At 58.6% G+C, this 55,743-nt stretch carries 57 protein-coding genes and 2 pseudogenes (1 of these 59 only partly in view); 37 read left to right on the top strand and 22 right to left on the bottom strand.

The features are described from left to right. A protein-coding gene (locus ACVWXF_RS05125; protein WP_457473822.1) for a GAF domain-containing protein crosses the window boundary here: on the top strand, positions 1–1,292 show its end. It extends 1,654 nt beyond the left edge of the window; the window shows 1,292 of its 2,946 coding nt (coding positions 1,655–2,946); the start codon falls outside the window, past its left edge; the stop codon is at positions 1,290–1,292. Positions 1,293–1,316: 24 nt separating this feature from the next. Here the strand turns inward: ACVWXF_RS05125 and ACVWXF_RS05120 are convergent, their stop codons facing one another. From ACVWXF_RS05120 to ACVWXF_RS05105, 4 genes are all read right to left on the bottom strand, one after another. Beyond that, positions 1,317–2,309 carry an energy-coupling factor transporter transmembrane component T family protein gene (locus ACVWXF_RS05120; protein ID WP_457473821.1) on the bottom strand — a complete coding sequence of 331 codons (993 nt, stop codon included), beginning with the start codon at positions 2,307–2,309 and terminating at the stop codon, positions 1,317–1,319. A 115-nt stretch (positions 2,310–2,424) separates the two neighbouring features. Next, positions 2,425–4,476 carry an SH3 domain-containing protein gene (locus ACVWXF_RS05115; RefSeq protein ID WP_457473820.1) on the bottom strand — a complete coding sequence of 684 codons (2,052 nt, stop codon included), beginning with the start codon at positions 4,474–4,476 and terminating at the stop codon, positions 2,425–2,427. A gap of 128 nt (positions 4,477–4,604) precedes the next feature. Further along, positions 4,605–5,099 carry a DUF427 domain-containing protein gene (locus ACVWXF_RS05110; RefSeq protein ID WP_011433071.1) on the bottom strand — a complete coding sequence of 165 codons (495 nt, stop codon included), beginning with the start codon at positions 5,097–5,099 and terminating at the stop codon, positions 4,605–4,607. Positions 5,100–5,118: 19 nt separating this feature from the next. Continuing rightward, complete coding sequence (locus ACVWXF_RS05105; protein WP_457473819.1) at positions 5,119–5,826, bottom strand: Crp/Fnr family transcriptional regulator; 708 nt, start codon at positions 5,824–5,826, stop codon at positions 5,119–5,121. A gap of 273 nt (positions 5,827–6,099) precedes the next feature. Here ACVWXF_RS05105 and ACVWXF_RS05100 point away from each other — a divergent pair, with 273 nt between their 5' ends. The 8 genes from ACVWXF_RS05100 (at position 6,100) to ACVWXF_RS05065 (ending at position 12,107) form a co-directional block, all read left to right on the top strand. Then, the gene (locus ACVWXF_RS05100) at positions 6,100–6,762 is read left to right on the top strand and encodes a sigma-70 family RNA polymerase sigma factor (RefSeq protein ID WP_457473818.1); all 663 of its coding nucleotides are present in this window, start codon (positions 6,100–6,102) and stop codon (positions 6,760–6,762) included. A 2-nt stretch (positions 6,763–6,764) separates the two neighbouring features. Next, entirely contained in the window at positions 6,765–7,373 is a 609-nt protein-coding gene (locus ACVWXF_RS05095) for an anti-sigma factor family protein (protein ID WP_457466012.1), read from the top strand. A gap of 35 nt (positions 7,374–7,408) precedes the next feature. Beyond that, entirely contained in the window at positions 7,409–8,038 is a 630-nt protein-coding gene (locus ACVWXF_RS05090) for a hypothetical protein (protein WP_457473817.1), read from the top strand. A gap of 63 nt (positions 8,039–8,101) precedes the next feature. Further along, on the top strand, positions 8,102–8,416 hold the full coding sequence (locus tag ACVWXF_RS05085) for a DUF3181 family protein (protein WP_011433076.1): 315 nt from the start codon (positions 8,102–8,104) through the stop codon (positions 8,414–8,416). A gap of 42 nt (positions 8,417–8,458) precedes the next feature. After that, positions 8,459–9,526 (top strand): S-layer homology domain-containing protein, encoded by a 1,068-nt coding sequence (locus ACVWXF_RS05080; protein ID WP_457473816.1) that lies wholly within the window; start codon positions 8,459–8,461, stop codon positions 9,524–9,526. A 311-nt stretch (positions 9,527–9,837) separates the two neighbouring features. Then, the gene (locus ACVWXF_RS05075) at positions 9,838–10,407 is read left to right on the top strand and encodes a photosystem I assembly protein Ycf4 (protein WP_414357899.1); all 570 of its coding nucleotides are present in this window, start codon (positions 9,838–9,840) and stop codon (positions 10,405–10,407) included. Between the two features lie 202 nt (positions 10,408–10,609). Continuing rightward, entirely contained in the window at positions 10,610–11,446 is an 837-nt protein-coding gene (locus tag ACVWXF_RS05070; protein WP_414521978.1) for a DNA-methyltransferase, read from the top strand. Positions 11,447–11,516: 70 nt separating this feature from the next. Continuing rightward, on the top strand, positions 11,517–12,107 hold the full coding sequence (locus tag ACVWXF_RS05065; protein ID WP_414521979.1) for an MvaI/BcnI family restriction endonuclease: 591 nt from the start codon (positions 11,517–11,519) through the stop codon (positions 12,105–12,107). Positions 12,108–12,399: 292 nt separating this feature from the next. Here the strand turns inward: ACVWXF_RS05065 and ACVWXF_RS05060 are convergent, their stop codons facing one another. The 5 genes from ACVWXF_RS05060 to ACVWXF_RS05040 all read right to left on the bottom strand — a co-directional run bounded on the left by ACVWXF_RS05060 (position 12,400) and on the right by ACVWXF_RS05040 (position 16,904). Then, on the bottom strand, positions 12,400–13,983 hold the full coding sequence (locus ACVWXF_RS05060) for an NAD(P)H-quinone oxidoreductase subunit N (protein ID WP_457473832.1): 1,584 nt from the start codon (positions 13,981–13,983) through the stop codon (positions 12,400–12,402). A 123-nt stretch (positions 13,984–14,106) separates the two neighbouring features. After that, positions 14,107–15,381 (bottom strand): gas vesicle protein GvpJ, encoded by a 1,275-nt coding sequence (gvpJ, locus tag ACVWXF_RS05055; protein ID WP_457473815.1) that lies wholly within the window; start codon positions 15,379–15,381, stop codon positions 14,107–14,109. A 110-nt stretch (positions 15,382–15,491) separates the two neighbouring features. Then, positions 15,492–15,971 (bottom strand): peptidylprolyl isomerase, encoded by a 480-nt coding sequence (locus ACVWXF_RS05050; protein WP_457473831.1) that lies wholly within the window; start codon positions 15,969–15,971, stop codon positions 15,492–15,494. Between the two features lie 221 nt (positions 15,972–16,192). Next, positions 16,193–16,669 (bottom strand): phosphate-starvation-inducible PsiE family protein, encoded by a 477-nt coding sequence (locus tag ACVWXF_RS05045; RefSeq protein WP_457473814.1) that lies wholly within the window; start codon positions 16,667–16,669, stop codon positions 16,193–16,195. Positions 16,670–16,718: 49 nt separating this feature from the next. Beyond that, positions 16,719–16,904, bottom strand: coding sequence for a DUF2256 domain-containing protein (locus ACVWXF_RS05040; RefSeq protein ID WP_041437321.1), 186 nt, complete (start codon positions 16,902–16,904; stop codon positions 16,719–16,721). Positions 16,905–17,189: 285 nt separating this feature from the next. Here ACVWXF_RS05040 and ACVWXF_RS05035 point away from each other — a divergent pair, with 285 nt between their 5' ends. After that, a complete protein-coding gene (locus ACVWXF_RS05035; protein WP_457473813.1) occupies positions 17,190–18,152 on the top strand; it encodes a sigma-70 family RNA polymerase sigma factor in 963 nt (320 codons plus the stop codon). A gap of 121 nt (positions 18,153–18,273) precedes the next feature. Here ACVWXF_RS05035 and ACVWXF_RS05030 read toward each other — a convergent pair whose 3' ends face one another. Further along, positions 18,274–19,908 carry a CTP synthase gene (locus tag ACVWXF_RS05030; protein ID WP_414399348.1) on the bottom strand — a complete coding sequence of 545 codons (1,635 nt, stop codon included), beginning with the start codon at positions 19,906–19,908 and terminating at the stop codon, positions 18,274–18,276. A gap of 46 nt (positions 19,909–19,954) precedes the next feature. After that, positions 19,955–20,482, bottom strand: coding sequence for a hypothetical protein (locus tag ACVWXF_RS05025; protein WP_414329187.1), 528 nt, complete (start codon positions 20,480–20,482; stop codon positions 19,955–19,957). A gap of 230 nt (positions 20,483–20,712) precedes the next feature. Between ACVWXF_RS05025 and ACVWXF_RS05020 the strand changes: the two genes are divergently transcribed. The 12 genes from ACVWXF_RS05020 to malQ all read left to right on the top strand — a co-directional run bounded on the left by ACVWXF_RS05020 (position 20,713) and on the right by malQ (position 32,343). Continuing rightward, complete coding sequence (locus ACVWXF_RS05020) at positions 20,713–21,078, top strand: aldo/keto reductase (RefSeq protein ID WP_457473812.1); 366 nt, start codon at positions 20,713–20,715, stop codon at positions 21,076–21,078. After that, positions 21,063–21,326, top strand: coding sequence for an aldo/keto reductase (locus ACVWXF_RS05015; protein WP_457473811.1), 264 nt, complete (start codon positions 21,063–21,065; stop codon positions 21,324–21,326). Before ACVWXF_RS05020 ends, ACVWXF_RS05015 begins: the two co-directional genes overlap by 16 nt. A gap of 252 nt (positions 21,327–21,578) precedes the next feature. After that, a complete protein-coding gene (locus tag ACVWXF_RS05010; RefSeq protein WP_457384342.1) occupies positions 21,579–21,998 on the top strand; it encodes an aldo/keto reductase in 420 nt (139 codons plus the stop codon). Between the two features lie 168 nt (positions 21,999–22,166). Continuing rightward, positions 22,167–24,761: a heavy metal translocating P-type ATPase gene (locus ACVWXF_RS05005; protein ID WP_457473810.1), complete on the top strand. Its 2,595-nt coding sequence runs from the start codon at positions 22,167–22,169 to the stop codon at positions 24,759–24,761. Positions 24,762–25,103: 342 nt separating this feature from the next. Further along, positions 25,104–25,931, top strand: coding sequence for a DUF4388 domain-containing protein (locus ACVWXF_RS05000; RefSeq protein WP_457473809.1), 828 nt, complete (start codon positions 25,104–25,106; stop codon positions 25,929–25,931). A 397-nt stretch (positions 25,932–26,328) separates the two neighbouring features. After that, positions 26,329–27,213 carry a DUF4388 domain-containing protein gene (locus ACVWXF_RS04995; protein ID WP_457473808.1) on the top strand — a complete coding sequence of 295 codons (885 nt, stop codon included), beginning with the start codon at positions 26,329–26,331 and terminating at the stop codon, positions 27,211–27,213. A gap of 80 nt (positions 27,214–27,293) precedes the next feature. Beyond that, a complete protein-coding gene (locus tag ACVWXF_RS04990) occupies positions 27,294–27,662 on the top strand; it encodes a roadblock/LC7 domain-containing protein (RefSeq protein WP_011433098.1) in 369 nt (122 codons plus the stop codon). Positions 27,663–27,716: 54 nt separating this feature from the next. Next, positions 27,717–28,274, top strand: a complete 558-nt coding sequence (locus ACVWXF_RS04985; RefSeq protein ID WP_457473807.1) for a protoglobin domain-containing protein — start codon at positions 27,717–27,719, stop codon at positions 28,272–28,274. Between the two features lie 51 nt (positions 28,275–28,325). Next, a complete protein-coding gene (locus tag ACVWXF_RS04980; RefSeq protein ID WP_457473806.1) occupies positions 28,326–28,871 on the top strand; it encodes a GTP-binding protein in 546 nt (181 codons plus the stop codon). A gap of 199 nt (positions 28,872–29,070) precedes the next feature. Then, complete coding sequence (gene pyrE / locus ACVWXF_RS04975; RefSeq protein WP_457473805.1) at positions 29,071–29,694, top strand: orotate phosphoribosyltransferase; 624 nt, start codon at positions 29,071–29,073, stop codon at positions 29,692–29,694. A 28-nt stretch (positions 29,695–29,722) separates the two neighbouring features. Continuing rightward, on the top strand, positions 29,723–30,595 hold the full coding sequence (locus tag ACVWXF_RS04970) for a polysaccharide deacetylase family protein (protein WP_457473804.1): 873 nt from the start codon (positions 29,723–29,725) through the stop codon (positions 30,593–30,595). Positions 30,596–30,741: 146 nt separating this feature from the next. Continuing rightward, on the top strand, positions 30,742–32,343 hold the full coding sequence (malQ, locus tag ACVWXF_RS04965; protein WP_457473803.1) for a 4-alpha-glucanotransferase: 1,602 nt from the start codon (positions 30,742–30,744) through the stop codon (positions 32,341–32,343). Here the strand turns inward: malQ and ACVWXF_RS04960 are convergent. From ACVWXF_RS04960 to fmdA, 3 genes are all read right to left on the bottom strand, one after another. Beyond that, entirely contained in the window at positions 32,340–33,887 is a 1,548-nt protein-coding gene (locus ACVWXF_RS04960) for an ABC transporter ATP-binding protein (protein WP_457473802.1), read from the bottom strand. The two genes, malQ and ACVWXF_RS04960, sit on opposite strands and share 4 nt — an antisense overlap. A gap of 314 nt (positions 33,888–34,201) precedes the next feature. Further along, positions 34,202–34,477, bottom strand: a complete 276-nt coding sequence (locus ACVWXF_RS04955; RefSeq protein WP_041438561.1) for an FmdB family zinc ribbon protein — start codon at positions 34,475–34,477, stop codon at positions 34,202–34,204. 40 nt (positions 34,478–34,517) lie between these two features. After that, entirely contained in the window at positions 34,518–35,723 is a 1,206-nt protein-coding gene (fmdA, locus tag ACVWXF_RS04950) for a formamidase (protein WP_414341590.1), read from the bottom strand. Positions 35,724–35,854: 131 nt separating this feature from the next. Here fmdA and ACVWXF_RS04945 point away from each other — a divergent pair, with 131 nt between their 5' ends. Beyond that, the gene (locus tag ACVWXF_RS04945; RefSeq protein WP_457473801.1) at positions 35,855–36,034 is read left to right on the top strand and encodes a hypothetical protein; all 180 of its coding nucleotides are present in this window, start codon (positions 35,855–35,857) and stop codon (positions 36,032–36,034) included. Here ACVWXF_RS04945 and ACVWXF_RS04940 read toward each other — a convergent pair. Then, a pseudogene (locus tag ACVWXF_RS04940) lies at positions 36,002–36,331 on the bottom strand (heme ABC transporter ATP-binding protein); the annotation flags it as partial. The gene ACVWXF_RS04945 and the pseudogene ACVWXF_RS04940 sit on opposite strands and share 33 nt — an antisense overlap. Before the next feature lie 107 nt (positions 36,332–36,438). Next, positions 36,439–38,250: a threonine--tRNA ligase gene (thrS, locus tag ACVWXF_RS04935; RefSeq protein ID WP_457473800.1), complete on the bottom strand. Its 1,812-nt coding sequence runs from the start codon at positions 38,248–38,250 to the stop codon at positions 36,439–36,441. 192 nt (positions 38,251–38,442) lie between these two features. On the opposite strand from thrS, the gene ACVWXF_RS04930 reads away from it, so the two are divergent. Next, the gene (locus tag ACVWXF_RS04930; protein WP_457473799.1) at positions 38,443–40,170 is read left to right on the top strand and encodes a Ppx/GppA phosphatase family protein; all 1,728 of its coding nucleotides are present in this window, start codon (positions 38,443–38,445) and stop codon (positions 40,168–40,170) included. Positions 40,171–40,188: 18 nt separating this feature from the next. On the opposite strand, the gene ACVWXF_RS04925 is transcribed toward ACVWXF_RS04930, so the two are convergent. Beyond that, positions 40,189–41,874 (bottom strand): S-layer homology domain-containing protein, encoded by a 1,686-nt coding sequence (locus ACVWXF_RS04925; RefSeq protein ID WP_457473798.1) that lies wholly within the window; start codon positions 41,872–41,874, stop codon positions 40,189–40,191. A 309-nt stretch (positions 41,875–42,183) separates the two neighbouring features. Between ACVWXF_RS04925 and psbE the strand changes: the two genes are divergently transcribed. From psbE to ACVWXF_RS04885, 8 genes and pseudogenes are all read left to right on the top strand, one after another. Then, the gene (gene psbE / locus ACVWXF_RS04920) at positions 42,184–42,429 is read left to right on the top strand and encodes a cytochrome b559 subunit alpha (protein ID WP_011433109.1); all 246 of its coding nucleotides are present in this window, start codon (positions 42,184–42,186) and stop codon (positions 42,427–42,429) included. Positions 42,430–42,505: 76 nt separating this feature from the next. Continuing rightward, entirely contained in the window at positions 42,506–42,637 is a 132-nt protein-coding gene (gene psbF, locus ACVWXF_RS04915) for a cytochrome b559 subunit beta (RefSeq protein WP_011433110.1), read from the top strand. 5 nt (positions 42,638–42,642) lie between these two features. After that, positions 42,643–42,768 (top strand): photosystem II reaction center protein L, encoded by a 126-nt coding sequence (locus ACVWXF_RS04910; RefSeq protein ID WP_011433111.1) that lies wholly within the window; start codon positions 42,643–42,645, stop codon positions 42,766–42,768. Between the two features lie 141 nt (positions 42,769–42,909). After that, positions 42,910–43,029 (top strand): photosystem II reaction center protein J, encoded by a 120-nt coding sequence (locus ACVWXF_RS04905; RefSeq protein WP_011433112.1) that lies wholly within the window; start codon positions 42,910–42,912, stop codon positions 43,027–43,029. Positions 43,030–43,158: 129 nt separating this feature from the next. Next, positions 43,159–43,392: pseudogene (locus ACVWXF_RS04900) on the top strand (transposase); the annotation flags it as partial. Between the two features lie 143 nt (positions 43,393–43,535). Next, complete coding sequence (locus tag ACVWXF_RS04895) at positions 43,536–44,006, top strand: photosystem I reaction center protein subunit XI (protein WP_011433113.1); 471 nt, start codon at positions 43,536–43,538, stop codon at positions 44,004–44,006. 38 nt (positions 44,007–44,044) lie between these two features. Further along, positions 44,045–44,158: a photosystem I reaction center subunit VIII gene (locus ACVWXF_RS04890; protein WP_011433114.1), complete on the top strand. Its 114-nt coding sequence runs from the start codon at positions 44,045–44,047 to the stop codon at positions 44,156–44,158. A 302-nt stretch (positions 44,159–44,460) separates the two neighbouring features. After that, the gene (locus ACVWXF_RS04885) at positions 44,461–44,727 is read left to right on the top strand and encodes an ARPP-1 family domain-containing protein (RefSeq protein WP_457473797.1); all 267 of its coding nucleotides are present in this window, start codon (positions 44,461–44,463) and stop codon (positions 44,725–44,727) included. A 55-nt stretch (positions 44,728–44,782) separates the two neighbouring features. On the opposite strand, the gene ACVWXF_RS04880 is transcribed toward ACVWXF_RS04885, so the two are convergent. The 5 genes from ACVWXF_RS04880 to ACVWXF_RS04860 all read right to left on the bottom strand — a co-directional run bounded on the left by ACVWXF_RS04880 (position 44,783) and on the right by ACVWXF_RS04860 (position 49,974). Then, positions 44,783–46,261 carry a 1-acyl-sn-glycerol-3-phosphate acyltransferase gene (locus tag ACVWXF_RS04880; protein WP_457473796.1) on the bottom strand — a complete coding sequence of 493 codons (1,479 nt, stop codon included), beginning with the start codon at positions 46,259–46,261 and terminating at the stop codon, positions 44,783–44,785. A 347-nt stretch (positions 46,262–46,608) separates the two neighbouring features. Continuing rightward, on the bottom strand, positions 46,609–48,201 hold the full coding sequence (locus ACVWXF_RS04875; protein WP_414344370.1) for an Hsp70 family protein: 1,593 nt from the start codon (positions 48,199–48,201) through the stop codon (positions 46,609–46,611). Beyond that, on the bottom strand, positions 48,201–48,764 hold the full coding sequence (locus ACVWXF_RS04870; RefSeq protein WP_457473795.1) for a helix-turn-helix domain-containing protein: 564 nt from the start codon (positions 48,762–48,764) through the stop codon (positions 48,201–48,203). The genes ACVWXF_RS04875 and ACVWXF_RS04870 overlap by 1 nt, the downstream gene beginning before the upstream one ends. 48 nt (positions 48,765–48,812) lie before the next feature. After that, a complete protein-coding gene (locus ACVWXF_RS04865) occupies positions 48,813–49,355 on the bottom strand; it encodes a hypothetical protein (RefSeq protein WP_457384328.1) in 543 nt (180 codons plus the stop codon). A 259-nt stretch (positions 49,356–49,614) separates the two neighbouring features. Further along, a complete protein-coding gene (locus ACVWXF_RS04860) occupies positions 49,615–49,974 on the bottom strand; it encodes a hypothetical protein (RefSeq protein WP_414375464.1) in 360 nt (119 codons plus the stop codon). 180 nt (positions 49,975–50,154) lie between these two features. Here ACVWXF_RS04860 and trpB point away from each other — a divergent pair, with 180 nt between their 5' ends. From trpB to radA, 5 genes are read left to right on the top strand one after another with little or no spacing between them, the layout of a single operon-like run. Then, a complete protein-coding gene (gene trpB / locus ACVWXF_RS04855; RefSeq protein ID WP_011433122.1) occupies positions 50,155–51,432 on the top strand; it encodes a tryptophan synthase subunit beta in 1,278 nt (425 codons plus the stop codon). Positions 51,433–51,469: 37 nt separating this feature from the next. Beyond that, on the top strand, positions 51,470–52,228 hold the full coding sequence (locus tag ACVWXF_RS04850; protein WP_457473794.1) for an AMMECR1 domain-containing protein: 759 nt from the start codon (positions 51,470–51,472) through the stop codon (positions 52,226–52,228). Then, positions 52,218–52,982, top strand: coding sequence for a pantothenate kinase (locus tag ACVWXF_RS04845; protein WP_457473793.1), 765 nt, complete (start codon positions 52,218–52,220; stop codon positions 52,980–52,982). The genes ACVWXF_RS04850 and ACVWXF_RS04845 overlap by 11 nt, the downstream gene beginning before the upstream one ends. Before the next feature lie 53 nt (positions 52,983–53,035). Then, on the top strand, positions 53,036–54,172 hold the full coding sequence (aroC, locus tag ACVWXF_RS04840; RefSeq protein WP_457473792.1) for a chorismate synthase: 1,137 nt from the start codon (positions 53,036–53,038) through the stop codon (positions 54,170–54,172). A gap of 12 nt (positions 54,173–54,184) precedes the next feature. After that, positions 54,185–55,579: a DNA repair protein RadA gene (gene radA, locus ACVWXF_RS04835; protein WP_457473791.1), complete on the top strand. Its 1,395-nt coding sequence runs from the start codon at positions 54,185–54,187 to the stop codon at positions 55,577–55,579. Positions 55,580–55,743 lie beyond the last annotated feature (164 nt).

Raw genomic sequence — 55,743 nt, 5'->3', positions numbered from 1 at the left:
AACAACGCCGGCAACGACAAGAGCAATTGCTCAAGGGCCTGATCGCCACTTGTTCAACCTTGCCAAACTTGGCCACCTTGTCAGATCTGTACACCACCACCGTCCGACAGACGGCCCAATTGCTGGGGATCCCTCTGGCGCTGGTGGTCAGTTGGCAGCCGGGGGAAAGCCGGGCTCAGCTCCAGGGGCCTTTTACTACCGCTGCCGGGACGGAGACCGGCTCCACCGAGATCGACCTGCAAGATCCCCTACTGGCCTACGCGCTGCAGTCGGCAGAACCTCTGCCGCTCACCCAGGAGCAGATCCCCCCTGCCAGCCGCACTTGGCTCAGTCGCGTCAGCGGTGCGGAGCACTTTGCTGCCGGCCTGGGATCCTGGCTGCTGGTGGCGCTGGGGGAGACAAACTCCTCGCAGGCGGGAGCTTTGGGAGTTTTGATCTTGGGGGCAGAAGCGGGCAAGGTTTGGGATCCCGACGAGCGGGCGGCTGTGATGCTGATCGCCCAGACCTGCGGCTGGACGCTGCGGCGCTTGCTCTGGATGCAAACTTTGCAAGAGCGGCAGGAGGTGCTCAGGGAGTTGAACTGGTACAAGCACCGCCGCCTGCTGGATATGCAGAATGCCCTTCTGGACAGCCTGCACCGCCTGGGTCAGGTGCCGGAGATCCCCGGAGACGAAGCCACCCGCTGGCAAAAGGTGGTGGAGATCGGCAGAGGGCTGCGGGATCTGACCGTCTCCACAAGGCCGTTGTTGCAGTCGGAAACTTGGCAGGTGCAGCCGCAGTCGCGGTCGGTGCCCTTGGCAACCTTGGTGCGCAAAAGCCTACGCCGAGTGGAGGCCCTGACCCAAAAACGCAAGTTATGGCCGCGGGCCCATGGGGACATGAGCCTTACCATCCAGGGGGATCCCGAACGACTGGAGATGGTGCTCTGGGAGGTGTTGACAGCCGCTATTTTGCGCAGCCCGGAAGAGGGGCGGCTGGATCTGTGGAGCCAAGCCAGCGTTCGCGACAGCGGTGCGGAGCCCTTTGGCTATGCAGAGCTGCTGGTGGTGGATCAGGGCAGCTTCGACCCTCACCTGATGGCCGCCCTTCAGTTGGATCCGAACCAGGTGATCTACGCGGATCCTCTGCTCAAGTCGCCTCTATCGGTAAGTCCTGGTCTGGAACTCAGCCTGTGTCAACGGGTGGTGCAGCGGATGGGGGGCCAGCTCTCCTTTTACCTCTCTTCCGATGGGCGTTGTGTCTCTCGGCTGCTCCTGCCGATGGGCAGCGACGAGCCCCATCCCCCTGGGTAGGAAAAAGCTGTGTTGCCGGTCACCTTAGGGGGACAAGGTTCTGAGCAGCCAAAACAGGGGCAGTAGAGCCAGTAGGCCGCGATCCAGCCGCCGCAGTTGTAGGCGGTGCCAGCGCAGGGGATGGTCTGGGCCGGTCAGCCCACGGGCCTGCATCGCCATAGCCGTCTGTTCGGCACGCAGGAGCAAGTTTTCAAAAAAGCGCTCCACCAAGGCCAGCAGGGTTTGCATCCCGCCCCGGAAACTCAGGGATCCCCAGCGCACATCCCGAGTTCGCACCGCCCGCGTCAAGTTTTGCACCTCTTCCATCACCAGAGGCAGAAAGCGTAGCGCCAAGGTGAGGGTGAGAATTACTTCGGCAATCGGCCATCTCCAACGCTTGAGAGGCTGCAACCATTGGCCGATCCCCTCGGCAATTTCTTCGGGGGCCGTGGTCAACAGAAACAAATGGGTAGCGTAGAGCAACGTAAAAATGAGGGTGCCCAGCCGCAGCGCCACCGATAGAGAACGGCGGGAGACCTGAAAGGTTCGTCCCAATAGGGAAAACTGAACCAGGCGGTAGCGATAAGAAGTTTGCCAGGCACGGGTTTGCGCCCGCCAGGCACGGTCTGGGGATCCCTGTTCTACAGCCAAAAAGGAATCCCTCCCGCTGTCGCGAACAGAGCGCTCGGCACCGCTAACGGGAATCAGCCCATAGCCTACCACCTGCATATCCTGCCGTTGCGGCTGCGGGAAAACCCCCAACCCATCGGGGGCCAAGCTGGTGATTCCAAAGGTGAGCAGGCTCAGGGCCAGCACCAGGGAGAGTTGGCCTGACCAAACCCGGCGCGGCAGACGGGCCGCCACAGTTAGCAGCAGAAGAGCCACCACCACAGCCAAGCGCCAACCATTGCCGGCCAGAATGGGGCTGAGGAGAAAGCTAAGCAGCCAGGCCAGCTTGACTCGCGGATCCAGGCAATGTAGCCAGGTGCGAGGCTCTTCCAGATAAATCCCCAGCGGGGCATTGCGCAGAATATCCACAACAGTTGAGAAGGAAGCAGACTATACCCCTTAAAAGGGCGGGACCGAGAACTCCGTCCCCGTAGCGCGGTCGCAGCAGCGTTGCGGAGCAATAACAGCTGGCAGCAAGGGAGAGCTAGAGCCGTTCCACCAGACGGGTGGAGCCCGACTGGGCGGCGACCCATCCCCCCAGAGCCCCATCTCGCTCGATGCGCAGCCAGACGGGCACTTGTCCCTCACCGGCCTGCACCTCCACCACCCGCAGCAGGGCTTGGCGTGGGGCTGTCCCGACAATGGCTCCCGTCAGGCTGGGTTGCTGGCGAATGTTGATGCCATCGTTGGAGACCACCCGCACCTGTTGTACTCCTTGCCACTCCGCCAGAGGGCCGGTTAGCTCAGGCGGGGGAGTGAGTTCCGTCTGGCCGGGATTGTTGTTCGCGGAGGCGTCGCGTAGCGATATGTCAACCGGCGGCTGCTCAATTTGCACCTGGGGTTGCTCCAGCGGTGGTGCCGGCGGCGGCGTGAAGAGGCCCCGCAACATTTGCCAGATGACCAGCAGGGAGAGAATGCCCACACCAACTACCCCGGCCACTCGCGTCAGCGGTGCGAAGCCCACGGCGGGAAGGGCAGGACGCTTACGGGATCCCAAGCGGCTGCGGCGGTAACGTTCCACTTCCTGCATTCCGCTCACGCCAGCTCCCTCCCGCTGAGGGGAACGGTCTTGGGCGCGTTCGCGCCAGCGGTGCGGAGCACTAGAACTCTCATCGGCAAGAGAAGAGACGCCTGCTTTGGGGGTGCTGCGGTAAGAGGGCAAATCCGAGAGGCGCGGGGGTTCTGGCACCCCCTGTTGCCAAGGGGCGGGTGGGCGATACAATTCCTGGGTTGGCTCAGGACCCACCACGGCAGGCAAATGAGGTGGGGGATGGGGGACTTGTTCGCGACAGCGGTGCGGAGCACTGGGAGAGAGCATCCCTGCCGGCGGGTCTTCGCGGCTGGGCATTTCGTCCAGGTAAGCTTGTACTTGGGGGTTGTCGAAGTAGGCTTGCAACGTCACTTGGGCGGCTTCCAGACCGCGGAACTCCGGGAACACCTCCTCCTGAAACCATTTTTCTGTGAAGCGGCACAGACCCGGCAGATGGTCGGGAGAACCGGCGGAGTGTTCTTCGATAAACTGCAAGGCCTCTACTTCTTGGGTGGAGCGCAGATGGGCGAGCGCGTCTTCGGTCTGCCCCAGCAACAGACTACAGATGGCCTGCTCCAGATGCACATCCTGCCGCTGCGCCAGACGAGCCAGGTAGCCGCGAGCACGCCGCACCAGAGCCGGGCGGTTTTCCAGATAACCTGCCGCCAGCAACACCTGCACGGCCAAGTAGGCGGCCACCATCGAGGGACGCTCAGCCTCCCGCTCGAACAGCTCTTGCTGTTCTTTGAGGGTGAGGTGGCGACGTACCCGTTGGATAAAGCGCAGGAAATCTTCGGTGCTGAGGCCAGAGCCATCTTGCCCCATCCCCTCGATGCCGCCCCGTTCGTCCAGCATGGCTTTGAGGAGAGCCAGTCCCTGCTGTCGCTCCCCGTTCCCATCAGCGGTGTGTCTTCCAGCTTGGGCGGGAACACTTTGGCTGAGGAGTTGCAAAATGCGATAGGGACGCAGCTTGCCCAAATCGATACGGATCTCCGCTTGCATCTGCGGAAAGGCCTGATACTCCTCCAGCTCCGCCAAGCCCGCCTGTAAAGAACGCGCCGCCTCTTCGTAGGATCCCTGTTGCCAGGCTTCTCGACCCAGTTCCAGACGAGCGATGGCCCGCGCCAAAATGGCATCGGAACGAGCAGGGTGGCCCTGCTCCAACAGGTGTTGAGCCAAGTCCAACGCAGCCTGGTACTCTCCGGCTTCGCAATACAAGCACAGCACTCCCGGTAGGTGCGCCTCCTCCACCGTCAAGGTGGGATCCGTTGGCATGAGGTGTTCGTCGTAGTTTCGTCGTGCCTCAGGGTTCAGCAGCACAGAAGCCGCCTCTTGGATCATCTGGGCGCGAGCTTCCACAGCCTGTGGCGAGAACCCCGACAGCCAGGAGCGCTCGCCCGGCTTGAGATCGATCCGCTCCCGATATGCCTGTTCAATCTGATGCTCATCTGCCCGTGCCGACAGCATCAAAACCCGATAATAGTCGAGGGGCACCCGCACCGTCATGGTTTTTGTCCGCGCTCTCCTGTTCGTGCCAGCGGGACGGAGTCCTTGGACAACTTACCCGCATCGACTTAACTGTAGTCCTTTTCGTGGGTAAAAGGGATCCCCCCTCGGGAATCGCTGCTCCGCCCCTACCAGTTCCAGCTACCCGGCTCTCCTTTGAAAGGGCCTACGACCTTTGAGGTGATCCAACCGCCGTAGAAATCTCCGGGTTGAGGCCGGACTCGTTCTCCACCTACCCGGCACTCCTGCACACGGCCTGGATAAAAGGCAAGGTAGTCGCGGATGGGCAAAAACGCCGGGCTGGGATCCGGATAGCTCCAGGCGGCATCTACGGCTGTTTGGGATCCGACCTGAACTGTCCAGTAGCAGGCAGCCCCTTTGAACTCACAGAAAGAGGTGCGAGAGCTGGGGCGGAGATACTGCAGTCGAACGTCGGTGGGGGGAATGTAGTAGGTGGGCGGGTGGCTGGTTTCCAGGACGCGGTAGCAACGGCGGCTTTGGGCAATGAGCTCGCCATTGAAGAGAACTTCCACCAGTTCTGTGGTGGGCTCCAGACGAGGTGGGCGCGGATAGTCCCAGACAGATTCTTGTCCTGGATGGGGAGAAATCGGTTGGGGAGACATGGGTCAATATCTTCAATATCTAAAGCAGACGGGTGGCCTCTACCAGTTTGGCGTACTGGATCAGCAGCAAAGACTGTTGCTCCGGCAGCGGCTGAATAACCCCCTGCTGCTGCAGACGGCTCAGTACCGCCAGGGCTGTCTCCCGGCTAACTTGGCTGATATCGGCCAAATCCTGGGGGGGAGGGTAGACAATGCGCATCCCCTGGGCGGTCTTCTCGCCAAAAGCTTCCGCCAGTTGCACCAGCGTATGCACCACTCGCAGCGGGGGGCTCTGCTGGTCAAGATCCGCCTGCAAGTTGGCCAGGCGCAGGCGACGGGAGAGGCTGCAGGCCAGCTGGTAACACAGTTGCGGCTCCCGCAACATCAGCGCTTTGAAGGTTGCCGCCGGGATCCCGGCCACCCGCAGCGGGGTTAGGGCCAGCACATCTCGCGAGCGGGGAGCTTCGTCCAGTACCGCCATTTCCCCCACCCAAGCGCCCGGCCCCAGCAAGGCAAGGGTTTTGGTGCTGTCTTGCGCCCGCAAAGCCCGCCGCACCTTAGCCCAGCCGGCGAGGATCAGATAAACTACGCTGCCCCAGGCATCTTGCATGAAGAGGGCCTGTCCCGCCGGGATATCCCGCAGCTTGACCTGGGATCCCAGCCATTGCAAGGACGTTGCCGAAAGTTCGGCCAACATGGGTACCGCCTTGAGCTCGGAGAGGACGGCAACAGGAGCATCGGAAGCCATGGCGGGTCGGACGTTTCACCATACCGCAAGCCCACTGTAGCCCAGTTACCAACTCAAGAGCTATCCTGCAATCCACCACCCCGCCATGTGCGCCAAGATCTAGTGAGGAGGTGGTCTTGCTGTGGAGTCTTGCCGGTATGGCCCTCAGAGCCTCTAGAGCTACCCTGCGGTTGAGGGTGGGGGGAACCCAAACTCTGCCATTTCGTCTGGGCAACAGAGGTTCTGTCTGGGAGGGGATCCCTCCGCTGTTGTTGTTAGAACTTATGGATGCCTATGGATGCTGCCCTCAGCGACATCAGTGGCCAGCGCTGGTCCGTCTTGGTGAAGAACGTGCCTGTGCGGCCCGAAAAGCTCGCTGATGTGGATCTGGTGCTGATCTGTCAGCAGGGATCCCAGCCCCATCGGGAGGCTTTTGCCGAGTTGATGCGTCGCCATCAGGCCCATGTGGACAAGGTGCTCTATCATCTTGCCCCGGACTGGCAGGACCGGCATGACTTGGCCCAGGAAGTTTGGATCCGGGCCTACCACCACCTGAAACGCCTACAGGAGCCGGCAAAATTTCGCAGCTGGCTGGGGCGGATCGCCACCAACCTGTTTTACGACGAGCTGCGCAAGCGCAAACGACAGCAGCAGCCCCTTTCTCTGGATGCGCCGATTCAGATGCGGGATAGCGAGATGGAATGGGAGCTGCCCAGCGAGAGCCCCAGTCCCCATGAGCACCTCGCCACCTGCGAGTTCTACGAGCGATTGCACCAAGCCGTCCGCGACTTGCCGCAGGCCTTTCGCCAGACAATCCTGCTGCGGGAAATTCAGGGAATGGCTTATGAGGAAATTGCCGAGATCACAGGGGTGTCTTTGGGCACTGTTAAGTCTCGCATTGCCCGCGCCCGCGCCCGCCTACAATCCACCCTAAAACCCTACCTTAATGGTGAATGACCATGGTTCGCGGCAACCCCAACCCCGACCCCAGGGATCCCCAGCAAGAGCTGCCGGTGGTGGATGAGCGCTTTGAACAGTTGAGCGCCTACCTGGACGGGGAATTGTCGTCCCAGGAAGCGCGGCAGGTGGAAGATTGGCTGGCCAGCGATCCTCAGGCGCGGCAACTGTACAGCCAACTGGCAGCTCTGCAGGCCGGTTTGGCCAATCTCAAGGCCCCAACCTTGAACTCCACCCAGACGGAGCTGTTGATTAGCCGTGTGTTCGCTGAGCTGGATCGGCGGCCAATGCTCGACCTGGGCTGGCGGCAACGTAAGGGCACCCCTTGGGGACGGGTGGCAGCGGCTGTAGTGGCCTTGGCAGGGGCGGGCTGGGCGGGATGGCGTTGGTCTCATCCCCAGCCTTTGGTATCGCTGGAAGATCCGCCGGTGCGCGTGGCCATCGTGCCTGCCTCTGCTCGTGTTGCCCAACGCTATCTTTTCGAGGCAGGGCAAAAACAAGATGCCTACTCGATTTTGTTTGAGGCAATGCCCGACCGTGGATCTCGCTCCGCCAACGGGACCGGAGCCGTTCGCATCAATGGGACGGAGTCCTTGGTGGGCTGGGAATGACCTGAGCAGGCTTGAGAAAGACTGAGGAGCGCAGGGTGGAAAAAGCAGTTCGCTGGGCTTGTGGGCTAGGAGTCTGCCTTTGGCTATGCAGTCTGGGATCCCTGTCGGCCCAGGCAGATCCCAGCAGTAGCCATCTGGCAACGCCGTCCGCGCCGGCGGGACGGAGTCCGAAGCAGTTGCACTCCTCTCCCAGTGGACAGGAGCCTGCCCCCCAGCCCACAAACCTGCCTTCACCCGGATCCCGTCTCACCCCTGCCCCCGATCAAAACCAATGGACCCCTCCCAAGACGGAGCTATCGCCCTTTCCGGATTTCCCCCTCCTCAAGGAGTTGGATCCGTCCCCGCCAAGCTTGGCCGACCTGGGCATCCATTGGGATCGCTTGGCCCTGCTGCCGGATCCCGAGCTGGCAGAGGAAATGGATGTGGAGTTCAGCCGCCGTCTAGCCCGCCTAAACCGGCAAATTGCCAACCAACAAGAGCGCCTCTACCGCCTTTTGCAAACCTGGGACTCCGACGAGGCCGATATCCGCCAAATTCAGGCCCAACTGAGCCAGTTGCGGACAGAACGGGATCGCCTAGCTCTGGAACACCTGTTGATGCTGCGGCAGTTGCAAGAGAACTTCGCCCTACCTCTACCCGACCGCTCGGCTGCCAGCTCTCCCTGAGGAGTCCTTGGGTTCGGGTTATGATTGAGCAAGGGCAGACGCAACCCCCAACGGAGCTGAGCGATGGCCAAAGTGCCCAGCAACCCAGACATTGAGCAATTAGCTGCTGCCATTGGTAAAGAAGTTTACATCGATGTGGCCCGCTGGCATCTTTACCTGCGCGATGCCCACCTGCATACCCTTTTGGCGGAGCGACTGGCACCCCAGGTGATGGCAGGCAAGGTGGATGAGGACGCCGTCACAGAGATCTTGCAAGGGATCCCGGTGAAAGTGGGGGGTGGGCGCAAAGAATTGCCCCTGGCCGATCTCCTGCCGATGCAAAGCCTGCTTAACCTGCTGGACGTGCTGGAGGAGTTCAGCCGCAAATGGGCCCAATAGAGACCAATAGAGAGTAGAGCGGTGCATCACCAGTCTAAACCTATGCGGCCTGGCCCCTGGCTCAAGCTCGGCAGCCTTATTCCGCTGCTCTGGCTGTTGTCGGCCTGTCAGGGAACCGAGTGGGGAGAACGGCTGGAGCGCGCTGTACGCCCAGTAGGTCTGCCCACAGCCCAACCTGAGCTGCCGGCATCTCCCTCGCCTCAACCTTTGCCGGGATCCATCCCACCCTCTATCTCGATCCCCACTGCTCCCACCCCTTCCTCACCCCTGCCCAGCCCGGACAGCAGCCGCTTTACAGACTTGGAGCCCGGATCTCTGGTGGCCCGTTCGGTGGGATACCTAGATCGGTTGGGAGTTTTTGCCGATATCTCCAGCAGCGAATTTCAGCCGCAGCGCAGCGTTCGTCGCGGAGAATTTGCCCGTTGGCTGGTGCTGGCCAACAACGCCATCCACGCCGACGAGCCCAGTCGGCAGATCCGCCTGGGATCCCCCTCGGAACGCCCCCTCTTTTTGGATGTGCCGGAAGAGGATCCCAACTTTCGCTACATTCAAGCCCTGGGAGCTGCCGGCATAATTGCCGGAGATGCCAATCGAGAGTTTCGCCCCAACAGCCTGCTGTCCCGGGCGGAGTTAATCCGCATGAAGGTGCCCCTGGACTTACCTCCCGGCCAGATCAAGGGATCCCGAGCGGAGCTGGAGGAGCGCTGGGGGTTCACCGATGCGGCGCAAATTCCTCCTGAGGTTGTTCCTGCTCTAGTAGCGGATCGCAGTCTGGAGAATGCCTCCACCGTGCTGCGCACCTTTGGCCCCATCCGCACCTTCAACCCCTTCGAGCCGGTTAGCCGCGGGGAAGCCGCCATCGCCCTGTCGGCTTTTGGGGAACGAACGGCCCAAGACGCCATACCCCAGCCGCCAGCCTTGCCAGACCCAACCCCTGAGCCTCAGCCTTCTCCCCCTGCCGCAGAACCGCAACAAACGGCCTCTCCTGAGCCGGATCCCACCCCTGCCTCTCCCTCGGATGCTGCTGATGAGCCCCCTGGGCAGACCCGACCCAACCCCCCGGAAGTCGCCCCAGGAGAGGGTAGGATCGTCACGCCGGGTAAGCCCTAACCCTGAAGTGAGCGAGGGTCCCATCGGCGTATACTGTCCAGGTTTTATCAGCAGATGGAACACCTCAGAGCTCCAGCAGGGATCCCTGCTACGGCTCTTACAAGGAGCAAAAGGAGCCATAACAATAAAAACTATCCCTAACTCCCTTCGGGAGAGGGGCTGTACAGCGCAGAGGACTTCCGCCCCCATTCCCCAGGCGGCTCTAGCTCTTGCCAGTCCCCTGAGCGCCCCTCTGCCGGGGAAAACCCTTGCCGCCCATAGCCTATAGAATGGGGGAAGCCAGCCTTGGAAAACCTGCAGGGATCTCAACTGTGTCCGCCATTGTTCCTGAAATCCGTTCTGCCGATCTGCTGCGCTACACCGTGATTGGGTCGCGGCGGCCCAGCGTGTACTTTTGGGCGGTGGCGCTGACGGGGGGAGGGCTGGGCTTTACCTTGGCCGGCCTTTCCAGCTATCTCCACCGCAATTTGCTCCCCTTTTCCGATCCCGCCAGCCTGGTGTTTATTCCCCAGGGCATTGCCATGCTCTTTTACGGGGTGCTCGGATCCCTGGCGGGGCTATACCAGTGGCTGAGTTTGTATTGGAACTTGGGAGGCGGCTACAACGAGTTCGACCGGCGCACGCAAAAGATAACGCTGGTGCGTCAGGGCTTTCCGGGCAAAAACCGTGAAGTCCGCCTGGAGTATGACTTTGCCGATGTGCAAAGCTTACGGGTGGAGCTGAGAGAGGGGCTTAACCCCCGCCGAGCCATCTACTTGCGGGTGAAAGGACGTGGCGACATCCCCCTCACCGGCGTTGGGCAGCCGCCTTCTTTGGCCGAGATTGAAAACCAAGCCGCCGAGATTGCCCGCTTTCTTAATGTCAGCCTAGAGGGTATTTGATCCCTTCTCCAAGATCCCCGTTGCTCTAACCACACCCTACCAGTCGACCTAAGCGAGAGGAAGTCCTGTGATCGTGCGACGGTAAGGTCATTGAGAAGGGGCTGGAACGGCGAAGTCAAATAGAGTTAATGCGGCGAAGCAGCATACTTTTGCTTCTATCTTACAGTAGATTTGACTTGCGACTAGTCAAAAAGCAAACCCAATGACAGCACAGGTACAACTTGAACTACAACTTGAACAAAGTATCCACGAGGTAGCGAAGCCGAGCAAGCCAGAATTGGTATGGAAGTCCAGTGATGGATTGTCCTGCCTGTACCATGGTGATAGTTTGGAACTCATGGCTTCGCTGCCTGCTGAGAGTGTGGACTGTATTTGGACTGATCCCCCGTATAACCTTTCAAATGACGGGATTACCTGTGTTGCTGGGCGCATGGTTAAGGTGAATAAAGGCGAATGGGATCGTAGCAAAGGTGTTGAGCTAGATCATGAGTTTAATAAAGCTTGGTTGGCTGCTTGCTATCGCTTACTTAAGCCCACAGGTACCATATGGGTCACAGGTACTTTGCACGTTTATCCATCTGTTGGATTTGCTATGCAGCAGCTTGGGTTTCGGATTATCAATGACATTATTTGGGAAAAACCATCTCCACCTCCGAATTTAGGGTGCCGCTGCTTTACTCATTCAACAGAACTAATTCTTTGGGCGACTAAGGCATGTAAAGGAAAGGAGCGTTACACTTTTAATTATGAGCAAATGAAGGCTGAAAATGGCGGTAGACAGATGAAAAATATCTGGCGAATTCCTCCTCCAGGTAAAGCCGAGAAGGTTTATGGAAAGCACCCAACTCAAAAGCCGGTTGCTCTAGTTTCCCGATGCCTTCGCGCTAGTACTAACCCTGGCGACTTGGTTTTCGATCCGTTTGCGGGTTCCTCCACGACTGGAGTTGCCGCTTTGTTATTGGGTCGGAGGTTTATTGGTTGTGAAGCAGATGCACGCTATGTTGAACTATCAATTAGACGATTGAGCAACCTTGTTTGACTAAGTTGCCACCTGCATTGAAGCAAGACTGTCTATGGAAAGGGCAGAGGCGGTTAGCAGGCTCACTACGTTGGTAGGTCAGGATCTACGGCAGCTAGCAGACCAACTTAACGTCACGGTTTGGAGCAAAGACAATAAGAAAAACAAAGGCTGGGCTGGTCATACGATTGAGCGTTACTTAGGCTTGGCTCTCAACTCATCTCGATCACCCAACTTTGGGAGCTGGGAACTAAAGCTAGTCCCATTAGTAGTTCGAGTAGTTCGAGGATCAAGGGTACTTCGGGTAAAAGAAACAATGGCAATCACTATGATAGATCCTGTGGAAGTTGAAAGTAGAGAGTTTGAAGAAAGTCACCTCTTCAACAAATTACAGAGAATCGTTGTCGTAGCACGTATATTCGAGAGCCAAGCAGATGAGCGTTCTATTGTTCACTCAGTAGCTTCCTTCGATCTTAATGACCCCGAAATTTACGATCAGGTGAAAGCAGACTACAACCTTGTTCGAGAAACAATAAGAACCAAAGGATTTTCAAGTCTTAGTGGCAAGATGGGAAAACTTGTGCAGCCAAGAACGAAGGGACAAGGTCATGGAAGTACCTCTCGGGCATTCTATGCTCGCAAAGAGTTCGTCGCGCACATCTTGGGATTGAGAGAGGACTGATCGATTACCTTGCCCGCTCCACCTTTCTGGATAATTTTATGCTAGTTGCGGCCTGTGTATCCAAAGACAGCTCCTCGCCTATACCTCGACAAGTAACCTGAGTTTCCCAACACCATACTCAGCACTGTGCATGGAACACTCCCTGAGGCCGAAGTGCAGAGAGATCAAGCTGCTTGATCCAGGGCTGATGAGGCAACTTTTTAGAGGGATGCCAAGCACTAAAGCTGTGGTCTCGAACGCTGCACAACACTTTGTCAACTTTGTGAAGACGAGGTGGGGAGAACCCCAAAAACTAGCCTTCGCCAGCTTGAGGAGAGGAACCCAGGGATCCCTCGACTGCCACCTGAAGTCTTGCCGACTCTGGAAGGAAGGCTTGTGCGGCTGGGAACCCCAAGAACGGGCTTTGCTCTACCGCCTGGATGGAGAGGGTAAAGAGGGGATTGGAGAGGATCCCGGCAAAGATGGTGGCCACCAAAGTGAACACCAGGCCCACCCGCAGAGCCTGCATGCCTTCCGCCTGCCAGTTGGTCCCAGGGTAATTTTGCACTGAAACCGACATCTCTTGCGGCTCTTTCACCACGATGGTTTTCACCACCCGCACGTAGTAGTAGATGGAGATGACGCTGGTGACCAACCCCACCAACACTAGGGTATAGGCCCCTGCCTGCCAACCGGCCCAGAACAGGTACAACTTGCCGAAGAAGCCTGCCAGAGGGGGCAACCCACCCAACGAAAGCAGACAAATGCTCAAGCAAAGGGTGAGGAAGGGATCCTTTTGGTAGAGGCCGCTGTACTCGCTAATTTCATCGGTGCCGGTCTTCAGGCTGAACAGGGTGATGCACAAAAAGGCCCCCAGGTTCATGGCCAAATAGACCATCAAGTAAAAGATCAAGCTGGCATAGCCTGCCTCGGTGCCCGCCACCAAGCCGATCAAAACGAAGCCCGCCTGTCCAATGGAAGAATAGGCCAGCAGCCGTTTGAGGCGGGTTTGGGCAATGGCCACCACATTCCCTAGCACCATGGTCAAAATGGCCAGCACCGAGAGCACCGCCCGCCACTCTTCCGTCATGGCCGGAAATACGGTGGCCAGAAAGCGCACCGCCAAGGCAAAGCCTGCTGCTTTGGATCCCACCGACAAAAAGGCCACCACCGGAGTTGGGGATCCCTCGTAGACGTCAGGAGTCCACTGGTGAAAGGGCACTGCCGCCAACTTAAACCCGATACCACCAATGCAGAGCACCAAAGCGATGATCCCTGCCAAGCCGGCATCCCCCATAGAGGAGGCGATGGCTTCCAGCTTCGTTTGCCCACCCGAAAGGCCGTAGAGCAGCGACATGCCGTAGAGAAAAATGGCTGTGCTGCTGGCCCCGATCAAGAGATATTTCAGGGCTGCCTCCGAAGAACGGGGATCCCGCTTGGTATAGCCGGCCATCAGGTAGCTGGCGATGCCCAGCGTTTCTAAAGATACAAACACTAGGATCAAGTCCGTCGCCCCGGAGAGGAACATGCCCCCCAAGGTGGCCGTGAGCAGCAACACATAAAACTCGCCTGTGGGCGCTCCGGACTGAGAGATGTAGCGCTCCGCCATCATCACGGTCAGTATCGCCGTCCCCACCACCAGGCCACGGAAGAGAATGCTGACGGGATCCGCCGCAAAGCTGCCCAAGAAGCTCTCCAACTGGGGCTGCTGCCATTGCAACACCAAGGTCACCAAGGCCCCGATCAAGCCAAAGATGGAGAGGGCCGGAAGACTTTTGCGCGCCGCCGAACCACCGACCAAATCCACCACCAAGACGAGCAAGAGGGTGAGGGTAACCACCACTTCTGGCCAAATGGCACCGGCATACAGGTTTCCGGTTGGGGCAAAGACATCCATAGGGGAAGACATGAAGACAGATGAAGGGGATCCACAGCCAGCATACCGCGATTTCCGGTCTCTCTTTCCGCTTCCGGCATCTCTTCTCCCAATCGTCTCCATCAGCACTCTCAATCCACGGGCTCAGTAGAGCTTGGCGCTGGAGGTGAGCACCAGCTTCAGGCGGGCGTGGATCAGATCCAAGTCCGCCAGCCCCAGGTCGATCTCCCCATCGATGACGATGCCGGTGTGGATCAGCCGATCCAACAGTTCCAGCACGGATCCCTCGCGGTGGGGTTGTCCGGGGTAGTAGTCCCCCTGGCGGGGCAGGAGGGTGCCCAGATCTCCGAGCTCCAGGTTCAAATCCGCTGGGTCGATCTCCAACAGGCTGCAGATTTGTCGAATTTGCTCCCGCAAGGCTTGTAGGCTGCTGCCGGCCCGCTCAATCTGCTCTGCAGAAAGGCGCTCGGCCTCCATTTGCCGCACCACCTGCGCCTCCATCAACTGCCGCAACAGCTCCACCAAGGTCAGCACCAGAGAGGCCAAACCGGCTTCCGGGCGTTTCCGGCCAGGGGTGGGCCGAGCCTGGCTCAAGTCTTCCGAGCTGGCGGGACTGATAGAAAAGCGCGGCGGGGGAGAAGAGGCAATCCAACGGTCAAAGGGCTGGCAAAGCTGTTCCAGGCTGAGCAAATGGAGACGGGGATCCCGAGCGGCCTCTTCCCTTTCCTCCGGCAGGTTGTAGCCCCAGTCGGCCAAAAACAAGAGAACCTGCTCCAGCTCCGGCACCGTCTGCACCTGGCGCAGCGTCTGCAGGCGATCCTCCACAAACCACAGCTCCTCAGCCGGCAGTTGGGCGGCAGCCAGTAGCCGCTGTAAAGTGGTGGCCTTGGGGGCGCGCACCTCCTTACCCAGAATGCGGTGGCGCGGCAGTTGGATCCCTTCTCGGCCCAAGAGCTGCTGGATAAACCGCCCCTCTTTGGTGCTGAGGATGGCCAAGCGCGGCTCCCCTGCAGCCTGAACCTGGCGTAGCCAAGCCGCCACCCCCGGATAAAAGCGGTGTAGCCCCAGCCACCCCTGCAGATCCTCTGCAATCCAGCGATCCCGAACGCCATCCAGCACTTGGGCCAAACCTAGCTCGGAGACCCCCACCTGCTGCAACAACCGCTGCCGCCAGCTGGGCCAGTCTTGGCGCAAGTCTTCCTCCCGGATCCCTTGCTGCAGCCCCCACAACAACAGAGGCATCTCCCAGCCGGTCTCGATCAGCGGGCGCAGACGGTCAAAAGCAGGACGCAGCGGCTCTAGCTGAGCAGGAGCCAGGCCCCACACCTGAGCACAAACGCGGCAGGAAGAGGCAAAATACTCCGCCCGCCCATCGCAGAGCACACCATCAAAATCCAGAACCAGAATGCGGGGGGACATTCGCCGGGGCCTAGCGAACTCCATACCTGAGTCCCCCTGGGGGCAAGTTGCAAAAATGGGGCCAGAGGCCAAGTTAATTTAACCAAACTGTTCCACCGGAGTGGCCCAACCTAATTGGATTCCGAGATGCGAACCGACTTGATCTCCACCGGTTTCAGGGGGCGATCCTGAGGGCCGGTGGGCGCAGTTGCAATTTTATCCAACACATCCTCTCCCTCGATCAATTGCCCGAAGATCGTGTAGTTGGGCGGCAGCGGGTAGTCGGCATGCATGATGAAGAACTGGCTGCCATTGGTGTTGGGGCCGGCGTTGGCCATGGCCAAAGTGCCACGGCTGTAGGGACGTTGCACCGGCTCATCGGGAAAGCGGTACCCCGGCCCACCCCGCCCCGTGCCCGTGGGATCCCCGCCCTGGATCATGAAGCCGCGGATCACGCGGTGAAAGATGACGCCATCGTAAAAGTGATCGTTGGCCAGAAAGACGAAATTGTTGACGGCCAGGGGAGCTTCCTGAGGAAACAGCTCCAGAACCATTGTGCCGGCGGTGGTCTCCATCGTGGCCGTGTAGGACTTGGCCGGGTCGATCACCATCGGGGGGGGATTGTTGTAGGTTTTCACGGGTTTGCCCAATTGTTGTGCCAGGAGCAAATCGCGAGAAGAATGCGGGCGGGCCAAGACAGGGAGAGCACTCAGCCCCACCCAAAGCACCACCATCAGCACAGCTAACTTCACCAGGCTGGCCAACTTAGATCGCGCACGCACAATTCTTGCAGGAAAGCTCCATCCCCATCGTACCAGGATTCTGTCCTAGCCTAATTTTCCCCGGACTTGGATGGAGGCTTGGCCCGCCGCACCAGCCAATAACTTACCGAGAGGGCCAACGTCGCTGCCCCCAACCCGATGAGATCTAACCCCCCCAGCTTCTCGAAATCGAAAATGATGATCTTGCGGGCCACCGCAATCAAAGAGGTGACGATCACCAGCTCCACCTGCACCACCTGCTTTTGCAAGTAGGCGGTAATGTTCTCCAGAATTTCCAGCGCAATCAGAATATTTAAAAAGAAGCCGAAGATCTCGATTAAAGTGGTGGAGAAAAACCCAGTTGGCTCGGTCAACAAATCTGCCACCAAGAACCGGGCCAAGTCCACCACTGCTACTACAATTAGCCCGATCATCAAAATTGACAGTAGCTTCGAGATCAGGCTTTCCAGGCGGGTGATGGCCCGCAAAAAGGGATCCTCCTCTTCTGTCTCGTGGGGATTGTGCAACAGCCACTTGAGAAACCGCATCACCAACCCCGACAGATCCAAACCCTTATGTCCTGATCCTGAGACAACATTATCCGTCCCAACCGTCTTGCCGGGAAGCAGGCAGGGATCCCTTGGGGCGATGATTGCGACACCGCTCAGAACAGTATTTCACCTCCGACCAACAGTCGGCCCACTTTTTGCGCCAGGTGAAGGGTCGCTGACAGGTAAGACAAATTTTGCTGGGCAAATCCGATTTCTTCCGTTGGCGTGGCATGGTGCACTGCAAAACAAGGTCAACTCTGTAGTCAGCTTAACAATCTTATTGGATGCTGACCGTTACCATCACGGGGGTGCTTGGCCTGCGCCCCACCTTAGCAAAAGCTAAATTCTGAACCTTCTGAGAAGAGAAACCGAGTAGCCTCTTGAAATCCGGCGAGATCTCTGCCCTGTGTCTGCAGGGATCCCTGAAGGAAGTTGGGTTTGCTGAAAGGTTAGCTGCCTCCATCCTGTACTGAGTAAAGTTCTTAACACCCGCTTGTGAACTTGAGCTTGAGTTTGTATGAAATCTCAACCGAATGGGACGAATGTAGCTGTTCAGAACTCTCCTCCTCCACTGAAGCGGGTTGAGGTACGGCTCAGCAAACCCGGCAACCGAGCGACCCAAGCCTCGCTTTCGGAAGACTCAGTGGGCGTATTTTTGCGGGAAATGGCTCGCTACCCACTCCTCAATGCCGAGCAGGAAGTGAAATTGGGACGGCTGATTGCAGAGGGGGGAGCCGCCGGGGAACGGGCGAAACGGGAATTGGTCAGGGCCAACCTGCACTTGGTGGTCTCGATTGCCAAAAAGTATTTGAATCGCGGTGTGCCGTTTCTGGATTTGATTCAAGAAGGCACCATCGGCCTGATCCGGGCCGCAGAAAAATTTGAGTGCGAACGCGGCTACAAGTTTTCCACCTACGCCTACTGGTGGATTCGCCAAGGGATCACCCGCGCCGTTGCCAATCAGGGGCGCCTGGTGCGGATCCCGGTGCACATGGTAGAAAAGCTCAACCAGGTGAAGCGGATCCGGCGAGATCTGACCGAAGCCCTAAACCGTCGCCCCACCCAAGCAGAGATTGCCAAAGCTCTAGAGATTTCCCCCGACAAGCTGGACGCTCTCTTAACCCTCTTGGAAGCCGGTCGCCAAACTCTTTCGCTGCATACTCCGGTCGGCAAAGAGGAAGATACGGAGCTGATGCAGCTTATCGAGGCCGCCAACGGCCCCACTCCCGAATCGCAAATGGACTTGCACCTGCTGTCTGCCCAACTGGAAGAAATGCTGGAGCAGCTCAGCCCCCGAGAGCAAGAAATCCTCAAGCTCCGCTATGGGCTGAAAGATGGCCACCTGCACACTCTCTCCGAAATTGGTCAGCTCTTCGGCCTGTCTCGAGAGCGCGTCCGACAAATTCAAGCACGAGCCATGCGCAAACTGCGCCATCCACGCCGACAGGAAATTTTGGCAGATTGGATGACCTCGTTTTAGGCAGTAGGCCACGGCTGCTCCACAGGCGAAACCCAGGATTCCGCAGCAGTTTATGTTCAGCAAAGCTCTGCAGAACCAGGACCAGAGGCGTGCCCCCACTTTTGGACAAGGGATCTGTCAACTAGCCCATCTTCTGCAACTGCAGGGGGTGAGGCTGAGGGCGGCTGCGCAGGGCAGCTTCGATCAACCCCAAAAAGAGGGGGTGGGGGCGGTTGGGGCGGGAGCGAAACTCCGGATGGAACTGGGTGGCGATGAAAAAGGGGTGGCTGGGCAGCTCGATAATCTCCACCAAGCGGTTATCCGGCGAGACGCCGCTGATGATATAACCAGAGTCCAGAAAAAGGCTGCGGTAGGCATTGTTAAACTCATAGCGATGGCGGTGCCGCTCGTAGATGATGGCCTCACCGTAGAGCTTGGCCGCTAGGGTATTGGGCATGATACGACAGGGATAGAGGCCCAGCCGCAGGGTTCCCCCCAGATCCTCTACATCTTTCTGCTCCGGCAGCAGGCTGATGACAGGGTGGGGGGTATCGGGATCAAACTCATAGCTATTGGCCCGCTCCAGGTGGGCAATGTGACATCCCCAGTCGATCACCGCGCATTGCATGCCCAGACACAGGCCCAGAAAGGGAATGCCCCGCTCCCTCACGTAGCAAATACTGGCCACTTTGCCCTCGATGCCGCGATTGCCAAACCCCCCTGGCACCACCACTCCATCCACGCCGGAAAGCAATGCCTCTGGTCCCCGCTCTTCGATCTCCTCAGAAGAGATCCAGCGCAGCGTGACGCCGGCATTGAGGGCCAACCCGGCATGGCGCAGGGCCTCGGCCACCGAAAGATAGGCATCCGTAAGGCGCACGTATTTGCCGACAATGGCAATCTCCACCTGCTCTTGGGGGTGGTGCAGCCGCTGCACCAGGAGCTCCCACTCCCGTAGATCTGGCTGCTGCGGATCCAAGTTGAGGATCTCCAAAACCCGCTGCGCCAACCCCTCCTGCTCGAGCACCAAAGGCACATCGTAGATACTGGGGGCATCCTGAGCCTGAATCACACATTCCACCGGCACATCGCAAAACTCGGAGATCTTCTCCTTGATCCCGCGGGGCAATGGCTGTTCGCAGCGGCACACCAACACGTCCGGCTGGATGCCAATGGAGCGCAGCTCCTTCACCGAGTGCTGGGTGGGCTTGGTTTTCATCTCCCCTGCCGCTTTGATCAGGGGCACCAGGGTGACATGCACATAGGCGACATTGGCGCGGCCCACATCCTTGCGAAATTGGCGAATGGCCTCCAAAAAGGGCAGAGACTCGATATCCCCCACCGTGCCCCCCACCTCCACCAGCACCACATCGGGGTTGGTCTCGCGGGCCACTCGCCGGATCCGCTCTTTGATCTCTTGGGTGACGTGGGGGATCACCTGCACCGTGCTGCCCTGGTAATCGCCGCGCCGCTCTTTGTGGATCACGGCCTGGTAGATGGAGCCGGTGGTGACGTTGTTGAGCTTAGACATGTTGGTGTCGGTGAAGCGCTCGTAGTGGCCCAAGTCCAGGTCGGTCTCGGCGCCGTCGTCGGTGACGAACACTTCTCCATGCTGGTAGGGACTCATGGTGCCGGGATCCACATTGATATAGGGATCCAGCTTCAAAATCGACACCGTGTAGTTGCGGGATTTGAGGAGGCGACCCAAGCTGGCCGCTACAATGCCTTTGCCGATGCTGGAGACCACTCCACCGGTGACGAAGACAAACTTGGTCATGGCCTGGATCCCTTCCCTTTTGCCTTTTGATTATGCCAGGGATCCCTCAGCGCAGAGAGCGGATGGGGCCGTTGTAGAGGATGGTGGTTTGAAAGGTGCGCCTGTCCACCCGCACCTGGGTTTCAATGCTGGGCTGGACAAAGCCGGGCTCTCCCCCCCGGAAGGTGAAGATCCAAGCATCTTCAAACTCTTCAAACGGCGAGTCGATGGCTGCCCCGTGCATGGAAGCTTCGGCGCGATAGCGCTGTAGGCCCCCATTGGCGATCTCGGCAGCTTGACGGGCCAGGTTTTTGGCGCGGTTGAGATCCCGGAAGTAGCGGCTGATCTCCTCAAAACTCCCCCTGGGCAGCGGTCGCTGGGGAGCAGGGGTTGCCGGCACAGGCCGGGGATCCGGCACAATGGGCAGGGTGGGAATATCGGGACTGGGGGGCAAGGGTTCGACGGGGATGGGAGTTCCAGAGGGGAAAAGAGGGGTGATCACCTGCGCTTGGGCAGCCCTTCCAGCCAGAAGGGATCCCCACAGGAGAGCCATACCGACGGAGCTGACAGTAGAGACAAGAAAAGTGGGCTTCATGGAGCCATTCCTCGCAAAAGTTCTGGGTTGAGAGACGCTGCAGCTCTTGAAGGGGATCCTATCGATTCAGTTCCTTACAACAGCAGAGTCAAAAGCCTCTCCTCTCCTTCCAACCCCGGTCACAGGCTTGGGTCGTTCACGCAACCTCGGCTGCTGTCAGCAATGTCTGCTAGATTTTTGGAGAGGATCCCTGGCCACAGTGGGAGGATCGGGGTTCAGCAGGAGCAGCCATGGAGTTCGTCACCCTCGCAGATGCAGGGCTAAGGTTGAGCCGGGTGGGCCTGGGCACTTGGGCGATGGGCGGCGGCTGGTGGGGCCCTTCCGACCGCCAGGAATCTTACACCACGATTCGCAAAGCCATTGATTTGGGCATAACCACCTTCGACACCGCTCCCATCTACGGACTGGGTGTTTCGGAGGAAGTGCTGGGGCAAGCGATCAAAGACTCAGGTTGCCGCGATCGGGTGGTTCTCGCCACCAAAGCGGGACTAAAGCGGGACTGGAGTGGACAAACAACAAAGTGGTGCGCAACTCCAGCCTGCCTTGCTTGGCCCAAGAACTGGAGGATTCTCTGCGCCGCTTGCAAACAGATGTGATCGATCTCTACCAAATTCATTGGCCGGATCCCTTGGAACCGATCGAAGAAACGGCGGCGTTTCTGGGGCAGTTGCTGCAGCAGGGCAAGATCCGCGCCATTGGGGTCAGCAACTTTTCCCCCGAACAGATGGATCGGTTTCGCCAGGTGGCTCCTCTGCACACCGCCAAGCCCCCCTACAACCTGTTCGAGCGGCAGATTGAAGCAGAGGTCTTGCCCTACTGTCGAGAGCATGACTCTAGTCAATAATAAGCTCAACTATACTGAAAATAATGTATAATATGTTCAGTACGGATTACTACCAGTTGATCTTTCTGTTTACTTTCGAGTCTGCCAACATGGTAGCCAAAGCAAAGCAGAAAATTGGTGGTAAGACGACACGGAAACTGCGCTTTGGGTATTCTACTCAAAGCTTTGCGGGATACCGCCATTCTGTTTGTTTCCAAACAGAATGCTATCGCTGCATAGTTGAACAGTGATGTTCAGCAGTGTTCAGCGTAAATGTATCAGCACGGCATTCACACTTTGGTGTACAGTCCCCTCTGCCGAGGTCTGCTGAGCGGACGGATGACGCCGCAAACCACCTTCCCCCCAGGGGACATGCGCGCCGGGATCGACCCCAAGTTTGTTGAACCGCGCTACTCCCAGTACCTAAAGGCGGCAGAGGCATTGAGCCAGTTTGCTCAGGATCGCTATGGCAAGACCTTGGCCCAGTTGGCGGTGCGCTGGCTGCTGGATCAACCAGGGGTGAGTGTGGCACTGTGGGGGGCGCGCAAACCCCATCATCTGGAAGCGATATCCGGCCTTTGGGGCTGGTCGCTGGATGCGGAAGCGATGCAGACCATCGAGGATATTTTGCAAAGGTATGTTCCCGAGTCCATTCCCCCCAGCTTTATGTCCCCGCCTGCCCGCGCTGCCTAGTTGTTGCTTTCTGTTCCCTTGCCGTTTGCGTTAGCGGTGGGGAGCACTTTGTCGCCGGGATCCCAGTCCTACGATTGAGTTTGGCAAAAAATGGGATGTAGAGCTCTGTCCTACCGCTACATAACTGGCCAGTAGGGCGAGGGGGCTGTTAACCACGGGAGAACAAAGATGGCCATCCCAGATGCATTCGCGTCAGCAGTGCGGAGCACTTTGACCCATAAAGCAGACAGGCCAAGGGATCCGGCTGACCAGAATGGGCCCACAGCGCCTTCTCAGGCGGGATCCCTGATTCTCCACGTGGGGGGCATGAGTTGTGCCGGCTGCGTTCGCACCGTTGAGCAGGCCCTGCTGAGACAGCCGGGGGTGGTTAAGGCCAGCGTTAACCTGGTTACCGAGTCGGCCCTTGTGGAATTTACCCCTGGGATCCGGCCCGACCCGCAGCACCTGGCCCAGATTTTGACAGAGGCAGGGTTTCCCAGCCGCTACAGTTCAGAGGGTGAGGCCCTCTCCGGCGGGAGTTCCGTTCGCGTCAGCGGTGCGGAGCACTCTCAAGATCCCTCTTCCCCTACCGGTGGGTGGGAAGAAGCCTTGGATGTGCCTGCGGATCCCCTCTCTCGGCAGCGACAGCAGACCCGACACCACATTCGCCAAGCGCTCACCGCCGCTTTTTTGCTGCTGATTTCTGCCGCCGGACACTTGGATCTCTTCGCCCGTCTGGGCTTGCCCCTCCTTAATGATGTCTGGCTGCACTGGGGCTTGGCGACCTTGACTTTTGTCGGCCCAGCTCGCAGCATTGTCCTGGATGGTTGGAGAGGGGCGCGGCGGCTGGCCCCTAACATGAACACCTTGGTTACCTTGGGATCCGGATCGGCCTACCTGGCCAGTCTGGCGGGGTTGTTGGCCCCTCAGGTGGGCTGGGAGTGCTTTTTCGACGAGCCCGTCATGATGCTCAGCTTCATCCTGTTGGGACGGGCCTTGGAACAGCACAGCCGCCTGCGGGCGGCCAGCAGCCTGCAATCGCTGGTGAGCTTGTGTCCCAGTCTGGCTCGGCGGGTTCAGCCTGCAGAGAAGGCGGGATCTCTGGCTTCCAGCCCAGAGGGGAACCTGGATCTGGGATCCCAAACCGGAGAATGGTGCCCTGTCGAACAGGTGCGAGTGGGGGATTGGCTCCAAGTGCAGGCCGGCGAACAGATCCCGGTGGATGGAGAAGTCATTGCCGGCCAGGCCACGGTCAACGAGGGGATGCTGACAGGGGAACCCTTGCCGGTGCTGAAACAAGCAGGGGATCCCGTGGTGGCGGGGACACTGAACCAATCGGGGTTGCTGCTGTGCCGGGCGACGCGCACCGGGAAAGACACCACCTTGGCCCAGATCATTCGCCTGGTGGAAGAGGCCCAAGCTCGCAAGGCCCCCATCCAACGGATAGCCGACCAGGTGGCGGGCTACTTCACCTATGGGGTGGTCACGCTGGCCATTCTCACCTTTGGGTTCTGGTACTGGATTGGGATCCCGCTTTGGGGGAGCGGCGGTGCGGAGCACTTCGTCCTGGCGGGGTTCAGCCTGCACTCCCATCTGCATCTGGGTGACCATCCCCCTCACCCCACACCCCTGCTCAGCAGCCTCAAGATGGCCATTGCCGTTTTGGTGGTGGCCTGCCCCTGTGCTTTGGGGTTGGCTACGCCGATGGCCATCCTGGTGGGTACTGGCTTGGGAGCCGAGCGGGGTTTGCTCATCCGAGGGGGAGATATTCTGGAGAAAGCCCATCGCTTGCAAACGGTGGTCTTCGACAAAACCGGCACCCTCACCCAAGGGGATCCCCACCTGACGGACTGTCTCAGCCTTGACCCCTCCCTGGATCCCAATCGCCTGCTCCAACTGGCGGCCACAGTGGAAAGCGGCACTCGCCACCCTCTGGCGCAAGCCATTTTGCAAGCCGCCCGCACCCAGGGTTTGCCGTTGCTCTCCGCCGGCGAGTTTCAAACCCAACCGGGGATAGGGGTTGCTGCCCAAGTGGAAGGGCAGGAAGTGGTGTTGGGATCCCTGGATGGGCTGGCTGCTTTGGGGATCCCAATTTCCCCAGAGGCGCAGGCCCAGGCCGAGGCGCTACTGGCAGCCGGCAAAACGGTGGTGGGCGTGGCTGTAGAGGGATCCCTGGTGGGGCTGCTGGCAGCCCAGGATCCCTTGCGGCCCGATGCGCAGGCAACGCTGCGACAACTGCAAAAGATGGGCTTGCAGGTGATGCTGCTTACTGGCGATCGGGCTGAGGTGGCCAAGCAGGTAGCTGAAGCTCTGCAAGTGCCCGGGATCCGCGTTATCGCCGAGGTTCACCCGGCAGACAAAGCTCAAGTCATCCGCGACCTGCAGACCCAAGGCCAGAGAGTTGCCATGGTGGGCGATGGCATCAACGACGCTCCGGCTTTGGCCCAAGCCGATGTGGGCATCGCCCTGCACTCAGCCACTGATGCGGCCTTAGAAACCGCCGATATCATCCTCATGCGCAACCGCCTCTGGGATGTGGTGGAAGCTATCCGCCTCAGCCGCGCCACCTTCCGCAAGATCCAGCAAAATCTCCTCTGGGCTGTCGGCTACAACCTGGTAGGGATCCCGGTGGCAGCAGGCGTGCTCCTACCCCCCTTTGGCATTGGGCTTAGCCCGGCAATCGCTGGGGGTCTCATGGCCTTGAGTTCCCTCAGTGTAATCCTCAATTCACTCCTTTTGAGGCGAACTTTTGTACCCCGTAGATCTTCGAGTAGCCGCAGCTAAAAAAGTGTTAAAAATTACGAATGACTAAGTATCGATCGTTAAGTCTTCCGAGGTTTTACCGAGCTTCTGACACAATTTCCGCTGCGTCCAAGCCAAAAATTCGGCAACTTCGTACATTTGATTATACATTTGATTAAAAAGATTAATCCGCTTTAACTTTTGAGGATTTGGTTGTAAGACTAGGCCGAAACCAAGCTGTAAGCGCATCTTCTGGTTTCTTGCTTAGCAAAGCAAAAACCGTGAAAATACTGAGAAAGCGCATCTTGCAGCGGTGAAGGGAGCAAAAGTATGGCGATGCTTGGAGATCTTCAGGAATTTTCCTTATGCGACCTGTTGCATTTAATGGAAAAGGGTAAGAAAGCAGGGCAATTATCCATCTGGGCACCCAATGGCATTCAGCGGATTTGGTTTTACCAAGGTCGGGTGGTCGCCGCCCTCACCCCTGAAGAAAAGCATCGTTTGGAAAGCCTGCTGACGCGCTTTGGCTTGGTGGACGAGCAGGTGGTCAGCCAGTTGGTCGCTAGGGGCTTGGAGGAGCCGCTGGGGCGTTGCCTGCAGCGGCAAGGGTTGATCTCGCCCGTAGATTTGGCCAAGCTCTTTCGCCATCAACTGCAAACCGGCCTCTACAGCCTCTTCGCCCTCGAATCCGGCCAGTTCAGCTTCCTGCCCAACGTGCCCATGCCCTACCGAGAAATGACTGGCCTCAGCAAAAGCGCCACCGCTGCCGTCCTGGAAGCCCTGCAGCAGCTCAAGCTGGAGCAACGCCCCGAAAAAGACCTGCCCGAACCCGATAGTTGCTTTTGGCGTACCAGCACCGAACTGCCTCTGTTCAAGCTTTCTGCGCTGGAGTGGGGGATCCTGGAGCAGGTGTCGCCTTCTCGCAAGCTGACAGCTTTGGCTCAAGCACTGGGGGCAGACCTGCTGGAGGTGCGCTATGCCTGCGCCCGTCTGGCGAAGCTGGGGTTGATCAGCCCTTGTGAGGGGCCAACGGTTCTGGCTCGGTCTGGTCGCTTGGAGCTGTCCAAGTCGATTGCTGAGGAGGTGAATCCTGAGCAAGTGAGGGAGAGGCTGGGGGCAAGGGTGCCTGGTCTCCAGGATGAGGGCGGCCCCGTCAAGCCTTCTCTGGTCAGTCGATTGGCCACCCTCCTCAAGGGCATGCGCGAAAAGTGAGGCAAACCTAACGGAAAAAAACAATCTTCTGGCTTTCTTCTGGCTTTGTAAAGAACTTGGAAGGGTCTATAACTTTTCTCTAACTTCCGCTCACAGAGAAAGCAAAAATAGGAGTTCTATCTTACGAAGCGACATGATCCAACACAAAGCTGAAACAAAGGAAACTAGAACTCTTCTGTGAAGGGCTTCCGAGTGCTGCCTAATTGTATTCCTTGATAGATTTTCCCGGATAGTAAGTGTAACTGCTGGCGCGCAGAGTACCTAGCTACAAAGAACACAGCCGTTGATACACGGTTGTTGTCCGAGAGTACATGTACAAGAATAGGGATGCCCAAAAAATCACTGAAGCATTGATTTTTTACCCATTCCATCGAAGCGAGGTTCATAGAGAGTTCTTATGGCCATAGTTGGAGACCTCCAAGAATTTTCCTTGCCCGATCTGTTGCAGCTGATCGAAAGAGGCAGCAAAACAGGGCAGCTCTGTATTTGGGCGCCCGGCGGCATCTACAGGATCTGGTTTTATCAGGGTCGGGTCATCGCTGCCTTGCCACCTCAAAAAGAGCACCGCCTGGAGAGCCTGCTAGCCGACTCTGGTTTGGTGAGCGAGCGGGTGGTCGAAAAGCTGGCTTCCTTTTGCGGCTCGGAAGAGCCTCTGGGGCGTTGCCTGCAGCGGCAAGGGTTGATCTCGCCCGTAGATTTGGCCAAGCTCTTTCGCCATCAACTGCAAACCGGCCTCTACAGCCTCTTTGCCCTCGAATCCGGACAGTTCAGCTTCCTGCCCAATGTGCCCATGCCCTACCGAGAAATGACCGGCCTGAGCAAGGGCGCCACCGCTGCCGTCCTGGAAGCCCTGCAGCAGCTCAAGCTGGAGCAGCGCCCCGAAAAAGACCTGCCAGAACCCGATAGTTGCTTTTGGCGTACCAGCACCGAACTGCCTCTGTTCAAACTTTCTGCGCTGGAGTGGGGGATCCTGGAGCAGGTGTCGCCTTCCCGCAAGCTGACGGCTTTGGCTCGAGCACTGGGGGCAGACCTGCTGGAGGTGCGCTATGCCTGTGCCCGTCTGGCCAAGCTGGGGTTGATCAGTCCCTGTGAGGGGCCAACGGTTCTGGCTCGGTCTGGTCACTGGGAGCTGTCCAAGTCGATTGCTGAGGAGGTGAATCCCGAGCCGGTGAGGGAGAGGCTGGGGGCAAGGGTGCCCGGTTTTCAGGATGAGGGCGGCCCTGTCAAGCCTTCTCTGGTCAGTCGATTAGCCACCCTCCTCAAGGGCATGCGCGAAAAATAAAAGCATAGGGATATTTGCAGTCATGTTTTCGGTTTTCGGGTAGAAACATTAGAAATAGTGAATCAGCAGGGAGATGTAGGATGGCTAATCTGTCCTCTTTGCAGGCGATCCTCCAGAGCTATGTTGCCAACACACCGGAAGTCCAGGGAGCAGCAGTGGTCACCCCCGACGGGCTACCTTTAGCTTCCACACTGCCTGTGGGTATGGATGAAGAGAGAACCTCTGCTATGTCGGCTGCCATGCTTTCTTTGGGCGAACGGATTGGGAGAGAGCTGGGGCGCGGAGCCATAGAGAGGGTTTTTGTACAGGGGGAAAAAGGATACGGGGTTTTAACCAGTTGTGGCCCCGATGCCGTCTTGCTGACAATTGCCAGCCATGAAGTCAAGCAAGGCTTGCTCTTTTTGGAAATTAAGCGAGTCGCGGCAAGCATTGCAGAGGCAATGAAGTAAGAAAATCAAATGTGGAGGCTAAGTTTTTGATTCTGTCCTGACGTTGAGGGAAGTATGGCCATTAAACCTTCTGAGCTGCTCCAAGTCCTGATCTCACGCACGCAATTCACAGATGATGACAAGAAAATTTTGCAGCAAAGTGCTGACTGGGGCGGCAGTATCGCGGCGGAAATGTCAAACGCCTTTTACGGCTATCTGGATCGCGATGCCGAAATGGCGGCAGTGATAGCCAAGCACAACCGGCAGCGGCTGGGCCAAACTTTTGCTGACTGGTTCAAGGAAATGTTCACGGGCATGGATAACTGGGGGCCACAATACGCTGAGCGGCGCTGGAAGATTGGCATAGTTCATGTGCGCGTTGGGATCGGCCCCCAACATGTTGTACCTGCTATGGCCACAGTTGTGCAGGAGGTCAGTCGGCGGTTGGTGAAAGAAGGCAAGCCTGAGCAGTTGCGCACCAGCTTGAGCAAGGTCTGTATGATTGACCTCTCCTTTATTGAGCAAGCTTACCTTGAGGTGGCCTATAACGCCGTGCAACAGGAAACAGGCATGAGCGAGGCCTTGTTTAAGCGCTTGATTGCTACCGGGGCTAACAGCTTAGCTTCCTCTTAATCAGGATTGAGTAGGCCCGTCTGCGCTGGGGGTTTACGGCTGAGGCTAACCATGAGCAATATTCTCCGCATTGTTGTAACAGGGCCGGTGGGAGCTGGAAAGTCTACCTTTATTCGCACGATTAGCGAGATTGAGGTAGTAGACACCGATTGCAAAGCAACAGACGAGGTAGCAGAACTGAAGAAAACCACAACGGTAAGCATGGATTTTGGCCGTTTGAGGATTGGAGAGGAGGAAGAAGAGATGTGGCTGCATCTCTACGGTACTCCCGGCCAGTCTCGCTTTAACTTTATGTGGGATATTTTGATTAAGCGCGCTCACGGTTATGTCCTCCTGGTGCCCGCGCACCTGCCGGGTCAATTTCGCAATGCCCAAGCCATTCAATCTTTTATGAAGGTGAGAACAAGTGCCCCCTGCGTGATTGGGATCACCCACGTCGATCAACCCAATGCCTGGGATCCAGAAGACATTTTGTTAATTTTGGGGAATCAAGATGGCGCGATTCCCCACACCACTTTGAATGCTCAAGAGCCATCTTCTGTTGCCAACACGTTGCTTCTGTTGGTTGAGCAAATGATGCCCCAGGTGGTTGTTTGAACAGATTTTCAGGTATCCAGAAGGCTACAGCTTTTTTTAGCAACATCGACCCCAGCCAACACAGGCGTATCTTTTGTGGGACAGGGATCCCTCCCGTGAAGCCGAAAAACGGGAGATTGGATTCGGTGGAGATTTGCCGCATAATGAAATGTCCTGAGTGATCTTTCTGGCCAGCCATTGAACCAAGAGGATCCCCGCTGTGTTGCTTCTCGATTGCTCTCCCCTGACCCTTTCCCCAGAGGAAGCGCGGGAGAAACTGCTATATCTCCTGGCCCAACTGGCTTACCGAGAAGGCTCCTTTACCCTCACTTCTGGACAGAAGAGCCCCCACTACATCAACTGCAAGCCGGTCACCCTCCATCCCCAGGGGGCTTATTGGGTGGGATCCCTGCTGCACCGACTGTTGCCGCCCGAAACCGAAGCAGTGGCCGGGATGACGCTGGGAGCGGATCCCCTGGTGACGGCGGTGAGTTTGGCCTCCCTGAGGGCTGAGCCTGCCAACCTAGCCGCCCTAATCGTGCGCAAAGAGCCCAAGGGGCACGGCACGCAAGCCTGGATCGAGGGGCCGGAGTTGCCGGCAGGCAGTCGGGTGTGGATCCTGGAAGATGTGGTGACCACCGGCAGTTCTGCTTTGAAGGCTGTCGAACGGGTGCGGGCAGCCGGCTACTGGGCGGAAGGGATCCTCGCTTTGGTGGATCGGCTGGAAGGGGCAGAAGACCGCTACCGAGAAGCAGGGATCCCGTTTCGCCGCCTGTTCACCCTTGAAGAGGTGCGGGCTTGTGTATCCTCTACCCGAGGATCGGAAGGCCGGCTTGCCCGCTAAGTTGGTATGGAGTATCTGGAGAGCGGACATGCTGCCCCCTGCCTACTCAGCTCTGCCCAGCCGAAATCTGCCGAGCTTACCGGATCAGGCGCGGGTGGCTGTGTACGTGGTGATGAACATCGAGCACTTCACCTTTGGCAAGCTGGGCACAGCCATTCAACCCCATCTCACCAGCTCCCCTGAGATCGCCAACTATGGCTGGCGGGACTACGGCAATCGGGTGGGCATTTGGCGCTTGTTTGAGCTGTTTGCCGAGCTGGGGATCCCGGTGACGGCGGCCTTGAATGCGGAAATGGTGGATCTTTACCCCCCCATCATCGAAGGGATCCGCCAATACGGCTGGTCGGTGCTGGCCCACGGCTGGAACAACTCCACCGGCCACAGCGGCCTGGCCCGTGACGTCGAACAGGAGCTCATTGAGCGCAGTTTGTCCCTTTTGGAGAAGGTGTCGGGATCCCGCCCTTGGGGCTGGCTGACGCCGGGGTTTTCCGTTAGCGAGAACACCTTTGACCTGCTCAAGGCTGCCGGGATCCGCTACACCACCGACTGGGTAAACGACGACCAACCCTACTGGTTCCCAACTGCCGCCGGCCCCCTCTTGGGGATCCCCTACACCCTGGAGGCCAACGACATCAGCCTCTGTCTCAGCGCCCGCCTGTCGGCAGAAGACTTTGCCCAAGCCCTCATCGACCAGTTTGATCAACTCTGGCAGGATGGGGAACGCTCCCCCCGCATCATGGCCATTGGCCTGCACCCCTTCATCGTTGGGCAGCCGCTGCGGATGGGATCCCTAAAAAAAGCCTTGCAGCACATCCAATCTCGCCCTCACACTTGGCTCACCACCGGGGATGGCCTCTATGACTGGTATGCCCAAGCCTGCCCTGCGCCTGAGATGGCCTGACAGGATCCCAGTTCCGGATCCCTGGCCAGGGCGGAAAAGGGGGTCTTTTGGCTTTGTGCCGATTTTGTCTTGTCTGGAGCTGTTCATCGTGGCTCTGGAAGTGACAGCATAGGCGGTGAAGCCACCTTCAGCAAAAGGGCTTGGCCATGCGCATGGGCAGACTCAGCGGGATCCTCTTGCACCCCACCTCGCTACCGGGGCCATTTGGCATCGGCGACCTGGGGCCGGCTGCTTACCGGTTTGTGGATTTTCTGGTGGAGAGCGGCCAGCGCCTCTGGCAGGTGCTGCCTCTGGGACCTACCGGCTGGGGCAACTCCCCCTACATGAGCTTTTCCTCCATTGCCGGCAACCCGCTGCTCATCAGCCCGGAGCTGTTGGTAAAAGCCGGCTGGCTAGAGCCCGACAGTTGGCAGGATCTGCCCCAATGGCCGGCCATCCAGGCGGGAGATAGGGGCCGGGTGGACTACGAAACCGTGATCCCCTTCAAGCTGGGCCTGCTGCACCGCGCCTGGGCAACCTTCAAAGAAAAAGCGTCCGCCGCCGACTGGGAAGCTTTCCAAGCCTATTGTGCTGCCGAAGCCGATTGGTTGCCCGACTATGCCCTGTTCATGGCCCTCAAGGATGTGTACGGCGAGCAAGAGTGGAACCAATGGGATCCGGCCTTGGTGCGACGGGATCCGCCGGCTTTGCAAGAGGCTCGCGATCGCTATGCCGATGCCATTACCGAGCAGATGTTTTGGCAGTATCTGTTTGCCCAGCAGTGGGGATCCCTAAGGGAGTATGCTCATCGGCATCAAGTGCGGCTCATTGGGGATGTGCCCATCTACGTTGCCCCCAACAGTGCCGACGTGTGGGCCAACCGGGAGCTGTTTCACCTGGATGAACGGGGACAGCCCTTGCAGGTAGCCGGTGTGCCGCCCGACTATTTCAGCCCTACTGGGCAACGCTGGGGTAACCCCCTCTACAACTGGGAGGTGCTCAAGGCTCGCGGCTACGACTGGTGGATCCGGCGCATCCAGGCCATCCTCAAGCAGGTGGACTGTGTGCGCATCGACCACTTTCGCGGCTTCGAGAGCTACTGGGCCATTCCAGGCGATGCGGAAACGGCTGTGGAAGGGGAGTGGCAAAAAGGGCCGGGAGCAGATTTCTTTCAGGCCCTGGCCGACAAGTTGGGGGAAATCCCGGTGATTGCCGAAGATCTGGGAGACATTACGCCGGAGGTGTTGCAACTGCGGGATCAATTTGGCTTGCCCGGCATGAAGGTGTTGCTCTTTGCTTTTGGTTCCGGGCCCGATAACCCCTATTTGCCCCATGCCTATGAGCGCAACTTTGTCGTTTACACCGGCACCCACGACAACAACACGGTGGTGGGTTGGTTTAATGACCCGGATCGCTCGGAGTGGGAAAAACAAAACCTGCTGCGCTATTTGGGCTGCCAGGGATCCGAGGGCATCCATTGGGATCTCATTCGCCTAGCCCTTGCTTCCGTAGCCGATCTGGCCATCATTCCCCTGCAAGATGTGATGGGCTTGGGGGCAGAGGCGCGCATGAACTTCCCCGGCACCACCGAGAACAACTGGGCCTGGCGCTACCGCGAAGAGATGCTGCGGCAGAACATGATCCAGCGCCTGGCCGAGATGAGCGTCACCTACGGGCGCATCTCTCCTCAAGAGTTGGAACAACGGCGAGCAGCCCTAGCCCAAGAACGAGCGGCAGGATCTTCTCAAGCTGCCCCCGGCCTCGTCTAATGCTGGATCCCGCCCATCAGCAGCCCTAGCTGCTCTTCGGTGGCCTCTTCAGGCGTGAGTTCTCCCACCAGGTGGCCCTCATGGATCACCAAAATGCGATCCGACAAGCTGATCACCTCATTCAAATCCGCCGACACCAGCAGCACCCCCATGCTCTGATCCCGCGCCTGCAGGATGCGCCGATGAATGGCCTCGATGGCCCCCACATCTACCCCCCGCGTCGGTTGGGCAGCCACCAGCACCTTGGATCCACAGGAAAGCTCCCGCCCCACAACGATCTTCTGGGCATTGCCCCCAGAATAGCGGCGGGCCGTCAGGGAAATGCTGCGGGGGCGAACGTCGAAGCTCTCCACCACCTGGCGGGCATGTTGGTCAATGGCCTCTTCCCGAAAAAATCCCAACCAGCCGGTATACGGCTTTTGATGGTGATCCCCCAGGATCAGGTTGTCGCGGGTGGGGAAATCCAGCACCAAACCTCTCACATTGCGATCTTCGGGGATATGACTCAGACCCCAGCAACGCACCTGTCGGGCCGAAGCAGACAGGGATCCGGCTCCATAGCGAATTTGGCCGCGGTAGCTTCTCAAGCCGGTGATCGCCTCCACCAATTCCGTTTGGCCGTTTCCCTCCACACCGGCAAGGCCCACAATCTCGCCGGCAGGTACCTGGAAGCTCGCCCCCGCCACCGCCGGCTTCCGCCCCGGTATATCCACCCACAGATCTCGCACATCCAGCAACACCTCCCCAGGGGTAGCGGCCTTTTTTTCAACGGTCAGACTGACTTCCCGCCCCACCATCAGCCGCGCCAGTTCCTGGGCATCGGTTTGGGCAGTGGGCAACGTCGCCACCACCTTGCCATCCCGAATGACGGTGACGCGGTCGGCCAGTTGCATTACCTCCTTCAGCTTGTGGCTGATGAAAATGACAGCTCCCCCCCGCCGGGCAAAGCGGCGCAAAAACGCAAACAGCTCGCCTGCCTCCTGCGGAGTCAACACTGCCGTCGGCTCATCCAAAATCAAGATGCGGGCCTTGCGGTAGAGCATTTTCAAGATCTCCACCCGCTGCTGTAGGCCTACCGGCAGATCCTCCACTCTGGCGTCGGGATCCAGATGGAAGCCCATCTCGGCAATCAACTGAGCCACCTCAGCCCTGGCCCGACGGAAATCGACCTGAAAAAGATGGCCGGGTTCGGCCCCAAGAACCACGTTTTCCGTAACCGTCAAGGGATCCACCAACATAAAGTGTTGATGCACCATCCCAATTCCCAACCGAATGGCATCGGCGGGACTGTGAATTTTGGCCAGTTGCCCATCCACTTGAATGGATCCCTCGTCCGGGCTGACCAACCCATAGACGATCTTCATCAGGGTAGACTTGCCCGCCCCGTTCTCCCCCATCAGCGCCAGAATCTCTCCCCAACGCACCTCCAGATCGATGTGGTCGTTGGCCAACACCAGAGGATAACGCTTGGTGATCCCCTGTAAACGAAGGGCGATATCGCTGCGATGGGATCCCTCTGCCAAGGAAGGATCAGGCCCACTCATGAGGTGCTTCTTGAACGCCTTTTCCAGCATAGGTTGTGAACTGCCATGCCAGAGGAAAGCATTTCTGGGGGTATTGTGAGAGTCTCTCTTTTTCTAAGCACTATGGTCATTTCGATTCAAACTGGGACACTGCACCCACACCTAAAACGTTGGTCACGTCGTTACGTCGTCGCATCGTCGCGTCAGCGTTGCGGTTCCCGTCAGGGTGCCGTAGGCATAGCAATAGCGCTGCGGAGCAATAATGCACGGGGCCAGAAGGCTTTTTTCAATAGCCCAGGCGTCTTACCCTAGCCTGAAACAACTATGTCTAATAACTAATGGTGCAACATCCAAGGTCGCCCACAGGATTGGGAGCGATATTTTGGCGAGTTTGGATCAGAATTTGAGTGCTGTTCACGCTTGATCAGTTTGGGTTCTCTTCCCCCCTTTGAAATAGGCAAAGAGCTGGAAAGCTGAACCATGGGAACTGAAATGAGACGTTTCCCTTCCTGATTGCAAGAAGGACAATAGGCCGGATCTCGATATTGAGATAAGGGCCGCCATACCTCAAACTCCCCACAGGTTTGACACTTAAACTCATACAGCGGCATCTTCCTATTCCACCCCCTTGAACGAGGCATCGGATAACATTCACCTAGGGAGAATATCTATGTCGAAGATTTGCGTAGGAACAGCCACCGTACAGCAAGCATTGGGAATATCGACGATCCCACTCACTCTGCCCTCCACCGGTGCAGAACTGAGCAGCAGATAAGCTTGTTCTCCCGTAAAGCCGAATTTTTTCAGATATTCGATGGCATTTAAGCAGGCGCGTCGATAGGCAATGTGAACATCCATATAATGCTGCTTACCTGTAAGCTCGTCCACAGAAATGCCCTCAAACACAAGGTATTCCGAGTAACGTGGCTCAACAGGGCCGGGCTTAAAAATGGGGTTAACCAATCCGTACTTCTCAACACCACCCTTGATTAGATCGACGTGGAGATCGATGTAGCCCGACATCTCAATAGCGCCACAAAAAGAGATCTCCCCATCCCCTTGCGAGAAGTGAATATCTCCCATCGACAGCTTGGCACCCTCCACGTAAACCGGGAAGTAGATCCGTGTTCCTTTAGACAGGTTTTTAATATCGCAATTACCGCCGTGCTCTCGCGGGGGCACCGTCCGAGCCGCTTCAGCAGCAACCCGCTCATACTCTGACTTGGGCAAAGTTCCCAAAATTGCGTTCTTGGGATTGGGCAAGGCGGCCAGCACAGGCTGATTGCCGGATAGCCCCGCGCCGTAAGTGCGCAAATCGGGAGCCGAAGCGACCAGCTCAGCTTCCCGCTTATTCCAAGCCGCCAGCAACTCGTGAGATGGGGCACAGCCAATGAGGCCGGGGTGAATGATGCCGGCAAAGCGCACATGGGGAATGTGTCTGGAAGTGGTGTAAATGCCTTGAAAATCCCAGATGGCTTTGGCCGCGTTGGGAAAATGATCGGTGAGGAATCCCCCTCCATTTTCTTTGGCAAAAATACCTGTAAACCCCCACTCGTCTCCCGGCAGTGGCCCAATGTCTAACAGATCGACAACCAGGATATCTCCAGGCTGGGCGCCGTTAACCCAAATAGGCCCACTCAAAACATGGACAACGCTTAGGTCAACCTGCTCAATGTCGGAAGGATCATCGTTGTTTTTGATTTGCCCATCCGTCCAGTCTTTACACTCAATTCGGAATACCTCGCCAGGGTTTACAGAAACCACAGCGGGAATATCAGGATGCCAGCGGTTGTGACCCGGTAGATCCTGTTGATCCATTGGCTTAGTCAGGTCAACTTTAAACAGCGTTTTGGGCATGGGATCCTATCCTTGAGTCATCACTCTGCGGTCAGACTTTGAATGCACAAAAGCCTATCTCCAATAGAGAAGCTAATACTGTAGTAAGAGCTACAATTCATAGTGCTGTTATCTACAATTACCGCGAAGAGATGCTGCGGCAGAACATGATCCAGCGCCTGGCCGAGATGAGCGTCACCTACGGGCGCATCTCTCCTCAAGAGTTGGAACAACGGCGAGCAGCCCTAGCCCAAGAACGAGCGGCAGGATCTTCCTTCTCAAGCTGCCCCCGGCCTCGTCTAATGCTGGATCCCGCCCATCAGCAGCCCTAGCTGCTCTTCGGTGGCCTCTTCAGGCGTGAGTTCTCCCACCAGGTGGCCCTCATGGATCACCAAAATGCGATCCGACAAGCTGATCACCTCATTCAAATCCGCCGACACCAGCAGCACCCCCATGCCCTGATCCCGCGCCTGCAGGATGCGCCGATGAATGGCCTCGATGGCCCCCACATCCACCCCCCGCGTCGGTTGGGCAGCCACCAGCACCTTGGATCCACAGGAAAGCTCCCGCCCCACAACGATCTTCTGGGCATTGCCCCCAGAATAGCGGCGGGCCGTCAACACGGCCGTCGGCTGGCTTTTCTTTAGAAAGGGACATTCAGGCCCTTTCTTGAGCTCCCCGGCATCTGGGATCCTCAAGTTCTGAAAACTCCACTGCCCTCCATTGCCGCAACCGGCTAGTTGAGCGCCTGCACCTGATCCAGGAAGTCTGCCACCGTCAGGGATCCCAGCTCCTGTCCATGGCGCTGGCGCACGCTCACCGTTCCTGCCGCCTGTTCCTGTTCCCCCACGATCAGCATGAAAGGGATCCGGGCCTTCTCGGCATTGCGGATTTTTTTGGGCAAACGATCGCTGTCGGCATCGATGTGGACGCGGATCCCCTGCTCTCGCAGCTGATCCCGCACCTGGGTGGCGTAGCCCAGATACTGATCGGAAACGGGCAAAATACGCACCTGTTCCGGGGCCAGCCAGAAGGGAAAATCCCCAGCGTATTCTTCGATGAGGATCCCAATCAGCCGCTCCAGCGAGCCAAAGGGAGCGCGGTGGATCATCACCGGGCGTTGCCGGGATCCGTCCTCAGCTACGTATTGCAGATCAAAGCGCTGTGGGTTTTGGTAATCCACCTGCACCGTGCCCAGTTGCCACTCCCGATCCAGGGCGTCGCGGAAAATAAAATCCAGCTTTGGCCCATAGAAGGCTGCTTCGCCGATCCCTTCAAAATGAGGCATCGAGAGCTTCTCTACAGCGCGACGGATGGCATTCTCGGCCCTGTCCCAGTCCTCAGGGGATCCCAGATATTTGTCAGACTTGGGATCGCGGAAGCTGAGGCGGGCGCGAAAATCTTTGAGTTTAAGCTTGTCGAAGACCACCAAAATGAGATCGACAACCTTGAGAAACTCCTCCTCCAATTGATCGGGGCGAACAAACAAATGGGCATCGTCCACCGTAAAGCCACGCACTCGCGTCAGACCTCCCAATTCCCCCGATTGCTCATAGCGATAGACGGTGCCGAATTCGGCATATCGTAGGGGCAAATCGCGGTAGGATCGCAGCTCGGATTTGTAGATTTGGATGTGAAAAGGACAATTCATCGGCTTCATGACAAAGCCCTGTTCAGCCGCACGCGCCTGCTCATTCTCCGCCATCATGGGGAACATATCTTCCCGGTACTTTTGCCAGTGGCCGGAGATCTTGAACAAGTCCACACGGGCAATATGAGGGGTAACCACCGGCAGGTAGCCCCGCTTGAGCTGCTCCTGCTTGAGAAAATCCTCCAGCACCCAGCGTAGGGTAGTTCCTTTCGGAGTCCAAAGGGGCAAGCCCGGACCCACTTCATCGGAAAACAGGAAGAGACCCAGTTCTTTGCCCAGCTTGCGGTGATCCCGCCGTTTGGCCTCCTCCAGCCGCCGCTTGTATTCCTTCAGCTCCTCTGGAGTTTCCCAGGCGGTGCCGTAGATGCGTTGGAGCTGCGGCTTGGTTTCATCCCCCCGCCAATAAGCGCCGGCCACGCTGAGCAGATCGAAAGCTTTGGGGTTGAGCTCTTGGGTGTTTTCCACGTGGGGACCAGCACAGAGATCCCACCATTCATCCCCCAAGTGGTAAATGCTGATGACCTCCCCTTCGGGAATGCTGTCTAAGATCTCCAGCTTGTAGGGTTCTCCGAGGGCTTCGATGCGGCGCCTGGCCTCTTCACGGCTCACCTCCTCGCGGATCACCGGCAGGCCCTTTTTGATGATTGCCTGCATCTCTTTTTTGATGCGATCCAGATCTTCCGGCGTGAAGGGCTCGGGATGGTCAAAATCGTAGTAGAAGCCGTAGTCGGTTGTGGGGCCGATGGTCACCTGGGCCTTGGGAAACAGCTTTTGCACCGCCATAGCCAGGACATGGGAAGTGGTGTGGCGGATGCGCTCCAGTTTGGGAGACTCGTGAGTGCGCAGCAGTTTGAGGGTGCTGTTGGCCTTCTGAGGTGATTCGGCTGGCTGAGACATCGGAACCTGCTTTGAAACAAACAAATCAAATACTGTGTCCCTATCTTAGGCTGGGGCGAGAACGGCAGGGATCCCCAGCTAATCAATTCCCCTGTTTGCCGAGTCAACCGCGAACCTCACCTCACGACTCGGCCCGGAACAAGGGGGGAAAGTACACAGTATCCTAAAGGGGTTGACCCCCTTACCCGAGCCATGATCTCTTCGCCCACCAACTTCACGGAACGCTCTGTCACCTCTGCTTCCCCAGTTTCCGAAACCAGCCCGGCTTCTCGTTCTGAATCTTGGGCGGCCCCCGTTCTGGCCGCCATCGATGTGGGCAGCAACTCTCTCCACATGGTGGTGGTGCGCATCAATCCCCGTATCCCCAGCTTCACCATCATCTCCCGCGAAAAAGCCACCGTGCGGCTGGGGGAGTTTTGCAGCCAGACGGGCGCCCTCACGCCTGCAGCTATGGAACGGGCCCGGACGGCTCTGGAGCGGTTTTGCCGCATTGCTGAGAGCTTTCAGGTGCAGGATATTGTTGCCGTGGCTACCAGTGCTGTGCGCGAGGCCCCCAATGGGCTGGAGTTTTTGAAGCGGATTGAACGGGAGCTGGGCCTGCGGGTGGAGTTAATCTCGGGGCAGGAAGAGGCCCGCCGCATCTACCTGGGGGTGCTCTCGGCGATGGAGTTCCACAACCGGATGCACGCGGTGGTGGATATCGGCGGTGGCTCCACAGAGCTGATCTTGGGCAATGGCCAAGAGCCGGAGTTTCTGCGCAGCGTCAAGGTAGGGGCAGTGCGTCTGACCCAGGCTTTTTTGCACCACGACCCGCCCACTTCTGCCGAACTGCAAGCCCTGCGCCAGCACATCCGCGGCATGCTGGAATCCCCCATCGAACAGATGAAGCGGATCCTTGCCTCTTCACAACAACAGGGATCCCTGCCTTTGGTGGGCACCTCTGGCACCGTCGAGTGCCTGGCCCAGTTGGATGCCCGCCGTCGGTTGGGCGCTCTCCCCCATCGCCTGCAGGGGTATGAGTTCAGCCTGGAAGCCCTGCGCGGCTACATCAAAGAGCTGCGCTCCCTCACGGTGGCCGAACGGCAAAAGCTGCCCGGCCTGGGGGAAAGGCGGGGGGAGATCATCCTAGCCGGGGCGGTCATCTTGGAAGAAGTGATGACCCTGCTGGGGGTGGAGCGGATCCAGTTTTGCGAACGGGCTCTGCGGGAAGGGCTGATCGTGGACTGGATGATCGGCCAAGGGCTGATTGAGGATCGGCTGCGCTACCACAGCTCGGTGCGGCGGCGCAGCGTCCTCAAGTTGGCGGAAAAATACCAGGTGGAGATCCCCTATGCCGAGCGGGTGGCCGAGTTTGCCCTCAGCCTTTTCGATCAAACCCGCGGCATCCTGCATGGCTGGGGATCCCGGGAGCGGGCTCTTCTCTGGGCGGCGGCCATGCTGCACAACTGCGGCCACTTCATCAGCCATGCCGCCCACCACAAGCACTCCTACTACCTGATCCGCCATGGAGAACTCTTGGGCTTCAACGAAGAAGAGGTGGAGGTGATCGCCAACTTGGCCCGCTACCACCGCAAGTCGCCCCCCAAGAAGAAGCACGAGAACTTCCAGCGCCTCAGCGACGAGCGGGATCGCCAAGTGGTGCTGGAACTGAGCCCCCTGCTGCGCGTAGCCTGTGCTTTGGATCGCCGCCGCCTGCAGGCCATTCAAGCCCTGCACTGCCGTTTTCAGCTCCTGGGAGAAGGCCCCCGCCGCATGGAGTTGATTTTGGATCCCAGGCATCCCAAGGACGACTGTGCCCTAGAGTTGTGGAGCTTAAACGAGAAGAAAAAAGTCTTCGAGCAACAGTTCAACCTGCAGGTAATCCCCAAGCTCTCTACCCAGATCCAGCGCAGCGCCGATCCCTTTGAGGCAGCAGTTTAGCCTTCTCGGGGATCCTAGCTAAGGGGCGATGGTAATGGGCGAGGGGCTGGTTTGGGTGGTCTTTTGGCCCCCTCTTTGCAAAATCACCTCGATGATGCCGTTGTTGACCGGCTGCATGTTGAAGGGCAACTGCTGCTGGGTTTCGTATAGGCCCGGCGCCACCTCCCGCATTTCGACTTCCGGCGTTACCCCAACAATCCGAAAAGCAGCCCGCCCCCCCGGATCCCCTCGCATGGTGACTTTGAGAATTTCTCCCATGCGCAGATTGGTGCTGTTGGTGGTGACACTGAAAATCTGGGGCAGTCCCGTGGCGACGGGTGCGGAAACCGGCTGAATGGTGGAGCGGGTTCCTCTGGAGCCATCGATGGAAAAAGGAAAAATCTCCCGATGTTCCTGGCTGAGGCCGTCCTTGGTGAGCACAATCCTCAAGGTGGGATTGTTGGCCTGGTGGGTGGGGGCTACCACGTAGGTGCCTTCGTAGTGGTTGGGTCGTACCTCCCGCATCGGCTGGTTCAGGGCCAGATTCCCCAGATCAAACTGGGCGATCCCTCCAGATTCCCCCCAAATGGCAATGGTGAGAATGTCCCCTTCCACCAAGTCGCGCTGGGGATCCAAGCGAATGGCCTCAATGCGCGGATAGCGATTGCCGGCTGCAGTCAGAGGGGCTGGCTGCGGCAGAGGAGCTGGGGGCGGAAATACTGATTCCACTGGCGGAGGAGCAACATTGCCCAAGGCCAGTTGAGGTAGCCGCCGTTGAACGCGGGTACTGACGCCATTGAGGGTCAACTGAATACTGATGTCGGGGCCAAAGACGGCATCCTGAGGACCAAGGCTATAAACTGCGCGGTAGTAGCCGGGCTGCACCTCCTGCATCGGCAGACCCTGAACCACGCCGCCGATATCAACCGTAGCCCTGCCGTTGGGAGTGGCCTGCGCTTCAATGGTCAAGGTTCCCCCTGCAGGAACACTTCCTCCCTCGGGAGTGATCCGCGTTTGGAAGATTTCGGGTTGGACAGTCTCGGCCACCCGGGCTGGGGAGGGACGCAACTGGGCCACAGGGGGTGGCAAGGGCAGAAGCTGACCGCGATACACCAGGGCCTGATGCAACAACACCGCCCCTTCTGCTCGCCTCAGCACGCGATTGGGCTGAAGACGAGCTGGATCCGGCACATTCACCAGCAGCCCCGCTTCGCCTGCCATGGCCACAAAAGCCCGCCCTACCTCCGGCACATCAGCCGCATCGGTGTACAGAGCCATCCAGCGCTCAATGTCGGCCTGGGTGGGAGCAGGCAATTGCAGAGCCCGCACCAAAATGGCCAGGGCTTCCAGGTGGGTGATATCCCCTTGCGGGCGAAACTCGTTGCCCTCGTATAGGCGCATGGCCCCCGCCTGCAGCACGGCTTGGGCAGTCCAATAGTCGGGGGTGTTGGGCTCCAGGTCGCGAATCTCCTGCACCTGGTTGGGATTGGGAATGTAGCCGAAAAACTCCGTCAGCCACTGGGCCAATTCCAGACGGGTCAGGGTGGCTGACAGGGGTTCTTGGGTGATCACCACATCTGTCTGACGTTCCAGAGCCGCCACGTAGGGGTCGGTCCAGGCCAGCGAGGCTTGCTGCTCCACCCCTTGGGACCAAGCCGGCAAGCTGATACCCGACCAGCCCAGCGTCCAACACAAGCTCAGAGCTAGGGGCCACGAGCACCGCATAGCTGTCACTCCTGTTCCAACAACATCCCCTCAGGGCCAGCTTATCTCAAACTTCCGCCCCATCCTCAAGCCCTCGATGCCCCTTGGGATTGCGCCCTTTGGCAGTGAGATTCTGAAAACTCGGGTAAGAAGGTTCGCCGCAGGGATCCCTTAGGAGATTTTACCTATGCAAGACGGGATCCGGCTTGACAGCAAAGGGCCTAAGCAAGGGTCTCGTAACTTGTAGTTGTGCATCCAAATCCTTATCATTGTGTTATAGACTCAGAAAGTTCAGAAAGCACTTTTGCCCCTACCCTAGGGAGGAGTTTCATGGCTGGCAGCACCGGAGAGCGACCTTTTGTCGATATCATTACCAGTGTCCGCTACTGGGTTATTCACGCCCTGACCATTCCCGCTTTGTTTTTGGCAGGCTGGCTTTTTGTGAGCACCGGCCTGGCCTATGATATTTTTGGCACCCCGCGCCCCAATGAGTATTTCACGGCAGAGCGCCAGGAGTTGCCGATCGTTAGCGATCGCTTCAATGCTCTGGAGGAGCTGGAGAGGCTGACTCGCTAGGAGTGCCCGTGGGTAAGTGGACTATTCGTTGTTGCAATTTGTAAGTTGATTGAGCTTTTTGCGTAGGGTGATATCTATGGCCACTAAATCTGATGAACCCGTTTTTTACCCTGTTTTTACCGTCCGTTGGCTGGCGGTACATACCTTGGCGATCCCAACGGTTTTCTTCTTGGGAGCTATTGCTGCAATGCAGTTTATTCAACGGTGAACCCAATGGCTGATCAACCCGAAAGGAATCCCAACTCCCAACCTGTCGAGCTAAACCGCACTTCCCTTTACTTGGGTTTGCTGCTGGTGTTTGTGGTTGGGCTGTTGTTCTCCAGCTACTTTCTCAACTGAGGCCAGGATCCCACTCTGCTCTTGGAGTTGGGAAAGAGCGCAGGGGACAATGCTGGCTTTTGGCTAGCCCTTGCTCCCCTTTGCTAAGTTTACTGAGAATGTAATTGCTGCTAGTTCTGTCTTTTTTGGAGACCAGTTGCTATGACCAGTCAAGCAAGGATCCCTTTGTGGATAGTGGCTGTGGTTGCCGGTTTGGGTGTGATCACGGTAGTTGGGCTTTTCTTCTATGGCTCCTATGTGGGCTTGGGCTCGAGCCTGTAAGTTTGAGGTTTTTAGTCTGTTAGTCTGGTAGTAGCCCGCAATAGGTAGGGGTACAAAGCCGCATGGTTTTTATGGCCTAGCTGAATTCAGTTAGGCCTCTCGATGCTGTTGTATCTACCACTTTTTCCGGGGCTACCCATCACGTTGAAATCCTTTTTGGTGACCAATGCAGGGGAGTCTGTTCCAGTTCCCCAGTATTATCGCCAAGCACAAAAGCGGTTACAGAGATTACAGCGGTCATTATCCCGCAAGAAGCAAGGGTCAAACCGCCGTAAGAAAGCCTTAAGGCGAGTGGCGAAGGCCAATCTCAAAGTAGCCAATCAGCGCAAGGATTTCCACTACAAGACAGCCAACTGGTTGTTAGGGTGAGTGTTGAGAGGATGTCACAAGAGCTATCTCTGTGTTAAGAGAGCATGAACTTTTTTAACGATCCGGGTGGTGGTTGCCGAGAGGGTAACTTAGGCCCCGTAGAATGAATCGCAAAATTCCAGGCAGGACATTCGGACATGGATTACATTCGCACCTTTAACGACGATCCCTGCGAGGGGCATCTTTCGACGCCCATCAGCGATTCTCCTGTCACCCGTCTGTTTATCAACAATCTCCCCATCAACCGTCCTGGCTTATCGCCGCTGTTGCGGGGTCTAGAAATTGGGCTGGCCCATGGCTATTTCTTGGTAGGGCCAGAAATTGTGCTGGGGCCGCTGCGGGATTACCCTGAGGCAGCTAACTTAGGCGGGCTGGTTACGGCGATGGCGATTGTGCTGCTGGGAACCGCCTGCATGTCGGCCTATGGCAGCGTTACCTTCGGAAACAAGCCGGAAACACCGGGGGCCGCTCCTCTGGCTACAGCTCGGGGTTGGGGGGATCTGACGGCAGGATTTTTCTTGGGAGGTATGGGTGGCGTGTTCGCTGCCTATTTCCTGCTGGAGAACTTTGCCGGGATCGACGCCATCTTTCGAGGGCTGGTAAATTAGTTGTCAAGTTTGTCAAGTCACTTGAGAGGAGCAAAATCATGACCGGTTCTTACGCTGCTGCTTATCTTCCTTGGATTTTTATCCCCATTGTTGGTTGGCTGCTTCCTGCAGTGGGCATGGCAGTGCTTTTTTTGTACATTGAGCGGGACTAGTCCCGGAGTGCTTTGATACTCACTAGTGCTGATTAATTTCAATTATTTCAGGCTAGAGATCAACCCCAGATATTGAGGCAGGGATCCCTTTTTTAGGGATCCCTCTCTTTTGGTCAGGATGATTTCCAGCCGCGCTACCAGAGTCCCGAAAGGCGAAGGCTGTCCCCTCACCTCTTTTTTTTAGGAAGGGAGCATTTCCAAAGGACTTTAGATTGGAGCAGGATCCGGCGAGCTGATCCCAAGCCAACAAGGGGAAGGGCAGCTTCTGCAACACCCTTTTAAGTTTTAAGAAGGAGGAGTCGATGGCCAGCCTTAACTTTCCAACCCTGCGTATAGGCGATCCCATTCAAGAGGGCAGTTTCCAGGTTTTCCCTCTCTTTTCTCAGGGGGAGCAGGAAGTTGCCTATCGCCTTCCAGATCTGCAAACCCAGGAAGCAACCATCACCGAGGTGAGCGAGGCCGGAGCAGTACCTCACCTGGTTGTGGAAAACCACAGTGAGTTCCTATTGCTGCTGGGAGTACCGAGCAGAGTCCCAGCGGGGCGACCAAGGCTCAGCTCTGTTCCATGACGGGAAGGTGGTTTATCTCTCGGCAGTCTCTCGGCAGTAGTGCCAGGCTTCTCACCTAAGCTGGTTCCCCCTTTGGGGGATCCCTAGAAATTGGAAAAAGATTGGAAAAAGAAATTGGAAAAAGAAATTGGAAAGAAAAAACATCCTGAGTTAGCTCGGTCACCGCCTGTTTGGCTTCCTGGCGGCCTCGGCAATACCGCTCTAACCGCTCGCTAACGGAGATGGGATCCCCGACGGTCACGTGAACCCCCCGCCAGCCTAGGCGAGGGCGGGCTGGGTAGGATTCCCCTCGAAGGCGGGCCAGCACATCAAATAGAATGAGGGCAGTTTCTGCCAGCCGCTCAAAAGAGGGTTTGCTCAGCAAATACTCTTCCTGGACGGCTACACAGCTTTCCACCAAGCGCATGTGCTGCAGGTAGAGCGTTGCCTGGTGGGCTTTCCAGTCGAGCAACCCCCGCTGCAGGGGAGACAGGGATCCAGGATGCCGCAATTCTTCTCGGTAAATCTGGATCCAGGCGACTTCTTCAATGCGGCGGCAGCGGCTGTTCCAATCCCCCTGGGGAGATAGGCCAAAGTAGGTCTCTGCGGTTTCCAGGGCTCTGTGGAGCAGCCGCTCCAGGCGAGCGTTAAAGTGGCCAGGGGCTAGCCTCTGCTCTATCCGTGGTTCTTCTTCATCTCTCCCAGAGATGAAGGGAGGTAGGTCGTAGAAAGCTTCCAGTTGTCCCAGGAGATGCTGGGCTAGGCGGCAGATCCGCTGGGTGTAGCGAAGGTTGGGGCTCCTGGAGGATCTTGGCTCTGGCTTCGGAGGCGTCAACCCACTCAGGTGCTCAAGGCGCGCCAGCAGGCGCTCCAGCTTCGTCCAGGAGGGATCCGTGTAGTAGTACCGAATGCCAATGGGCAGCAAAATGACGGTCTCTGAGCGACCAGCTTTGGCCAGGTCCTCGGCGCACCAAAAGCACAGCTGAGCCATTCCCGGTTCCAGGGGATTGATCCGTTCGCTGTGGCCGTTGGTGGCTCCTTCTGGGGCGATTGCAAAGGGAAATTGCCCATCCAGGAGCAGTTGCCGGGCCGCCTTTAGCGCCACCCGATCCACCCTCCGACCGCGGCGTATAGGGATCCCGCCCAGGCGAGACAACAGCCACCCCAGCCATTCCCCTCCCCAGAGGGGCATGCCCCGGTCGTAGAGAAAATGGGCGTGAAGGGGTTCTCGAAGGCGGATCCCTTGTCGACGGGCGGCTTCGGGCACCAGGCGAGATAGAACGTACAGGCCCACCAGCGGGTCATCCACCTCCACATGTCGGAAAGCCAGGACTAGGCGAATTTGACCCTCCTGGAACTGGTGGTAGAGCCGCGCCAAGATCTCCGCCCCTGTGGCCTCGATTTTGGCAATGCCGGAAGGCAGCCAGCGCCGCACCCTCACCCGCAAGAGCAGGGGCAGGATCCCGTGGACGAGCCGTAGCACCCAGGCGCTATAGGCGGGCGGAATAAAGTCGAGGGGAGGACGGGCAAAATGGGGCGGTGGTGACAAGAGCAAGATTTGTTCCCAAGGTAGCTCAAGAGAAGAAGTGTAGTTAAACGCAAATCAGATTCATATCCCATCGCTCAGATTATTCATCAAGTCGCTACAGAGATCACTGGATATGCAGCCATTCTCAATCAATAATCAATATCAACAATCAATATCAACAATATCAATGATTGAGATCCTTCCCCTGAGACCCCACGCCGTCGGCGCAACCGCTCTCTACTCTCCTCAAGCCCCCGACCCCTCTCTCACAAGGGGAGATGAGAGTTGGGAATCGTGGCCATGTCGTGCCCTTTACATTACTTTCTTTGTCTTCCGTTGCAGTGAAGACGCTCTCTTCTCTCTACTTTCGTCTCTTAACTCAAGGTGGCTACAGGCTGGGCCTCTGCCAAGAGCGCCTGAGTTTGCAGGTCGGTGATGGTGACCAACAAGCGCCGCGAGCTATCAATGGCAAATTCGACGCGAAGGCGATCCTCTCCCACGCGGCCAGGGGGCTGCAAACGGGCCAGACAAACCGGTAAGGACTCCGTCTCGCTGAGGCGAATGGGCAGGGATCCAAGAGGAGCTAGGGATCGGAAATCGGTTTGCCGGGTGAGCTGCCGGCTGCTCATCCGCCCCAGCTCGTCGTAAACCACTTCCGACTGGACTACCTGGGCCACTTCTCCCACCTCTAGGCGAATCTCCGTTTGTCCGTCGTTGGCCACTTGCAGGATCAAGGGCTCAGCCCGTCGGCAGGGATAGGGGCTGCCCTGTTCGAAGAGGGGGTAGTAGATGTAGCTTTTCTGCAAGGGATCCCAGAGGCGGAGGGCATAGCTGTGGTGCAGGCGATCCTCCAGCTTCACCTGGCGGCCCACCTGCAGGGCGCCCAGGGCCACAGCATCGAAGGGGCGTTCGCAGCGCACTTTCTTTTTGCCGAAGTAGGAGCGCAGCAGCTCTTGAACTGCTGGCAGTTGGGAGCTGCCTCCTACCAAGAGCACCTGCTCAATTTGGTTCTTGCCCAATCCCCTCGCCTGGGCGGTGAGGAGAACGTCGTCTAGGCACTGGCGGATTTGATCCAAAAGCTGACGAGCTTCCAGGATCTCTTCCAGCTCCTGCCGGCTTAACTTCAACTCATGGGCAGTGAGGGCTTCGTCGTCAAACCAACTGCCCACCGCTTCCATCTGAGTGGAAAGGGCGATCTTGAGCTGTTCCGCCTGCTCCAGGAGGTTGAGCCAGCCCAGAGCTCCAATTTGCTGTCGGCTTAGCCCCAGTTGCTGCAGTAGGTAGTCGGCAATCCAAATGTCGATGTCCACCCCGCCCACATAGGCATCGGCCTTGGCGATCACCTCCGCTTTGAGGACAGGGCTACCCGCTTGGGGAGCGAGGGTGCGCACCAAGCTGAGATCCAAGGTACCGCCGCCGAAATCCACCACCAGCACTAGGGATCCCGGCTGGCCAACCGCATAGCCCAGGGCTGCTGCCGTGGCTTCATCGACAATTTGAACGGGATCCCAGCCACAGGCACTGGCCACTCCCCGCAGCCAATTGAGGTAGCGCTCAAAAGAGCCGACAGGGGCGGTGAACACCAGCTGTTGCGGCTGCAGGTGTTCTTTCGGGACAGCTTCCATCACCGTCTGCAAAAAAGCTTGGGCCACCCTCTCGGCGTCGTAGCGCTCTCCATCTAGAACTCGCGGCGGAGGGACAAACTCCGCCACCAAGTCCCGCTTAAACCCCTGAAACAGCCGTTGCGGATCCACTGCCCCCCACCGACCGGCGCGCACGGTTTCCCCCACCAGGAGCTGGCCTTTTCCCTTCACGTAGACCAAGCTGGGAATAGCCGAGTGGTCTGGGCGAGAGAGGCCGGGAAGAGTGAGGAGACGGGGCACTGCTTGGGCGGGATCCCAAACTGCCACCACCGTGTTGCTGGTGCCAAAATCAATGGCTAGGGTCGCTTTGGGGGCAGGTGCCATCAGCTCAATCCTCCAGGCAGGGAACGGCTGACTTTGGCTGGGCAGAGGATGTGGTCACCGCGGCGGTAGCCGACAAAGCGAATGTAAACGGGATCCCCCTTCTGAATATCCGGCTGATCCGGCTGATGCCGTTGCGGATCAAAGGGGACGGACTCCAGGGGGTTGCCGATGGGCTCATACCCCCAGCGCTGCAGCAGAGCGTCTAAGGAGCGAAACAGAGCTGTCACGTTTTGGGCCGGCCAATCGGGCTTGCGCTGGGCAATCTGGCGGACAGTGGGGTAGCTGGTCAGCAGCGGCTGCAGCAGAGAGAAGAGGACTTCTGAGGAATCGGTGGATTCCATTTTGTCATTCCCGTTGAGGCGCAGTAGGGATCCCAAATCCCACTGCAGAGCGGCAGCCAACTTTCGCAGTTGCTCCAGGCGCAGGGATCCCCACTTCCCTCGGCGCACCTGATCAAGGGCGCGGCGGCTGATCCCCGCTTGGGCCTGTAAAGCGCGCCAAGAAGACAGGCCAACAACCCGCATGCGTTCCTGCAGCCAACTATCCAGCGGTCTCTCGGCCATTGGGTTTTGCCAGGGATCCCTACGATCATGCCCCAACTTGGGTCTAGCTCAGGGATCGGCAAGGCGCAGGGAACGGGCTATAGCTTCCACATCTCGGTCATAGCGCTCGCGCCGGCTGGCCGGGTACACGAACTCAAAGCCAGCTTGCAGCGAAGGGCGGACAACTGTTTTGAGATAGAAAATCCGCTGGCCAAAGGGCTCCGCACCGCTGACACGAACGGGCTCGTAGCCGGAGACCACGAAGAAATCCCGGCCAACGGTTTGGTAAGTAACCTGGCGCTGGTTTTCCCGGCTGCGGCGAAGTTCTTCCTGCAGGGCGCTGGCGGGCGTTGCTTGAAAAATGTTGTACCCACCCCAAACGCGCAGCTCAGCCCCGTCTTGACCGAGAAACACTTGGCCATCGCCGTTGTCCGATTCCCCTTGCGGAATGAAGTCTGCCGGGTAGTCGATGCGGTAGCCGAAACGGGCATTGAGATAGGGCCGGAAACCGGCTTGGGCAACGGGAAGGGCAGGGGCGGGAGCAATGACGGGGATCCCCGCTCCTAGGATCAGTCCGGCAAGCAGACAAGCTAGGCGAGCAGCAGACTTCATGGTTTTGATTGCTCTAATCTGTAGCTATCCTAAGCTCTCTCACCTCCAGCCCCTCTCCTAGGGGGACAGAATTTGGTTTGTCCAAGCTCTTTCCCAAAAGACAAAGGGAATAGGAATCCAAGTTTCACTGCCGTTGAGAATGGGTCGGTTGCGCCGCTTGTATCTGGGTGCCACTTGAAATAGTAGGTATAGCATCTTTTTCGAGAGTTTGAAATAAAATACCGATTTTTGGGCCACTATTTTGTTTTGTCGACCAAGTTTAAGTTTGCCGATCAACATCAGGGTTTTGGCCGGAGCGCAGCCGTTCAATTTCTTCTCTTGCCCGCTGGATAGCGCCGCAGTTGTCTACTGCTGCCCAGGTGGAGGCCAGAAACAGTCCGGGTAGGGAAACCTCTCCCTCGTCGTCGCTAAACAACACGCCAAGGAAGAAACACCAGCCCAGAAAAACCATCAAAGCTTTCCACCGCCGCGTGTAGAGGTAGGCTCCGAAGGCAAGCAGAATAGACAGAAGGATCACCATCCCCTCGGACTTTTGAGAAAGGGCATAGGTGCGCCGCACCTCTTCATCTCTGCGCTTTTGATCTTCTTGCTGGAGCAACTCTTGCAGATGCTTGTCCATAAGGCCGCCTCAAAATCGGACGGCCTTATCTTAAAAATCCTGGGAAGACCCTTGTTCAAAACAACTTTTCGGGATCCCACGGCAGAAGAAGAGAGGCGAGACTGGTCATCGCCCCTTCCTTCTGTAGAATGGGAAAGCCTCTCTCTAGTTGCAGGCTACAAGGCCCGGACGGACTCTGCCATGACCTCAGCTTCTTTTGCTTTTTCCCCTCGTGTTTTGGATCCTCTCGACCCTCAAGTGCGTCCGGATCCCCAGGGGCGGTTTGGGCCGTTTGGGGGTCGGTTTGTGCCGGAAACCCTGATGAGCGCCCTAACGGAGCTGGAGGAAGCCTTTGAGCATCACTGGCGGGATCCCGACTTTCGCGCCGAGTTTCACAACCTGTTGCGGGATTTTGTTGGGCGGCCCAGCCCCCTCTACTTTGCCCAGCGGCTAACCGAATACTACGGCGGCCCGCAGATCTACCTCAAACGGGAAGATCTCAACCACACCGGCGCCCACAAGATCAACAACGCCCTTGGCCAAGTGCTGCTGGCGGTGCGCATGGGCAAGCGGCGGATCATTGCCGAGACTGGCGCCGGCCAACATGGGGTGGCCACGGCAACCGTGTGCGCCCGCTTTGGCCTAGAATGCGTCATCTACATGGGGGCGCTGGATATGGAGCGGCAGGCCCCCAATGTGCAGCGGATGCGCCTTTTGGGCGCTGAGGTGCGGGGAGTGGAATCGGGCACGCGCACCCTCAAAGACGCCCTCTCCGAGGCCATCCGCGACTGGGTAACCAACGTGGAGACCACCCACTACGTCATCGGCACGGTGGCGGGGCCCCACCCTTACCCGAAGCTGGTGCGGGCCTTTCACGATGTCATTGGCCAGGAGACGCGGCAGCAGTGCCAGGAAAAATGGGGAGGGCTGCCGGATGTGTTGCTGGCCTGTGTGGGGGGTGGATCCAACGCGCTGGGGCTGTTCAACGAGTTTGTCCGGGATCCCCAGGTGCGGCTGATCGGCATTGAAGCTGCCGGAGAAGGGCTGCACACGCCCCGCCACGCCGCTACCCTCAACCGCGGTCGCATCGGGGTCTTGCACGGGGCGATGAGCTACCTGCTGCAGGATGAAGAAGGTCAGGTGCAGGAGGCCCACTCCATCAGCGCTGGCTTGGATTATCCTGGCGTGGGGCCAGAGCACAGCTACCTAAAAGAAATCGGGCGGGCCGAGTACTACGCGGTTACTGACGACGAAGCGGTGGAAGCGCTGCTGCTGCTGTCGCGGCTGGAAGGGATCATCCCCGCGCTGGAGACGGCCCATGCGCTGGCCTACCTGAAAACTTTGGCCCCGCAGCAAGGACTCCGTCCCGCTAACGCGATCGGCCCTCAGCAGCGGGTGGTGGTCAACTGTTCTGGGCGCGGCGACAAGGATCTAAACACCGTTTTCAAGTATTTGCAGCAGCGGGGACGTAGCTTCTAGAGTACGGTTGTTGTGACCACCAACGGGATTCTCTTGGGTGTTCACCTGCCGAGTTCACTTCACGGTTCGATTGCTGGGTCTTCAAGGACTCCGTCCCGCTAACGCGATCGGCCTGCTCCTGGCTGCGGGGCTGGGCTTGTGGACGGGATCCGTGGGTGGTCCGCACCGCTGGCACAACCGCACGGGCGAGACGGAGTTCAATAAGGACTCCGTCCCGCTAACGCGATCAGCAGGGATCCCCTCTCCCAGCCGGCGACAACCTCTCCCTGACACCCTGCCGGCGCTGGCGCGTCAGGCCATTGCCTACTACTTCGCCACCGGCCAGGTGCTGCCACCTCCAGAGGAGATCCCGCCCCACTGGCGGCGCTCTGCGGGGGTTTTTGTAACGGTGAGTACAGAGGGTCGGCCCCGCGGCTGCTGGGGCAGCTTGGATCCCAGCGGCGAGGACCTGGTCAGGGCCACCATCCGGGCGGCGGTGGGGGCAGTCACCCGCGATTGGCGCTACGTACCTCTGCAACCCGGGGAGCTGGAGTCGGCCTCCATTCAGGTAGCCATTGTGCGGCGGGTGGTGCCCATTGCGTCGGCGGGACGGAGTCCTTTTGCCGCTGTGGAGCAGGTGGATCCCACCCGCATGGGCCTATTTGTCCGCTCTGGAACCCGGGGAGCGGTGTTGCTGCCGGGAGAGGCTTTGACGACAGAATGGCAGCTTGCTACCGCTAAGAGGTTGGCCGGGATCCCTGCCGACCAGCCGGTGGAGCTGTTTCGCGTGGAGGCAGAGCTGTTGCATGAGTTTTGAGGAGGGGGCAGATCTCAACGCTTCGCACTGTTGTCGTGAGTGGCTGGCAGCCGTGCTGGGCAACACTCACGTGCGCTGGGGTTGGTTTGTGGAGGAGACCCTGGTGAAGGTGGAGCGGTTTCCTGCTCACCAGCCCTTGTCCTGGCCGCAGCAGACAGAGCTGTGGCTGGCTCCTGTGGGCTCTGCCCCCCTGCCGCCAGCATCGCCCTGGGTGCATCAGTTGGAGCTGTCGCAGGTGCCGCTGCGGGATCCCTACCCGGGGTTGGGGCTGGATCGGGCTTTGGCCCTGTGGGCTGCTGGGATCCACTACGGCTGGCCCTGTTTGGTCATCGACGCGGGTACTGCCCTGACCCTCACAGGAGCTGACTCTGAAGGATCCCTGGTGGGAGGGGCCATCTTGCCCGGCCTGGGGTTGCAGGCGCAGGCGTTGGCTGATCACACAGCCCTGCTGCCCAAAGTGCAGTGGGATCCGCAGGATCCCTTGCCCCCTCGCTGGGCCAACGACACCGTGGCTGCCATCCGCAGCGGCATCCTCCACACCCTCTTGGCTGGCTTGCGCGAGTTCATTGCCGACTGGCGTCGCCGCTTTCCCCAAGGCCCCCTGCTGCTGACCGGCGGGGATGGGAAGTGGCTCCACCCTCACTTGGGCCCGCTTGACCCAGAGCTGCGCTGGGATCCCCACCTGGTGTTGCGGGGAATTTCCGGCTGCCGCCAGCTGCACCGCACTGCCCGCCACTCCCCTAGTGCAGAATAGAAAACAGTCTCTCCCAGCCGCCTGCGAGTAACGGCTTCTTGCTTGGGGATCCCATGGCCAACGGCAACTCCTTCGGTGTCCTGTTTTGCGTGACCACCTATGGCGAGTCCCACGGGGGGGCGGTGGGGGTGGTGGTGGATGGCTGCCCGCCGCGGCTGCCCTTGAGCGAGGCCGACATTCAGGCAGAGCTGGATCGGCGGCGTCCTGGCCAGAGCCCCATCACGACGCCCCGCCAGGAAGCGGATCGCTGCCAGATCCTCTCCGGGGTTTTTCAGGGCTTTACGCTGGGCACCCCCATCCACATCCTGGTGCGCAACCAGGATGCCCGCCCCCAGGACTACCAGGAGATGGCCACCACCTTCCGCCCTTCCCATGCCGATGCCACCTACCAGGCCAAGTACGGCATCCGCAACTGGCAGGGGGGCGGACGGGCCTCAGCGCGAGAAACCATTGGCCGGGTGGCTGCCGGGGCCATTGCCAAGAAGATCCTGCGCCTAGCGGCAGGGGTGGAGATCCTGGCCTACGTGCAGCGGGTAAAAGACGTGGAAGCCCAGGTGGATCCCAGCTCGGTAACTGCAGAGCAGGTGGAGGCCAACATCGTCCGCTGCCCCGATCCCCAAGCGGCGGCGGCCATGATCCAAAAAATTGAGGAGGCGGCGCGGGAAGGGGATTCGCTGGGGGGAGTGGTGGAGTGTGTAGCCCGCCGGGTGCCGCGCGGGCTGGGATCCCCGGTGTTTGACAAGCTGGAGGCCGACTTGGCCAAGGCGGTGATGTCCCTGCCGGCCAGCAAAGGGTTTGAGATCGGCTCTGGGTTTGCCGGCACCTACCTGACGGGCAAGCAGCACAACGACGAGTTTTACATGACCCCCGGCGGCTGGCACACCCGCAGCAACCGCTCCGGCGGCATCCAGGGGGGCATCAGCAACGGCGAAGACATCGTCCTGCGGGTAGCCTTTAAGCCCACTGCCACCATTCGCCAGCCTCAAAACACCGTCACCCTCAATGGGCAAGAGACGGTTTTGGCGGCGCGGGGACGCCACGATCCCTGTGTCTTGCCGCGGGCAGTGCCGATGGTGGAGGCGATGGTGGCCCTGGTCCTCTGCGACCATCTGCTGCGCCACCACGCCCAGTGCGGATCCCTGGTCTTGCCGGAGGTGCCCCTCCCTGTCGCCGCTGCTCCCCAGGCCTAGGAGTCCCCGGCTATGGCCAAGGCCAAAACCGTCTGGGAGTGCAGCCAGTGCGGCGAGCGCTATGCCAAGTTTTTGGGCCGCTGCGACCATTGCGGCGCCTGGAACACCCTGACGGAAGTGGTCGTCGCCCCAGCGGCCAAGTCCCCACGGGCCCAAGCCCTCGCTCCTAGGTCCAACCGCGCCAATGGGATCCCCCGGTCGGCCCTCCCCCTCTCCCAGGTCTCCTCAGATCGCCACCCTCGCCTCTCCTCCGGCTATGGCGAGTTTGACCGGGTGTTGGGAGGTGGCATTGTGCCGGGATCCCTGGTGTTGATTGGCGGGGATCCGGGCATTGGCAAGAGCACCCTGCTGCTGCAGAGCGCTGCCCACCTGGCCAAGAGCGGGCCCATCTTATACGTGTCGGGGGAAGAATCAGCCCAGCAGATCAAGCTACGCGCCGAGCGGCTGGGGGTGGAAAGCGAGCAGCTCTACCTCTTGGCCGAGACCGACCTGGAGGCCATCGTGGCGGAGATCCAGGCTCTGCAACCGCAGGTGGCGGTGATCGACAGCATTCAAGCCATCTTCTGGGGGCAACTCACCTCGGCGCCGGGATCCGTTTCCCAGGTGCGGGAATGCACCGGCCTGTTAATGCGGCTGGCCAAAAAACTGGGGGTGGCTCTGCTCATTGTGGGCCATGTCACCAAAGACGGATCCCTGGCCGGGCCGAAGGTGCTGGAGCATTTGGTGGACACGGTCTTGTACTTTGAGGGGGATCGCTTCCAAAGCCACCGCCTATTGCGCGCCGTCAAAAACCGCTTTGGGGCAGCCCAGGAAATGGGTGTTTTTGAGATGACCGCCTCTGGCTTGGTGGAGGTGGAGAACCCCTCGCAGCTTTTTTTGAGTAGCCGGGATCAGGCCATGCCCGGAACAGCCACCATCGTCGCCTGCGAGGGCACCCGCCCCTTGGTGGTGGAAGTGCAGGCCCTAGTCAGCCCCACCAGCTACAGCTCCCCCCGCCGCACCTCCACCGGCATTGAAATCAACCGCTTTTTGCAGATCTTGGCTGTGCTGGAAAAACGGGTGGGGATCCCGCTTTCCAAATACGATGCTTACATCGCCTCTGCCGGCGGCATTCAGGTAGCCGAGCCGGCTGCCGACTTGGGGGTGGCAGTGGCTGTGGCCGCCAGCTTCCGGGATCGCCAAGTGGATCCTTTTACAGTCCTGATTGGCGAGGTGGGACTGGGGGGGCAGGTGCGCCCGGTGGCCCAATTGGAGCAGCGCTTGAAAGAAGCCAGCAAACTGGGGTTTCGCCACGCCATCATCCCCAACAGCCCTGTGTTGTCGGATCACGGCCTGCGCCTGAGTCGGGTGCAGCGGGTGTTGGAAGCCCTGCTGGTGGCTCTGCCCGGTTCCCAGAGCGCAGAGTGAACATCCCCTTGCCTTCCACCCGTCGCCGGCTGCTGGGCTCTGCTGCGCCTATCTCCAAAGGCCAAGCAAGGACTCCGTCCCGCTAACGCGATTGGACTCCGTCCCGCTAACGCGATTGGACTCCGTCCCGCTAACGCGATTGGACTCCGTCCCGCTAACGCGAT

Source organism: Thermostichus sp. MS-CIW-40, assembly GCF_054058315.1.
This window is presented reverse-complemented; position numbering and strand designations above follow the sequence as displayed.

Coding starts and splice junctions, on each gene's coding strand:
- ACVWXF_RS05030 (WP_414399348.1), bottom strand. CDS start 19,908: ATGACCAAGTTTGTCTTCGTCACCGGTGGAGTGGTCTCCAGCATCGGC.
- ACVWXF_RS05000 (WP_457473809.1), top strand. CDS start 25,104: ATGGAAAAGGGTAAGAAAGCAGGGCAATTATCCATCTGGGCACCCAAT.
- ACVWXF_RS05010 (WP_457384342.1), top strand. CDS start 21,579: ATGTATCAGCACGGCATTCACACTTTGGTGTACAGTCCCCTCTGCCGA.
- ACVWXF_RS04865 (WP_457384328.1), bottom strand. CDS start 49,355: ATGAAGTCTGCTGCTCGCCTAGCTTGTCTGCTTGCCGGACTGATCCTA.
- ACVWXF_RS04875 (WP_414344370.1), bottom strand. CDS start 48,201: ATGGCACCTGCCCCCAAAGCGACCCTAGCCATTGATTTTGGCACCAGC.
- ACVWXF_RS04990 (WP_011433098.1), top strand. CDS start 27,294: ATGGCTAATCTGTCCTCTTTGCAGGCGATCCTCCAGAGCTATGTTGCC.
- fmdA (WP_414341590.1), bottom strand. CDS start 35,723: ATGCCCAAAACGCTGTTTAAAGTTGACCTGACTAAGCCAATGGATCAA.
- ACVWXF_RS04845 (WP_457473793.1), top strand. CDS start 52,218: ATGAGTTTTGAGGAGGGGGCAGATCTCAACGCTTCGCACTGTTGTCGT.
- ACVWXF_RS05020 (WP_457473812.1), top strand. CDS start 20,713: ATGGAGTTCGTCACCCTCGCAGATGCAGGGCTAAGGTTGAGCCGGGTG.
- ACVWXF_RS04985 (WP_457473807.1), top strand. CDS start 27,717: ATGGCCATTAAACCTTCTGAGCTGCTCCAAGTCCTGATCTCACGCACG.
- ACVWXF_RS05060 (WP_457473832.1), bottom strand. CDS start 13,983: ATGGATGTCTTTGCCCCAACCGGAAACCTGTATGCCGGTGCCATTTGG.
- ACVWXF_RS05070 (WP_414521978.1), top strand. CDS start 10,610: ATGACAGCACAGGTACAACTTGAACTACAACTTGAACAAAGTATCCAC.
- ACVWXF_RS05050 (WP_457473831.1), bottom strand. CDS start 15,971: ATGGTGATCGACCCGGCCAAGTCCTACACGGCCACGATGGAGACCACC.
- ACVWXF_RS04895 (WP_011433113.1), top strand. CDS start 43,536: ATGGATTACATTCGCACCTTTAACGACGATCCCTGCGAGGGGCATCTT.
- gvpJ (WP_457473815.1), bottom strand. CDS start 15,381: ATGTCCCCCCGCATTCTGGTTCTGGATTTTGATGGTGTGCTCTGCGAT.
- ACVWXF_RS05080 (WP_457473816.1), top strand. CDS start 8,459: ATGCGGCCTGGCCCCTGGCTCAAGCTCGGCAGCCTTATTCCGCTGCTC.
- ACVWXF_RS05035 (WP_457473813.1), top strand. CDS start 17,190: ATGAAATCTCAACCGAATGGGACGAATGTAGCTGTTCAGAACTCTCCT.
- ACVWXF_RS05115 (WP_457473820.1), bottom strand. CDS start 4,476: ATGACGGTGCGGGTGCCCCTCGACTATTATCGGGTTTTGATGCTGTCG.
- ACVWXF_RS05045 (WP_457473814.1), bottom strand. CDS start 16,669: ATGCGGTTTCTCAAGTGGCTGTTGCACAATCCCCACGAGACAGAAGAG.
- ACVWXF_RS05095 (WP_457466012.1), top strand. CDS start 6,765: ATGGTTCGCGGCAACCCCAACCCCGACCCCAGGGATCCCCAGCAAGAG.
- ACVWXF_RS05025 (WP_414329187.1), bottom strand. CDS start 20,482: ATGAAGCCCACTTTTCTTGTCTCTACTGTCAGCTCCGTCGGTATGGCT.
- radA (WP_457473791.1), top strand. CDS start 54,185: ATGGCCAAGGCCAAAACCGTCTGGGAGTGCAGCCAGTGCGGCGAGCGC.
- ACVWXF_RS04970 (WP_457473804.1), top strand. CDS start 29,723: ATGCTGCCCCCTGCCTACTCAGCTCTGCCCAGCCGAAATCTGCCGAGC.
- ACVWXF_RS04995 (WP_457473808.1), top strand. CDS start 26,329: ATGGCCATAGTTGGAGACCTCCAAGAATTTTCCTTGCCCGATCTGTTG.
- trpB (WP_011433122.1), top strand. CDS start 50,155: ATGACCTCAGCTTCTTTTGCTTTTTCCCCTCGTGTTTTGGATCCTCTC.
- psbF (WP_011433110.1), top strand. CDS start 42,506: ATGGCCACTAAATCTGATGAACCCGTTTTTTACCCTGTTTTTACCGTC.
- ACVWXF_RS04870 (WP_457473795.1), bottom strand. CDS start 48,764: ATGGCCGAGAGACCGCTGGATAGTTGGCTGCAGGAACGCATGCGGGTT.
- thrS (WP_457473800.1), bottom strand. CDS start 38,250: ATGTCTCAGCCAGCCGAATCACCTCAGAAGGCCAACAGCACCCTCAAA.
- ACVWXF_RS04960 (WP_457473802.1), bottom strand. CDS start 33,887: ATGAGTGGGCCTGATCCTTCCTTGGCAGAGGGATCCCATCGCAGCGAT.
- aroC (WP_457473792.1), top strand. CDS start 53,036: ATGGCCAACGGCAACTCCTTCGGTGTCCTGTTTTGCGTGACCACCTAT.
- ACVWXF_RS04955 (WP_041438561.1), bottom strand. CDS start 34,477: ATGCCGCTGTATGAGTTTAAGTGTCAAACCTGTGGGGAGTTTGAGGTA.
- ACVWXF_RS04890 (WP_011433114.1), top strand. CDS start 44,045: ATGACCGGTTCTTACGCTGCTGCTTATCTTCCTTGGATTTTTATCCCC.
- ACVWXF_RS05110 (WP_011433071.1), bottom strand. CDS start 5,099: ATGTCTCCCCAACCGATTTCTCCCCATCCAGGACAAGAATCTGTCTGG.
- psbE (WP_011433109.1), top strand. CDS start 42,184: ATGGCTGGCAGCACCGGAGAGCGACCTTTTGTCGATATCATTACCAGT.
- ACVWXF_RS05005 (WP_457473810.1), top strand. CDS start 22,167: ATGGCCATCCCAGATGCATTCGCGTCAGCAGTGCGGAGCACTTTGACC.
- ACVWXF_RS04945 (WP_457473801.1), top strand. CDS start 35,855: ATGCTGCGGCAGAACATGATCCAGCGCCTGGCCGAGATGAGCGTCACC.
- ACVWXF_RS05040 (WP_041437321.1), bottom strand. CDS start 16,904: ATGCCACGCCAACGGAAGAAATCGGATTTGCCCAGCAAAATTTGTCTT.
- ACVWXF_RS04860 (WP_414375464.1), bottom strand. CDS start 49,974: ATGGACAAGCATCTGCAAGAGTTGCTCCAGCAAGAAGATCAAAAGCGC.
- ACVWXF_RS05100 (WP_457473818.1), top strand. CDS start 6,100: ATGGATGCTGCCCTCAGCGACATCAGTGGCCAGCGCTGGTCCGTCTTG.
- ACVWXF_RS05105 (WP_457473819.1), bottom strand. CDS start 5,826: ATGGCTTCCGATGCTCCTGTTGCCGTCCTCTCCGAGCTCAAGGCGGTA.
- malQ (WP_457473803.1), top strand. CDS start 30,742: ATGCGCATGGGCAGACTCAGCGGGATCCTCTTGCACCCCACCTCGCTA.
- ACVWXF_RS04910 (WP_011433111.1), top strand. CDS start 42,643: ATGGCTGATCAACCCGAAAGGAATCCCAACTCCCAACCTGTCGAGCTA.
- ACVWXF_RS04980 (WP_457473806.1), top strand. CDS start 28,326: ATGAGCAATATTCTCCGCATTGTTGTAACAGGGCCGGTGGGAGCTGGA.
- ACVWXF_RS04930 (WP_457473799.1), top strand. CDS start 38,443: ATGATCTCTTCGCCCACCAACTTCACGGAACGCTCTGTCACCTCTGCT.
- ACVWXF_RS04925 (WP_457473798.1), bottom strand. CDS start 41,874: ATGCGGTGCTCGTGGCCCCTAGCTCTGAGCTTGTGTTGGACGCTGGGC.
- ACVWXF_RS04905 (WP_011433112.1), top strand. CDS start 42,910: ATGACCAGTCAAGCAAGGATCCCTTTGTGGATAGTGGCTGTGGTTGCC.
- ACVWXF_RS04885 (WP_457473797.1), top strand. CDS start 44,461: ATGGCCAGCCTTAACTTTCCAACCCTGCGTATAGGCGATCCCATTCAA.
- ACVWXF_RS05085 (WP_011433076.1), top strand. CDS start 8,102: ATGGCCAAAGTGCCCAGCAACCCAGACATTGAGCAATTAGCTGCTGCC.